53 protein-coding genes, 1 pseudogene and 1 riboswitch (2 of these 55 cut by a window edge) are annotated in these 57,671 nt (G+C 31.9%); of the genes and pseudogenes, 29 read left to right on the top strand and 25 right to left on the bottom strand.

Annotated elements, in window-relative coordinates; genetic code table 11:
• The 8 genes and pseudogenes from odhB to CD29_RS09010 form a co-directional block, all read left to right on the top strand.
• On the top strand, positions 1-292 hold the 3' portion of the coding sequence (gene odhB / locus CD29_RS09040; RefSeq protein WP_036185620.1) for a 2-oxoglutarate dehydrogenase complex dihydrolipoyllysine-residue succinyltransferase. Its footprint begins 959 nt before the window's first position; only the last 292 of its 1,251 coding nucleotides appear in the window; its start codon lies off the left edge, out of view; its stop codon occupies positions 290-292.
• A 205-nt stretch (positions 293-497) separates the two neighbouring features.
• Positions 498-683, top strand: a riboswitch (Lysine riboswitch).
• A gap of 104 nt (positions 684-787) precedes the next feature.
• Positions 788-1,621, top strand: coding sequence for a transporter substrate-binding domain-containing protein (locus tag CD29_RS09035; protein ID WP_036185618.1), 834 nt, complete (start codon positions 788-790; stop codon positions 1,619-1,621).
• An 85-nt stretch (positions 1,622-1,706) separates the two neighbouring features.
• A complete protein-coding gene (locus CD29_RS09030) occupies positions 1,707-2,432 on the top strand; it encodes an amino acid ABC transporter permease (RefSeq protein ID WP_036185615.1) in 726 nt (241 codons plus the stop codon).
• Between the two features lie 13 nt (positions 2,433-2,445).
• Positions 2,446-3,180 (top strand): amino acid ABC transporter ATP-binding protein, encoded by a 735-nt coding sequence (locus CD29_RS09025; protein ID WP_036185608.1) that lies wholly within the window; start codon positions 2,446-2,448, stop codon positions 3,178-3,180.
• Between the two features lie 108 nt (positions 3,181-3,288).
• Positions 3,289-3,429 (top strand): RNA polymerase sigma factor, encoded by a 141-nt coding sequence (locus CD29_RS19980; RefSeq protein ID WP_169716171.1) that lies wholly within the window; start codon positions 3,289-3,291, stop codon positions 3,427-3,429.
• Between the two features lie 24 nt (positions 3,430-3,453).
• Positions 3,454-3,780, top strand: a pseudogene (locus tag CD29_RS19670) (RNA polymerase sigma factor); the annotation flags it as partial.
• Positions 3,773-4,702, top strand: coding sequence for a hypothetical protein (locus tag CD29_RS09015; protein ID WP_036185604.1), 930 nt, complete (start codon positions 3,773-3,775; stop codon positions 4,700-4,702). The pseudogene CD29_RS19670 and the gene CD29_RS09015, both read left to right, overlap by 8 nt.
• Positions 4,703-4,983: 281 nt before the next feature.
• Positions 4,984-5,190 carry a DUF6501 family protein gene (locus tag CD29_RS09010; RefSeq protein WP_036185602.1) on the top strand — a complete coding sequence of 69 codons (207 nt, stop codon included), beginning with the start codon at positions 4,984-4,986 and terminating at the stop codon, positions 5,188-5,190.
• Positions 5,191-5,245: 55 nt separating this feature from the next.
• On the opposite strand, the gene CD29_RS09005 is transcribed toward CD29_RS09010, so the two are convergent.
• Both CD29_RS09005 and CD29_RS09000 read right to left on the bottom strand, forming a co-directional pair.
• Positions 5,246-6,361, bottom strand: a complete 1,116-nt coding sequence (locus tag CD29_RS09005; protein WP_052124086.1) for a toxic anion resistance protein — start codon at positions 6,359-6,361, stop codon at positions 5,246-5,248.
• Positions 6,358-7,008, bottom strand: a complete 651-nt coding sequence (locus CD29_RS09000) for a 5-bromo-4-chloroindolyl phosphate hydrolysis family protein (RefSeq protein WP_036185599.1) — start codon at positions 7,006-7,008, stop codon at positions 6,358-6,360. Before CD29_RS09000 ends, CD29_RS09005 begins: the two co-directional genes overlap by 4 nt.
• A 371-nt stretch (positions 7,009-7,379) precedes the next feature.
• On the opposite strand from CD29_RS09000, the gene CD29_RS08995 reads away from it, so the two are divergent.
• Both CD29_RS08995 and CD29_RS08990 read left to right on the top strand, forming a co-directional pair.
• A complete protein-coding gene (locus tag CD29_RS08995; protein ID WP_052124085.1) occupies positions 7,380-7,655 on the top strand; it encodes a DUF1033 family protein in 276 nt (91 codons plus the stop codon).
• 248 nt (positions 7,656-7,903) lie between these two features.
• The gene (locus CD29_RS08990; protein WP_036179813.1) at positions 7,904-8,104 is read left to right on the top strand and encodes a cold-shock protein; all 201 of its coding nucleotides are present in this window, start codon (positions 7,904-7,906) and stop codon (positions 8,102-8,104) included.
• An 87-nt stretch (positions 8,105-8,191) separates the two neighbouring features.
• Here CD29_RS08990 and CD29_RS08985 read toward each other — a convergent pair whose 3' ends face one another.
• From CD29_RS08985 to msrA, 3 genes are all read right to left on the bottom strand, one after another.
• The gene (locus CD29_RS08985; RefSeq protein ID WP_036185595.1) at positions 8,192-8,908 is read right to left on the bottom strand and encodes a hypothetical protein; all 717 of its coding nucleotides are present in this window, start codon (positions 8,906-8,908) and stop codon (positions 8,192-8,194) included.
• Positions 8,909-9,074: 166 nt separating this feature from the next.
• Positions 9,075-10,679, bottom strand: coding sequence for an ABC-F family ATP-binding cassette domain-containing protein (locus tag CD29_RS08980; protein WP_036185593.1), 1,605 nt, complete (start codon positions 10,677-10,679; stop codon positions 9,075-9,077).
• Between the two features lie 170 nt (positions 10,680-10,849).
• Positions 10,850-11,365 (bottom strand): peptide-methionine (S)-S-oxide reductase MsrA, encoded by a 516-nt coding sequence (gene msrA, locus CD29_RS08975; RefSeq protein WP_036185590.1) that lies wholly within the window; start codon positions 11,363-11,365, stop codon positions 10,850-10,852.
• A gap of 148 nt (positions 11,366-11,513) precedes the next feature.
• On the opposite strand from msrA, the gene CD29_RS08970 reads away from it, so the two are divergent.
• Together CD29_RS08970 and CD29_RS08965 are read left to right on the top strand one after the other, a co-directional pair.
• A complete protein-coding gene (locus tag CD29_RS08970; RefSeq protein WP_036185587.1) occupies positions 11,514-12,470 on the top strand; it encodes an LCP family protein in 957 nt (318 codons plus the stop codon).
• A 68-nt stretch (positions 12,471-12,538) separates the two neighbouring features.
• Complete coding sequence (locus CD29_RS08965; RefSeq protein WP_036185585.1) at positions 12,539-13,774, top strand: AI-2E family transporter; 1,236 nt, start codon at positions 12,539-12,541, stop codon at positions 13,772-13,774.
• 55 nt (positions 13,775-13,829) lie between these two features.
• On the opposite strand, the gene CD29_RS08960 is transcribed toward CD29_RS08965, so the two are convergent.
• Complete coding sequence (locus CD29_RS08960) at positions 13,830-14,996, bottom strand: aminotransferase class I/II-fold pyridoxal phosphate-dependent enzyme (RefSeq protein WP_036185583.1); 1,167 nt, start codon at positions 14,994-14,996, stop codon at positions 13,830-13,832.
• 360 nt (positions 14,997-15,356) lie between these two features.
• Between CD29_RS08960 and CD29_RS08955 the strand changes: the two genes are divergently transcribed.
• The 4 genes from CD29_RS08955 to CD29_RS08940 all read left to right on the top strand — a co-directional run bounded on the left by CD29_RS08955 (position 15,357) and on the right by CD29_RS08940 (position 19,004).
• A complete protein-coding gene (locus CD29_RS08955; protein WP_036185581.1) occupies positions 15,357-16,217 on the top strand; it encodes a patatin-like phospholipase family protein in 861 nt (286 codons plus the stop codon).
• A 133-nt stretch (positions 16,218-16,350) separates the two neighbouring features.
• Entirely contained in the window at positions 16,351-16,776 is a 426-nt protein-coding gene (locus CD29_RS08950; RefSeq protein WP_036185579.1) for a GatB/YqeY domain-containing protein, read from the top strand.
• Between the two features lie 148 nt (positions 16,777-16,924).
• Complete coding sequence (locus CD29_RS08945; protein ID WP_036185577.1) at positions 16,925-17,065, top strand: hypothetical protein; 141 nt, start codon at positions 16,925-16,927, stop codon at positions 17,063-17,065.
• A 235-nt stretch (positions 17,066-17,300) separates the two neighbouring features.
• Entirely contained in the window at positions 17,301-19,004 is a 1,704-nt protein-coding gene (locus CD29_RS08940) for a sensor domain-containing protein (protein ID WP_036185574.1), read from the top strand.
• A 52-nt stretch (positions 19,005-19,056) separates the two neighbouring features.
• Here the strand turns inward: CD29_RS08940 and CD29_RS08935 are convergent, their stop codons facing one another.
• The 4 genes from CD29_RS08935 to CD29_RS08920 all read right to left on the bottom strand — a co-directional run bounded on the left by CD29_RS08935 (position 19,057) and on the right by CD29_RS08920 (position 23,254).
• Positions 19,057-20,448, bottom strand: a complete 1,392-nt coding sequence (locus tag CD29_RS08935) for a hypothetical protein (protein WP_036185571.1) — start codon at positions 20,446-20,448, stop codon at positions 19,057-19,059.
• 245 nt (positions 20,449-20,693) lie between these two features.
• On the bottom strand, positions 20,694-21,596 hold the full coding sequence (locus tag CD29_RS19665) for an anti-sigma factor domain-containing protein (protein WP_052124084.1): 903 nt from the start codon (positions 21,594-21,596) through the stop codon (positions 20,694-20,696).
• Positions 21,596-22,339 carry an RNA polymerase sigma-I factor gene (gene sigI / locus CD29_RS08925; protein WP_036185568.1) on the bottom strand — a complete coding sequence of 248 codons (744 nt, stop codon included), beginning with the start codon at positions 22,337-22,339 and terminating at the stop codon, positions 21,596-21,598. The genes CD29_RS19665 and sigI overlap by 1 nt, the downstream gene beginning before the upstream one ends.
• Positions 22,340-22,507: 168 nt before the next feature.
• Entirely contained in the window at positions 22,508-23,254 is a 747-nt protein-coding gene (locus CD29_RS08920) for a hypothetical protein (protein ID WP_036185566.1), read from the bottom strand.
• Positions 23,255-23,761: 507 nt separating this feature from the next.
• Here CD29_RS08920 and CD29_RS08915 point away from each other — a divergent pair.
• The 4 genes from CD29_RS08915 to CD29_RS20235 all read left to right on the top strand — a co-directional run bounded on the left by CD29_RS08915 (position 23,762) and on the right by CD29_RS20235 (position 27,282).
• Positions 23,762-24,880, top strand: coding sequence for an ABC transporter permease (locus tag CD29_RS08915; protein WP_036185563.1), 1,119 nt, complete (start codon positions 23,762-23,764; stop codon positions 24,878-24,880).
• A 12-nt stretch (positions 24,881-24,892) separates the two neighbouring features.
• Positions 24,893-26,104: a hypothetical protein gene (locus tag CD29_RS08910; RefSeq protein WP_036185561.1), complete on the top strand. Its 1,212-nt coding sequence runs from the start codon at positions 24,893-24,895 to the stop codon at positions 26,102-26,104.
• Positions 26,105-26,118: 14 nt separating this feature from the next.
• Positions 26,119-27,030: an ABC transporter ATP-binding protein gene (locus CD29_RS08905; protein ID WP_036185559.1), complete on the top strand. Its 912-nt coding sequence runs from the start codon at positions 26,119-26,121 to the stop codon at positions 27,028-27,030.
• 87 nt (positions 27,031-27,117) lie between these two features.
• Positions 27,118-27,282: a hypothetical protein gene (locus tag CD29_RS20235; RefSeq protein ID WP_156111884.1), complete on the top strand. Its 165-nt coding sequence runs from the start codon at positions 27,118-27,120 to the stop codon at positions 27,280-27,282.
• Positions 27,283-27,375: 93 nt separating this feature from the next.
• Here CD29_RS20235 and CD29_RS08900 read toward each other — a convergent pair whose 3' ends face one another.
• Complete coding sequence (locus CD29_RS08900) at positions 27,376-27,999, bottom strand: LysE/ArgO family amino acid transporter (protein ID WP_036185557.1); 624 nt, start codon at positions 27,997-27,999, stop codon at positions 27,376-27,378.
• A 96-nt stretch (positions 28,000-28,095) separates the two neighbouring features.
• Here CD29_RS08900 and CD29_RS08895 point away from each other — a divergent pair, with 96 nt between their 5' ends.
• The gene (locus CD29_RS08895) at positions 28,096-28,878 is read left to right on the top strand and encodes a class I SAM-dependent methyltransferase (RefSeq protein WP_036185555.1); all 783 of its coding nucleotides are present in this window, start codon (positions 28,096-28,098) and stop codon (positions 28,876-28,878) included.
• Between the two features lie 38 nt (positions 28,879-28,916).
• Here CD29_RS08895 and CD29_RS08890 read toward each other — a convergent pair whose 3' ends face one another.
• The gene (locus CD29_RS08890; protein WP_036185553.1) at positions 28,917-29,882 is read right to left on the bottom strand and encodes a hypothetical protein; all 966 of its coding nucleotides are present in this window, start codon (positions 29,880-29,882) and stop codon (positions 28,917-28,919) included.
• A gap of 159 nt (positions 29,883-30,041) precedes the next feature.
• Between CD29_RS08890 and CD29_RS08885 the strand changes: the two genes are divergently transcribed.
• From CD29_RS08885 to CD29_RS08865, 5 genes are all read left to right on the top strand, one after another.
• Positions 30,042-30,761 carry a nucleotidyltransferase domain-containing protein gene (locus CD29_RS08885; protein WP_235801808.1) on the top strand — a complete coding sequence of 240 codons (720 nt, stop codon included), beginning with the start codon at positions 30,042-30,044 and terminating at the stop codon, positions 30,759-30,761.
• Between the two features lie 46 nt (positions 30,762-30,807).
• On the top strand, positions 30,808-31,236 hold the full coding sequence (locus CD29_RS08880) for a DUF4181 domain-containing protein (protein ID WP_052124095.1): 429 nt from the start codon (positions 30,808-30,810) through the stop codon (positions 31,234-31,236).
• Positions 31,237-31,573: 337 nt separating this feature from the next.
• On the top strand, positions 31,574-32,740 hold the full coding sequence (locus CD29_RS08875) for an LAGLIDADG family homing endonuclease (protein WP_036185551.1): 1,167 nt from the start codon (positions 31,574-31,576) through the stop codon (positions 32,738-32,740).
• 616 nt (positions 32,741-33,356) lie between these two features.
• Positions 33,357-33,680: a DUF485 domain-containing protein gene (locus tag CD29_RS08870; protein WP_036185548.1), complete on the top strand. Its 324-nt coding sequence runs from the start codon at positions 33,357-33,359 to the stop codon at positions 33,678-33,680.
• Positions 33,677-35,221: a solute symporter family protein gene (locus CD29_RS08865; protein WP_036185545.1), complete on the top strand. Its 1,545-nt coding sequence runs from the start codon at positions 33,677-33,679 to the stop codon at positions 35,219-35,221. The genes CD29_RS08870 and CD29_RS08865 overlap by 4 nt, the downstream gene beginning before the upstream one ends.
• Positions 35,222-35,282: 61 nt before the next feature.
• Here CD29_RS08865 and CD29_RS08860 read toward each other — a convergent pair whose 3' ends face one another.
• The 3 genes from CD29_RS08860 to parE all read right to left on the bottom strand — a co-directional run bounded on the left by CD29_RS08860 (position 35,283) and on the right by parE (position 40,797).
• Positions 35,283-36,197: a DMT family transporter gene (locus CD29_RS08860; protein ID WP_036185541.1), complete on the bottom strand. Its 915-nt coding sequence runs from the start codon at positions 36,195-36,197 to the stop codon at positions 35,283-35,285.
• Positions 36,198-36,388: 191 nt separating this feature from the next.
• Positions 36,389-38,824, bottom strand: coding sequence for a DNA topoisomerase IV subunit A (gene parC / locus CD29_RS08855; RefSeq protein WP_036185533.1), 2,436 nt, complete (start codon positions 38,822-38,824; stop codon positions 36,389-36,391).
• A complete protein-coding gene (gene parE, locus CD29_RS08850) occupies positions 38,821-40,797 on the bottom strand; it encodes a DNA topoisomerase IV subunit B (protein ID WP_036185530.1) in 1,977 nt (658 codons plus the stop codon). The genes parC and parE overlap by 4 nt, the downstream gene beginning before the upstream one ends.
• A gap of 509 nt (positions 40,798-41,306) precedes the next feature.
• Between parE and plsY the strand changes: the two genes are divergently transcribed.
• Entirely contained in the window at positions 41,307-41,909 is a 603-nt protein-coding gene (plsY, locus tag CD29_RS08845; protein ID WP_036185528.1) for a glycerol-3-phosphate 1-O-acyltransferase PlsY, read from the top strand.
• Between the two features lie 43 nt (positions 41,910-41,952).
• Positions 41,953-42,249, top strand: coding sequence for a HesB/YadR/YfhF family protein (locus CD29_RS08840; RefSeq protein WP_036185525.1), 297 nt, complete (start codon positions 41,953-41,955; stop codon positions 42,247-42,249).
• Between the two features lie 79 nt (positions 42,250-42,328).
• Here the strand turns inward: CD29_RS08840 and CD29_RS08835 are convergent, their stop codons facing one another.
• Positions 42,329-42,709 carry a hypothetical protein gene (locus CD29_RS08835; protein WP_036185524.1) on the bottom strand — a complete coding sequence of 127 codons (381 nt, stop codon included), beginning with the start codon at positions 42,707-42,709 and terminating at the stop codon, positions 42,329-42,331.
• Positions 42,710-42,941: 232 nt separating this feature from the next.
• Here CD29_RS08835 and CD29_RS08830 point away from each other — a divergent pair, with 232 nt between their 5' ends.
• On the top strand, positions 42,942-43,844 hold the full coding sequence (locus tag CD29_RS08830) for an SDR family NAD(P)-dependent oxidoreductase (protein WP_052124083.1): 903 nt from the start codon (positions 42,942-42,944) through the stop codon (positions 43,842-43,844).
• Between the two features lie 58 nt (positions 43,845-43,902).
• Here the strand turns inward: CD29_RS08830 and CD29_RS08825 are convergent, their stop codons facing one another.
• From CD29_RS08825 to CD29_RS08785, 9 genes are all read right to left on the bottom strand, one after another.
• A complete protein-coding gene (locus CD29_RS08825; protein ID WP_036185522.1) occupies positions 43,903-45,483 on the bottom strand; it encodes an amidohydrolase in 1,581 nt (526 codons plus the stop codon).
• Positions 45,484-45,636: 153 nt separating this feature from the next.
• A complete protein-coding gene (locus tag CD29_RS08820) occupies positions 45,637-47,643 on the bottom strand; it encodes a methyl-accepting chemotaxis protein (RefSeq protein WP_036185520.1) in 2,007 nt (668 codons plus the stop codon).
• 145 nt (positions 47,644-47,788) lie between these two features.
• Positions 47,789-48,505: an SIR2 family NAD-dependent protein deacylase gene (locus CD29_RS08815; protein WP_235801807.1), complete on the bottom strand. Its 717-nt coding sequence runs from the start codon at positions 48,503-48,505 to the stop codon at positions 47,789-47,791.
• 114 nt (positions 48,506-48,619) lie between these two features.
• A complete protein-coding gene (locus tag CD29_RS08810; protein ID WP_169716170.1) occupies positions 48,620-49,498 on the bottom strand; it encodes a VanW family protein in 879 nt (292 codons plus the stop codon).
• A 228-nt stretch (positions 49,499-49,726) separates the two neighbouring features.
• Positions 49,727-50,848, bottom strand: coding sequence for a Ger(x)C family spore germination protein (locus CD29_RS08805; RefSeq protein ID WP_036185517.1), 1,122 nt, complete (start codon positions 50,846-50,848; stop codon positions 49,727-49,729).
• The gene (locus tag CD29_RS08800) at positions 50,845-51,960 is read right to left on the bottom strand and encodes a GerAB/ArcD/ProY family transporter (RefSeq protein ID WP_036185515.1); all 1,116 of its coding nucleotides are present in this window, start codon (positions 51,958-51,960) and stop codon (positions 50,845-50,847) included. Before CD29_RS08800 ends, CD29_RS08805 begins: the two co-directional genes overlap by 4 nt.
• The gene (locus CD29_RS08795) at positions 51,957-53,510 is read right to left on the bottom strand and encodes a spore germination protein (protein WP_036185514.1); all 1,554 of its coding nucleotides are present in this window, start codon (positions 53,508-53,510) and stop codon (positions 51,957-51,959) included. Before CD29_RS08795 ends, CD29_RS08800 begins: the two co-directional genes overlap by 4 nt.
• A gap of 127 nt (positions 53,511-53,637) precedes the next feature.
• Positions 53,638-54,495, bottom strand: a complete 858-nt coding sequence (locus tag CD29_RS08790) for a CheR family methyltransferase (RefSeq protein ID WP_036185511.1) — start codon at positions 54,493-54,495, stop codon at positions 53,638-53,640.
• A gap of 21 nt (positions 54,496-54,516) precedes the next feature.
• Positions 54,517-57,671: the 3' portion of a response regulator gene (locus CD29_RS08785; RefSeq protein ID WP_052124082.1), read on the bottom strand. Its footprint extends 70 nt past the window's final position; the window shows 3,155 of its 3,225 coding nt (coding positions 71-3,225); its start codon lies beyond the right edge, outside the window; its stop codon occupies positions 54,517-54,519.

Below are 57,671 nucleotides of genomic sequence, written 5' to 3'. Positions count from 1 at the left end.
AAAATTAGGACTTAACGATATGGCAGGTGGATCATTCACTATTACAAATGGTGGTGTATTTGGTTCATTAATGTCTACACCAATTATGAACGGTACACAAGCTGGTATTCTAGGAATGCACTCAATTGTAAACCGTCCAGTTGCTGTTAACGGTGAAGTACAAATCCGCCCAATGATGTATGTTGCATTATCATATGACCACAGAATCATTGATGGTAAAGATTCAGTTGGCTTCTTAAAAACAGTAAAAGAATTAATTGAAAATCCAGAAGATCTTTTATTAAATTCATAATAAATTCCGAGCTCTAGCGAACATATTCGCTAGAGCTTTTATCGTAATTTCAAATACAATGAATACGTATAATTTAACTAGTGGGAATATTCTAACAATATACTATTCTGACATTTAAGATAGTTTTTTGACAAATTATATTGACATTATGTTTACACTAGCGTAATATTAGGGTATCAATTTAATAGTAACCTCACTTATTTACATGTGAGGTAGAGGCGCGATATTTATTAGTTTTTCATAGAGTTCGAGCAAACGATGAAATGAAAAAGAAGGAGATATCGCCGAAGTGTAAAGTAAGCTCAATGCTTTATGCTGGGTCTGCAGTGAATAACTGCAGGACTGTCTCAAGTATAGTTTCCCAACGTACTTGAGTTGTGCTATCTCTAAACGGGAATAACTGAGGATTAGGGTATATTACATACACGCGACCTAGAATCTTCTAGGTCGTTTTTTCATATATACCTATAAATATATAAAAAGGAGAGAAAAAGTATGAAAAAAAATCTACTGTTTATGTTTACTACACTTTTTGCAATTCTAGTTTTAGCTGCGTGTGGTTCTGCTGAAGAAGGATCATCGAAAGAAACAAGTGAAGGAAAAGAAGTATTCAAAGTTGGTTTAGAAGCAGGTTACCCTCCATTTAACTGGACACAAAATGATGATTCAAATGGTGCTGTGAAAATTGAAGGTTCTGATGAATATGCTGGTGGATATGACGTTGAGATTGCTAAACGTGTTGCTGAAGCTTTAGGTAAAGAATTAGTTATTGTGAAAACTGATTGGGACGGATTAATTCCAGCATTACAAACAAATGTAATCGATGGAGTTATCGCAGGTATGAGTCCAACTGATGAACGAAAACAAGCTATTGATTTCTCTGATAATTACTATTTAAGCGAATTTGTAATTGTAACAAAAGCAGACAGCCAATATGCAAATGCAAAAACATTAGCTGATTTTGCAGGTGCAAAGGTTACTTCTCAGTTAGGTACAACAAATTATAACGTGATTGACCAAATCCCAAATGTACAAAAAGAAGTAGCTATGAATAACTTTACAGAAATGCGTGTTGCTCTAGACACTGGAGTAATTGATGCTTATGTGGCAGAAAGACCTGAAGCAATTTCTTCTACTTCTGCAAACTCTAAATTTACATTTATTGAATTAGAAGATGGTTTTGAAATTAGCGAAGCAGATGCTGCTGTTGCAATTGGTCTTCGTAAAGGTGATGCAAATTTAGAAAAAATTAATGCTGCGTTAGCTGACATTTCAGAAGAAGAAAGACAACAACTAATGGACACGGCTATTCAAAATCAACCAAAATAAAAACTAAACATTTAACAAGACACTGACTATCAAATGATAGTCAGTGTCCACTTTAATACAACAGTATGTTGTTAGGAGGATATTTATGAGTTTAGAGTCTATACTCTCAATATTAGAACAAAACTGGCCAAATTATTTAAAAGGTGCCTATATTACACTGTTAATAGCAATTTTTAGTACAATTATTGGTGCTCTTATCGGATTATTTATTGGAGTAATGCATACTATCCCATTACGTAAAAAATCCTTTAAATCATTTTTATTAAAAATCGTTAACTTCATATTATCGGTTTATGTAGAAATCTTCCGTGGTACACCAATGATTGTACAAGCGATGGTTGTATTCTATGGTATTGCTGCTTATGGTTTTGTAATGGACCGATTTTTAGCTGCTATTTTAGTAGTTTCATTAAATACAGGTGCATATATGGCTGAATATGTTCGAGGTGGTATTGTATCTATTGAAAAAGGTCAATATGAAGCTGCGGAAGCTATTGGTATGAATCATTTCCAAACAATGGTTCACATTATATTACCTCAAGTAATCCGAAATATACTACCTGCTACTGGAAATCAATTGATAATGAACATAAAAGACTCTGCTGTATTAAGTGTAATTAGTGTTACAGAGTTGTTCTTTGTTACTAAAACGATTGCAAGTATTAACTATAAAACTGCAGATTCATATTTAATTGCCTGTGTGATGTATCTAATTATGACGCTCACTGCTTCACAATTATTACGTTTATTTGAGAAGAAACTTGATGGTCCAAAAGACTATAATTTTCAATCAGATAAAAAGAGCGCGTAAGGAGGAGTAACAAATGGAAAAAGTAATAGATATTAGACATTTAAACAAATCATTTGGAAATCATGAAGTATTACGTGATGTTAACTTCTCAGTTGCCAAAGGTGAAGTAGTTTGTTTAATTGGATCATCGGGTTCGGGAAAATCTACTTTACTACGTTGTATTAATTTACTAGAAACACCAACTGGCGGTGAAATAATTTATAATGGCGAAAACATTTTAGATAAAGATCATGATGTTAGCAAGCACAGAACACATTTAGGTATGGTATTCCAAAGCTTTAACTTATTTAATAACCATAATGTATTAAAAAACTGTGTAGTTGGACAACAAAAGGTGTTAAAACGTTCGAAACAAGAAGCTGAAAAGAATGCATTAAAATTTTTAGAAATTGTAGGTATGGATAAATATATTAATGCAAAACCGAGTCAGTTATCTGGTGGTCAAAAGCAACGTGTAGCGATAGCACGTGCACTATCGATGGATCCAGATGTTATGTTATTTGACGAACCAACTTCAGCATTAGACCCTGAAATGGTTGGGGAAGTTTTAAAAGTCATGCGTAGACTTGCAGATGAAGGGAATACGATGTTAATCGTAACTCATGAAATGGAGTTCGCAAAAGAAGTGGCGGACCGTATCGTTTTCATGGATAAAGGGGTAATTGTTGAGGAAGGACCACCAAGTCAAGTACTCGTAAATCCAGTTCATGATCGAACAAAGGAATTTTTAAAACGTACATTAAAATAATACAAGTTTGAAGACAAGTTCCAATTTATTAGGGATTTGTCTTTTTTTATTTTTATTTACACTTTTTTGGAAGTTGTTCGTCTATAGTATTAGGAAAGGGGGATTTCTGTGCAGAAGTTATATTTAGAACATAATCGAACCATTTATAAATATATATTTTATCTTGTGCAAGATGAACAACTAGCAGAAGATTTAATGCAAGATACATTTTTAAAAGCATACAAAAATCTTCATGATTTCCGAAGATAATCAAGTGACTTAACATGGCTACGAAAAATTGCAAGAAACATTGTTTACGATTATTTTAGACGTAAAAAAGTGATAAGCTTTCTACCATTTCTAAAAAAATATGATTTAAGTGAGCCAGATACAGCTATGAACTATATTTTACATAATGAGGAAAGAAAAGAGCTATTTGATGCCCTATCAAAATTAAAACTGCCACATAGAGAAGTACTGATCCTAAGGAAAATTGAAGAACTTTCTATAGAGCAAACTGCAACAATTTTAGGCTGGAGTGTAGATAAAGTAAAAAATACACAAAGAGCGGCGATAAGGAATTTAAAAGAACTATGGAAGGGGGTTGTTGAAGATGAATAACGAGAGATCCATTTGGAACGAACTAAACGAACTTCCACGAAGTGAAATTAAGGAAAAAAATACTTGGGAAACTATCGACAAGAAAATGAGGAAAACAAATAGAGAGAAATCTCTTGTGATGGGTCTAGTTACTGCAGCAGTTTTATGGTTGCTCTTTATACTTATTGGGATTGGTCAAAATGAAACGTTACCTATACAAACTGCTCATGAACAGGCGACATTACAAGCAATCTATTTTGTTAGAGATACAGATTTTGAAGAAACGAAAGTGAAACCATCAAGTTTATATAGTAATGTTATTGCCATTAACGATTTACATGTATTAGAGCACTTTGAAAAGTATATGGATTTATTGGAACCTATGGAGATAGAAGATCCGAGACCTTATATACATGATTCAATTATTATTGAATTATTATTTAAGTATGATAATGGAAAAACCGAGCACTTTAAGATGTTTGATGAGCATACTTTTTATAATATTGATACAAAACAATGGTATTCCATTGATAGTAAGCTAGCTGATAACGAGACGAGATTTGCATTTTATGGGTCATTTACTTACTCACCATCGTCATGGAGTTTATTCATTTTTTTAGCATTAGCTATTGGTCGAGCAATTTCAGATTCAATTATCAAGAGAATGTATCTCATAAGGAAATTAAATTATTTTGAAAAAAATAGTGCGGTAAAATATATCTATTATGGTTTACTAACTTCTTTGATTATTTTTACAGTATTAATTGGCCTTTACAAATTGGTGATTCATTATTTTTGGATTTTGTTAGTATTCCTGATGATCGGGTTATTTATTATTTATCTTGAAAAAAAATACGGTGATCGTAAAGCAAATTTCTACAGTTTGATTATTTCAACAATTTTTTTCATATGTATATTATGCAATATTATAATCAATCTATAATAAGGATATTTTATGTAGAAACGTCCTTAACTTCTAGAGTTCCATTCTGAAACAATGATAAATCCAATTGCAAATATAAATGCAACAATATAAAACCATGTTGGTATGGTACTAAAAGACCCGCCAAAAGACATACGTAAACACCTCTTTTTGTTAATGGTAACATGAAAAAAATACCGTTTCAAATAGAATCGACTAGATATAATTTCACAAATTAGTGGAAATCGGATAAAATATGAAATAGAATTATATTTGTGAAAAGTTAAAGTGAGGTAAATTTTATGTTAAATTTAAAATGGAAAGATGCACCAACAATTAGAAAAGTAAAATGTGTTAATACGAACGCTGAAAAGTATCTAGTATCAAACGTTTTAACAGTTGGTAAAGAATATGAAGTGAAAAATGAAACAGAAGAATTTATCTTCGTAGTAGACAATACTGGAAAAGTTGGCGGATATTATAAAGATTATTTTGATTCTGCTGAGTAAATTAAAAAAACACGACTAATTGCCAAAAGGCTCAGTCGTGTTTTTTGTTTTTGTTCTACTTATGTGTAAGTAGCTCCATTTTCGCTTCAATTTCTGCATGTTGAACATTACTTTCAGCTTGAACTCTTAATGTTTCTTCAATCGATTCAATTAGTTGTAATTGTGTTTGTTTAAATGCATCGATATCAGTATGAGTAATTGACTTATGTCTTCTGGACTCTTTTGCAGTCGCTTCAAGCATTCTTGCATTTTTACGAATCATATCATCAGAAACGTCCATCAATTTCTGTCCAGTCATATTAATACGTCGTTGGTTATTAATATTTACAAGGATTGAAATTTGAGTTTGCCATAAAGGAATAGTTGTTAAAACAGATGTTTGAATTTTTTCGACTAATAATCGATTAGTTTGTTGAATAAGCCGAATTTGTGGGGCAGATTGTATGGCAATTTCACGGGATAATTGCAGATCATAGATCCGTTTATCTAACCACTCAATAGCTTGCATAAAATCGTTTAGCCTCTGTTTACTAATTAGATCATTCTTTTCGATAGCTTCATTTTGTAACTTTGGAAGCTGGTTTGTCATCATATCTTGCTTTTTTAGCTGACCTGCAGCAATAAAAATATTGATATTATGATAATATTCCTCGTTTAATCTATACAATTCCTCTAGCATATTTATATCCGATAATAATCCTTTTTGAGAATGTAACAATTGAATACTTAATCGATCTATTTGAACGCTTAACCTTTTATAATGTGATATTTGTTCTTGAATTGTAGTTTTCGACCGATTAAATAATTTTGAAAAGAAGCCTTTATTATTTTCTAATAATGTATCAGGATCTATCTTTTCAAGTTGTTCCATTAATTTAAAAAGTACTTCGCGTATTGGAGAAGTATCGTTTCGTTGAACTTGAACAAGTAAATTATTCGTAAAATGTTTCAATTTATGTTGTGCTTCAACACCGAACTGAAGTACAGAGTTGTATTGTGATACATCAATAGTACTGGCAATATACAATGCGTTTTTTTGATTTTCTTCTGATAGAGAGGTGAAGAGTGTTGGTGTATTTTCCTTCGAAATTACCTCCTCGTTTGAACCATCAAAAAAAGAGCTCGTACTATTCACTCTAGAATTATGATTTGAGCTCTTTTCCAATGTCATTCAATGTCACCTCTAAAATTAATTTGTTTACGGTTTTTGTCATTTGATAATTTTGCATAATCGATTTCCATTTTTAAATGTTCTAAATCTGATTCTAAAGCCATTTTTAAATCACTTTCCATTGTTCCATGCAAATCTTTCAAAGTTTTTCGTGTATCTTCTAAAGCAAGTTGAATTTCCATATCCTTTAATTGTTGCTGGGTAAGTAAAGTATACTTACTCGTCAATTCAACAGCGGATGGTAAATGGGAATAAAAGAAATCCTGTACAGAATAAAACTTAGATGGACTTGTTTGTACTATATTTAAAATTCTTCGAGCCAATTTAGTCATGTCGTTTAAAATTTTAAATGAAGTAATTGATCGAACTTTAATATATTGTTGAGTTAACGAAAAAATATTACCTCTTGCTAATTTTAACTGTTTTTCGATATGGCTTAATTCAGAACGGGTTAATCCAAGCTCTTTGCTTTTCTTGGACTTTTGTATAAATTTAATCGATTTATTACTAACATAATATGTCAAAATAGTAATCATCGGCACGATAAAGATACCCAAATCGAAGTTTAGTACTGTTAATACAAAAACAGTTAAACTAATTAAAAAGTTAAATGCGTGTCTTGTAATAAAATTCATTGCTCCTAACATACTCGTACCTCCTTACTTTATATGCTTATATACGTTTTTTTGAAAGAAAAAGTTTCAATCTGCTTCCATTCTTATCATAATATATGTTACATCATTTGTTTTAGCTTTTATCATAGTATGTCTTGATAGTCCCTAACTAATAAACTCCGGTGTGAATTACTGTAAAGATGGAATGATACTGAAGGCTGATTAACATTAAACAGTCAAAATCTTTGTAATCTCAAATTGTCAGTTCAAAATACGAGCAATTTACAGAAAAATGGTTTAAATTTATTAACAATATTCTATCAAAAATATTGTATAAAAAACAGTTAGTATAATTTTAATTTAATTCAGCACTGTTTATTGAAAAAAGGAAGGATCAAATAAATATGTTTAAAATCATTTACATGAAAGCCGATTATGAGCCTTGGTGGCAATTTGATGGATGGCAAGATTATATTGTTTCTATTGAAGAATTTGAAGCTGAAGAAGTGTTTGAGAATGCTCTAGCAGAAAAACTTGGGCAATTTAGGAAAAAGTTCCCTTATGAAAATATAAAAAATCAAAAGTACTATGCTTTCTGGACACATGAGGAACGCGAATATTGTGAAGCGTGTGAAGATGATGCTCAAATTTATCATGGGATCATAATTGAAAAAGAATGAGTAAAATTTTATTCAATTTACAGAAATAATTGAAAATTTACTACAATTTTGAATAAATCCGTTTGACAAGGTGTAAAATGATGGTATAATGAAATTAACAATAAAATTGCTTGACCGGATATAAATGATTCACATATTACAAAAGAGTGATCGGTGTTATGTCGGTACTCTAAGTAGTGTGTGATTTTTTTTATACTGAAAATGGTGGATTTATTGTTAACTTTAATTTTTTTTGGAGGTTTTTTTAAATGAAACAAGGTACAGTAAAATGGTTTAATTCAGAAAAAGGTTTCGGATTCATCGAAGTTGAAGGAGAAAATGACGTATTCGTACACTTCTCTGCAATCCAAGGTGAAGGTTTCAAAACTCTTGACGAAGGTCAAAAAGTGGAATTCGAAGTTGTAGACGGCAACCGCGGACCACAAGCTGCTAACGTTGTAAAACTTTAATTTTTAATAAATTAAAATTATAATCGTTAATTCTGAGGCATTCATTTATGAATGCCTCTTTTAATTTTCTTAATAGGGAAGTTGATATTACTTTGCAGTTTCAATGTTTTCTAATGTTGAAGTCACAATAAAATCTTCTGCACCTTCGTTATGCATAATTGACTCTCGCTTAATCTCTCCATAACCAAAAGCAAAGTATTTCCGATTAATATAGTTCTCTGATGTTTCCTCAAGTACAAACACATGTTCAAATGTTTGGTATGGTGTATCAAGTGTCATATCAACTTCAGTAATTTTCCATTTTCCAATAGTTGTTCCAACTTCAATTGGGCCATTTAAGTACGTTTCAATTGCAGGTAGACTATTAAGTTCGTCTACTGAAGGATATTGGACATTATTGGGCAGATCTTCAATCATTTCATCGTATATTTTATCGATTTTGTTAAATTCATCCATTACTTTATAAATTCTTAACATAACCGCGCCACCATTGTTTTCAACTAGAGCAACAAATCGATCAGATAACCACTTTGTATGGACATTAAAGGTTGCGTATTCATTACCTTCACCTAAAAAGTAGGATGTTGAATTATCTGGCATAAAGAATTTAGTATAATCAATATCTTCATCAACAGAACCCTGTTGTTCTTCCTTTTTTTCACCTTGACTTTCATCTTTGGATTCTTTTATGTTTTCATTTACCTGTTCTTCTTGTATATTATTTTCTTTATCAGATGGGCTTTGTGCTGTAGCGCATGCTGATAAAAAGAACAGAGAACAAATTATTATTAGTATATATTTCATTGAGAATTCCTCCTTATATATTACTATTTCTAATATTCGACAAAAATATTGATACCATTCAGAAAAATAAAAATTATATATAATATTATTATGTAAACTAATAAGTATTGTTGAATAAAAAAACGGTAGGGTTCTAAGTTGAAACCTACCGTTTAGTATTTAAAATTTATTTAATTCCTTGTGCTTCTTTCCATTCTAAAAATTCATCATATGTTAATTGTTTATCTAGAATTGAACCGTCTTCTTGAATTTCAATCACACGGTTTGCAATTGTTTGGATGAATTGATGGTCATGAGATGTGAAAATCATTGCACCTTTAAAACGAATTAAACCTTCGTTTAATGCTTGAATCGATTCTAAGTCTAAATGGTTTGTTGGTTCATCTAATAATAATACATTTGAGTTTGATAACATCATTTTAGATAGCATACAACGAACTTTTTCTCCTCCTGATAGAACGGAAGGGGATTTCTTAACTTCTTCACCAGAGAACAACATTCTTCCTAAGAACCCACGTAAAAAGCTCTCTGTTTCATCTTCTGGTGAATATTGGCGTAGCCATTCAACTAAAGATTTTTCACTACCAGTAAAGTATTTATCATGATCATTTTCGAAATAGCTTTGTGATGTAGTAACACCCCATTTAAATGTACCGCTATCAGCTTTACGTTGATCCATTAAGATATCCATTAAAGCAGTTTTAGCAATTGGGCTACCAAGTAATACAATTTTATCTTCTTTATTCACCATAAAGCGAACATCTTTAAATAGTACTTCACCTTCTTGAGTAGCTGTTAAACCATCAACAGTTAATACGTCGTTTCCAATTTCGCGACCAATTTGGAAATTAATGAAAGGATATTTACGGCTAGAAGGTTTGATATCTTCTAATTCGATTTTATCTAACATTTTTTTACGAGAAGTTGCTTGACTAGATTTAGATGCATTCGCAGAGAAACGTGCAACGAAAGCTTGTAATTCTTTAATCTTTTCTTCTTTTTTCTTATTTTGGTCTTGAGCCATTTTCAGTGCTAATTGGCTAGACTCATACCAGAAATCATAGTTACCAACATAAATTTGAATTTTAGAAAAGTCTAAATCCGCAATATGAGTACATACTTTGTTTAAGAAGTGACGGTCATGGGATACGACAATTACTGTATTTTCAAAGTTAATTAAAAATTCTTCTAACCATTTGATTGCTTTTAAATCTAAGTGGTTGGTAGGCTCATCTAGTAGTAGAACATCTGGTTTTCCAAAAAGAGCTTGAGCAAGTAGGACTTTGACTTTATCTGATCCTTCTAGTTCAGCCATCTTCATGTAGTGAAGCTCGTCACCAATACCTAAACCGTTAAGTAATGTTGCAGCTTCTGAATCTGCTTCCCAACCGTTTAAGTCCGCAAATTCACCTTCTAATTCTGCAGCACGCATACCATCTTCATCAGAAAAATCTTCTTTCGCATAAATTGCGTCTTTTTCAGCTTTTACTTCCCAAAGGCGTTTGTTACCCATTACAACAGTATCTAGTACATTAAATTCATCGTACTCGAAATGATTTTGTTTAAGAACGGATAAACGTTCATCTTTACCCATTGAAACGTGACCTTCTTGAGGTTCAATTTCTCCAGATAAAATTTTTAAAAAAGTTGATTTACCTGCTCCATTAGCACCAATTAGGCCATAACAGTTACCAGGTGTAAATTTAATATTAACATCTTCAAATAGTTTACGATCACCATATCGAAGACCTACATTACTTACTTGTATCATGTAAGTACCTCCTTAAAATAAATTATATTCATAGCATAAAAATCCCCAAATAATGGGGAATCCTTTATATACACATAATTACTATTATATCATGGAGCGTTAAGAAATAAAACTATATGAATCACTATGAAAAAGCGACCATTGGGATATTTCAATGGTCGCTTATTATTTTACTCCCAGTGATTTTGGATGAATTCATCCCGACCTGAACGTTTACGATCTTCTTGATAATGTTCAGCCTCTTTTTTATAGTAGTCTTGATGATAATCTTCTGCAGGGTAAAATTCACTTGCTTTTAGAATTTCTGTTACAATAGGTTTATTAAATCGATTACTTTCTGCGAGGTTTTTCTTAGATTTTTCTGCAATTAGTTTTTGATCTTCATTATAGTAAAATATAGCTGTTTTGTATTGTTCTCCGCGGTCGTGGAATTGACCCCCATCATCAGTTGGGTCAATTTGCATCCAGAAGATCTCTAATAATTTGTCGTAAGGGAAAACTGAAGGGTCAAATTCAATCTCAACGACTTCTAAATGACCAGATTCACCTGTTTTTACTTGTTCATATGTTGGATTTTTAAGAGTACCGCCCATGTAGCCAGAAGTCACTTTATGTATGCCGTCCCATTCAACAAATGGTTTAACCATACACCAAAAACATCCACCTGCAAACGTTGCTTTTTCCAAAATATTTCCTCCTCTATGATTAAAACAACTAGATTTGTATCATCCTAAATTTGAGAGTTATAAAAGACAAATCTCATAAATAGATAATAGTATAAATCACTTAAAACTAAAAGATATAAGAGTTGTACTTGAATAATGGGGGGTTCCTATGGAAGAAAATCAACTTCATGAAACAAGAAGTTCTAGAAAAAATCAAAAACAGAAGTTAAAAAAGGGTAGAATTATTCTTCTTTCATTATTTATCATTCTTCTTTTATTTGCCGTATATATCATTTTTGAGTTTAGGGCAGGAGTAAATATTGCAGAAGAATCAAAAATACCAGTTCAAGACTTTGTTGCAGATGAACCGACAAATAATATTACAAACTATTTAATCATCGGGGTAGATAGTCGTGGGGAGGAAAAATCAAGATCAGATACAATGATGGTGCTGTCTAGAAATCATTCAAACAACGAAATAAAACTAATCTCCTTCATGAGAGATATTTATGCTGAGATTCCAGGCTACCAATCCTATAAGTTAAATACTGCTTATTTCCTAGGCGGTGTACAGCTTTTAAAAGATACGATGGCCACAATGTTTGACATACCAATTCATCATTATGTTGTCATTGATTTTAAAAGTTTTGAATCTTTAATTGATATTATTGCACCTGATGGAATTGAAATAGACGTAGAAAAAGATATGTCTGCATTCATTGACGTGTCTCTAACACAGGGGGTACATAAACTTAATGGGAAAGAACTATTAGGCTATGCAAGGTTTAGACACGATGAAGCAGGAGACTTTGGCCGAGTTGAACGTCAACAAAAAGTAATAGATGCAATTAAAGATGAAATGTTATCACCCAAAAATATATTGAAGTTACCTAGGTTGGTAGGTGCTTTACAAGGATATATTGCCACTGATTTGACAACATCTGAAGAAATTAATACAGTTCTCTCGGTTGCCATGAAAGGAACTGTAGAAATCGAGAAGATGACAATACCTGTTGAAGGAACATTTAGTTATAGAGATTACAGTCATGCAGGTTCTGTTATAGTAATCGATAAAGAAATAAATAAACAGCATTTACATGAATTTATTAATTTAGATAGTAAGTAAATATTTAATCAAAATGGATTGAAGTGCTAAAATAGAATTATATTTGAATTGTTTTGTGAGGTGGTTTTTTGGAAAGAGAAAGAGAAAGAGAAAAAGAAAAAGAGAGTGGAAATGATCTTTCAAAAGAAAAATCTTTATTTTTTTCTACTAAATTTATTGGTTTTTTAGGCGGGAAGAATCTATTATTTACACTGATTGCCGTATTATTGCTTGGATGCGTAATTTTTGTGTATGATAAAATATCCTTCATCTTTTACCCGTTTCAAGTTTTATTTCAAGTAGTCATTTTACCCGGTGTTCTTGCAGTGATCGCCTATTATTTATTAAGACCTTTTTTACGTATATTAGTAAATTGGAAGGTACCGAGAGTTTGGGCAATTTTTATTCTATATTTAATTGTCATAGGGCTAATTACTTTACTAGTAGTAGCCGTTTATCCATTTTTAAGGGATCAATTTAAAAATTTAATAGAAGAATTTCCTATTTACTTTATGGCAGTTACTCAAAATATCGTTTCATTTTTAAATAATTCAAGTTTCAATGATTTATTTAGAGAGTATAACTTTGATTACGACAAGGTTATTACGGATATTACTCATAATGTAGCTTCAACAGTCCAAGGAACTTTTACAAATGTTGCAAAAAGTGTTGCTTCAGGCATTACTGGATTCCTTTCCACATTAACAGGCATCTTACTATCACTTGTAACAGTGCCGTTTATATTATTTTATTTATTATATGAGGGTGAAGGGCTACCAAAATTTATTTTGAAGATTTTGCCACCCCGCGCAAGAGATGAAGTAAGCCAAGTAATGAGAGAAGTGGACAAGCAAGTTAGTTCATATATTCAAGGTCAAATATTAGTTTCTATTTGTATCGGCGCAATGATGACGATTGGATTCCTCATTATTGGTTTAGATTATGCCTTTGTATTAGGCTTCTTAGCGATGATTACAAGTGTGGTTCCATACTTAGGTCCTGCAATTGCAATAACCCCAGCAATAATCATTGCATTAGTAAATTCTCCATTAATGTTAGTATATTTAGTTATTGTATGGACGATTGTACAACTAGTCGAAGGAAAACTGATAACACCTAATATTATGGGGAAATCCTTATCTATCCACCCAATTACAATAATATTTGTGCTATTAACAGCTGGGTCGCTATTTGGTGTAGCGGGGGTTATTCTTGGGATACCAGGATATGCAATTTTAAAAGTAGTTGTAACACATGTGTACCGATTGCTAAAAAGACGGTATAACCGGTTTGAGAATGATCCGACGAAAAAATTTGAAGTTTAAATTATGAAAAAAACTGGATGTTCACACTCATCGTGACGCATCCAGTTTTTTTGGATTATATGGAAAGTGATTTTAATTTTACTAAAGCCTTTTCGAGTTGTTCAACTGGTTGCACTAATGCTAATCGTACGTAACCTTCACCTTCAGTCCCGAATTCTGTTCCTGGTACCATGACGACACCTACTTGCTCAATGACTTTAAAAGCAAATGAAACACTATCCATGTTATATGGATATTTAGCCCAAACAAACATACCCCCATCTGACGGAACAACATCCCATCCAAGATCCTTTATACCTTCTGTAAGTACATGATGGCGTTCTGCGAAAATAGTACGTAGATTTTTTGTTATTTCTTCTGCGTTGTCTAATGCAAGAGCAGCAGTCGCTTGAATAGGGTCAAAAATACCAAAATCTAGATTTGACTTTAGCTGGCCAATAATATTTATCATTTCTGCATTTCCAACGATGTAAGCAACACGAGCACCTGCTAAACTAAAGCTTTTGGAAAGCGAGTTAATTTCTAAACCGACCTCTTTAGCTCCAGGTGCTGCTAAGAATGAAACAGGACGGTCACCTGTAAAGTAGAACTCTGAATAAGCTGCATCATGTAAGACGATAATATTATATTTTTTTGCGAACTCTACTACTTCAGTAAAGTATTCAATCGATGGTAAAGCAGGAACTGGATTACCAGGCATATTTATTATCAATAGCTTTGCTTTCTCTGCAATAGTTTCGGGGATTGCATTTAAATTTGGAACAAAGCCTCTTTCTTCATCAAGTGGTATGTAATAGCTTGTTGCACCTGCTAGTTTAATTCCTGCATCATAGGCAACGTATGAAGGATTTGTTGTTAGCACAATATCTCCAGGATCACAAAATGCAACTGGTAAATGCACAAGACCTTCTTGAGATCCAATCGTTTGAATTACTTCACTTTGTGGGTCCAAATCAACACCATTTACTCTTTTATAGTATCTAGCTACAGCTTCTTTAAACTGAGTGGATGCAGACAATGTATAGCCATATGATGTAGGTAGCAAGCTTAATTTTGCCATGTGTTCACGTAACATTTCATGTGGAGGAATATCAGGGCTACCTAAGCTCAAATCAACAAGTTCTATTCCATTATCTTGCTGTTGCTTTTTGGCGAATGCCTTAAGTTCTGAAAAAATTGCGGGTTTATACAAGGACATTTTCTTTGATGGGATTATTTTCATAGATTCCACTCCTTAAAACTAACTATTTTATATTTAATTTTAACATAAGATATAACTCTTTAAATGCAAATCTAGTATCATATTGGAATAAGTACATATGTCATTTGTATAATAATAAAGGAATGGAATATCGCAAAAAATTGGGGGAGAAACTTATGGATTATCTTGTAATTATATTATTAGTATTAGGAATTATTATTTTATGGAAGTTAACAAAAAAATTACTTTCATTAGCACTAATTGTTGTTTTGATTTATTTTATATACATTAATTTTGACTCAATCAAAACTTTACTTCCCATAGAATGGTAATAGTATAGTAATATTATAGTTACAATTATGAATGAATGAGGGTATATAAATGCAACTATTAAATGTAAAAGATACGAGTTTAATCTTAGAAGGAGGATCCTTTCGCACTGTTTATACTGCAGGTATATTAGATGCATTTTTAGATCATGAAATTATGATGCCGTATATTCTTGGAGTTTCAGCTGGAGCAATTAGTGCATGTTCTTATATATCAGAACAAAAAGAACGTACCTTCAGGGTAATAGCAGATTATCGTCACGATAAACGTTATATGGGTTTTCGAAATTTCATTAAGGAAAGAAGTTTATTTGGCTTAAATTTCGCATATGACGTAATTCCAAACCAGTTAAATTTATTTGATTGGGAAAAGTTTAAGTCTTATGAGGGATCTGTTCAATTTGGGGTAACAAATGCAAAAACAGGTCAAGTTGAATATAAAAATGCATTGGAAATGGATAGAAGTTGTACACTATTACGTGCAACATGTGCAATCCCGGTAATGTTTCCAGAAATAAAATTAGAAGAAGAAGCTTATTTTGATGGTGGACTAGCAGAACCGATTCCCATTAATAAAGCAGAATCCGATGGCTTTGAGAAACACGTACTTATTCTAACAAGACCTAAAGGATACCGTAAACATACAGACCGTCAAAGTAAATTTACTATGAAATTGTTAAGTACACGATATCCAAAGTTAGTAGAAACAATGAAAAGACGTGTCATACGTTATAATGAAACTATTCGTTATATCGAAAAATTAGAAGAACAAGGAAAAGTTTTCGTATTCAGACCCGAGCAAGCAATACAGAGCCTTGAAAAAGACGTCAATGTCATGCGCAAAAATTATGAATTTGGGTATAAACACGCGATAGAAAAAATGGATGAATTAAAACAATTTTTAAACAATTAAAGTATTGAGCATTAGTGCTAATTAATTGAGTATAAGAATATACCATTAATATTGCATGAATTAAAGTGAAACTTTACAATGATTGTTGGAAAGAATAGATAAAAATAGATTACTTTTATAAGGAGTACACAAAATGTTAAAAACACAAGTTTTTGATCAACTAAAACAAGCAATGAAAGATAAAGATACTCTAGCAAAAGGTGTTTTAACCTTATTAAAAGCAGCACTTGATAATGCTGAAAAGGAAAAAGGCGCGGAATTAACCCAAGAAGAAGAATTTGCAATTGTAAATCGAGAAATAAAGCAAACAAATCAATCACTAGATGGTGCAAAGCAAGCAAACCGCACGGATTTAATTGAAAAAGAAGAAACTAAACTATCGATTTTATCTAACTTTTTACCAAAACAATTATCAGAAGATGAAATTGTTCAGATCCTAACTGAAGCTGGAGTCATTAAAGGTATGAATATGGGTGATGCTATGAAAATTGCAAAACCACTTCTCTCAGGAAAAGCGGATGGTGCTACGATTTCAAAAGTTGTAAAGTCACTAATTTAATCTGATAAGATGCTATCTCAACGTTGTTGGGGTGGCATCTTTTTTTAATTTTTCAGAAAAGTCCTATTGACATCACTTAAACTCTGTACTATATTAAATTTACAAAATTAAAACTGTTATAATACAGAATCGTTAGGGGATGAGTTAAATGACAAATTATAAAGATGGCTATGACTACTACGTATTTAAATGTGAAGAATTTGGTGTTGAACCAATAAATTATTACTATTATATTCTAAATCTCTCTCAACAACAGTTAGACGCATATAATAAGCGAGCTGAAGCTTAAACTTAAAATCCAATAGAAATTTATTAAACCTTACTAATATGTGTTATAGATTAGTAAGGTTTTTTGTTAATTTAGTATAAAATTTACCAAAATTTTATTGTTTTAAATCACAATCTTGTGTCGTATATTGTAAACTAGTGTCTAATAATATAATATGATTACAAATATAACTAACAGACAAACAACTTTCAAACCAACTAAGCTTCTCACAACTCTAGAATGGAGAGGTTCTCAATTGATCAATTTAGAGGATGTTTCAACCAAACAACGACAATTAAAATATGAAGAATTAAAAGATATTAAATCAGCACTAGATAAATCAGCTATATTAGCTGTAACAGATGCAAAAGGAAATATAACAGAAGTAAATGATCTTTTTTGTGAAATTTCAAAATATCCACGGGAAGAACTGCTTGGACAAAATCACCGGATACTAAATTCTGGATACCATCCAAAATCATTTTTTAAAGAGATGTGGAAAACTATCGGTTCAGGGCAGATTTGGCAAGGGGAAATTTGCAACCGTGCAAAGGACGGATCAATATACTGGGTTAAAACATCGATTGTTCCTTTTCTAAATGAAAAAGCGAAGCCATACCAATATATATCTATTAGAACCGATATTACTGCGCAAAAAAATATTACAATCATTAGTCATTACGCAAACCACGATGATTTAACTGGATTACCAAATCGACGAAACTTATCTCAAACATTAAAACGCAAAATAGAGCAAAGTAAAAAAGACGATTCAAAATTTGCTTTATTTTATTTAGACCTGAATCGATTCCGTCATGTAAATGATTCGCTCGGTCATAACGTAGGTGATTTATTTTTAGTGGAAGTTGCAGATAGATTAAAAGCGATTGATGAGCAAGGTAAATCATTCTTTCGATTAAATGGGGATGAGTTCGTCTATATACTAAATGACACTTCCAAAATTGAACAAATGTCTGAAAATATAATTGGTGTTTTTAAGAAGCCTTTTCACTTTTCTAATTATGATTTCTTCTCAAGTGTAAGTATGGGAATTAGTATATTTCCTGATCACGGAAATGAAGTTGAAGAATTGTTAGTAAGTGCCGATATGGCTTTGTATAGTGCTAAGAAGAGTAAAGGAAATCAATACTCTATTTATCAATTAAAAATGAAAGGCTTAAACGATAAAGGTTTAATGTTTGAGTCGAAATTATTTCAAGCGATTAAAGAAGACAGGTTGGAAATATATTATCAGCCAAAAATAGATATACGCACTAATGAAATGGTTGGAATGGAAGCTCTATTAAGATGGAAGGATCCTGAATTAGGATTTATTCCACCAGATCAATTTATTCCTTTCGCTGAAGATTGTGGTTTAATTAGTGAAATTGGAGAATGGGTATTAAAAAATGCCTCCTTACAAATAAATCGTTGGAAACAACTATATAATGTGAATTTAAAAGTTGCCATTAATATTTCACCGATACATTTTCAAGAGGCGAATTTCATCAACCGTTTACAAAGTATCATTACTGAAACAAAAGTCGATCCAACTAATTTAGAAATTGAAATTACTGAAATGAGTATGATGGATTATAATAAACAGCTTATAGAGAAAATGAAAAGTATTAAAGAGCTTGGTATAACTATCGCAGTAGATGATTTTGGAACTGGCTATAGTTCACTTGGTTACTTAAAAGAATTTCCGGTTGATGCATTAAAAATTGACCGTTCTTTCATAGTAAATATGCAAGATGGTAAATCGGGAATTGCTTTAGTTGCAGCAATTATTACACTTGCCCATGCACTCAATCTTGCTGTTGTAGCAGAAGGAGTAGAAAGTGAACTTGAGTTAGAAATTTTAAAAGAACATAACTGTGAATATGTACAAGGATATCTATTTAGTAAACCTTTAACAGCTAGTGATTTTTCAAAAAAATTAGAAGAAATTGCTGGATAATAAAAGGGTTGCCCCTTAAGGTAATGTAATTACACTTAAGGGGCAACCCTTTTTAGTCTTCTAAAAGACTTTGTATTTTTTCGTATTCTTCATCTCCAACAGATTGATAATATTGGTAGAGAAGGTCACTATCTACTTTTAACGTATCCTTATGATTTAAATAAATTTCTTCGGTAAGATGTCTAATAATTAAAGGTACAGGCTTAGTATGATTAAATCGATTCATGTATTTTTCTATGAATTCTTCTGTAACTTCGCACCAAAGATTTTGACCAAGCTCTTCAAATTGTACATAATTCAAATGTGCAGATAGAAAATCATCTGTTAAATATGGATTGTATAAACATGCCGCTTTCCAATCAATAATTTCACGGAATCTATGTAACCAATGGGGCTCCAAAACAGCACTTAATAAGTTTATTTGTTCAAGAGTATAGGATTTCATGAGATGATCCATTTCTTTGTTGGTTGGATTTTTAAACCCTAAGTCATCATACACTTGACTTCTAAAGGAAGGGATCCCTTTGACTAAATGCTCACTACCATACCATTTATATTGTCCTCGATCAAATTCGAAAAATTGAAATTCAATTTCTTCTTCTTCAATATCATCATCTTCATCCATCAAATCAATATAACCATATTCACTGAAGTATGTTTCATCTTCTATAAATGTATCAATCTCGTGTTCAAAGTGTTGATTGATTTTAGCATTTTGACGTTTTAATTCAAGTATCATGTAATTTTTAAATGATGCAGATAACCTTGAAAGAACCGGATAATTATATTGTAAAGTTGAAAAGTCTACTTGATTGATATTGTGGATTAAATACTTCTCTGACAATTGATCACATGCATAGCAAACATAAGAAAAGTCGACGTATTCTAAATAGTCTTCAAAGTCAGTAGGATGTAGTCGAACTAATTGATATCTAAAATAACAATAATCTTCAATGAATTTCTTCGTGTAATCTGGGTTGGTCTTTGTTAATAGATTCATATCTTTTTCATCAATAATAGGCCCAACATATGAAGGTATTGATTTCACATCAAAAGATTCAGGAAAAATTAGTTTCTCTAAAGATTTTTTTGGGTTAAACGAATTTTTACGATTCCTATGGGTTTTTAAACTATATGAACCTATTGAACCTCTTTCATCTAACAAGATAAAAGCTAATTCTTGCTTTTGATCTCTAGTTAATTTTACGTTTTTCGGGAACTTAACCGATGCAAAATACTTACCATTTGCCATATCATAATAAAATTTATAATCGCCTTCAGAAGTGTACTCAGATTGAGTATTATTATTTTTTTTCCAATATAATAGCGCACCATTGATTGGAGGATAATTTGAAAATTGTATATTCGCGATTGAAAATATATTATGTGATAGGGAATCATCATAAACCGCTTTTATAAACTCGATATTTTTAATTTTTAACATTTGATACCTCCATTTATGACTATTATATACTTTTTACTTAAAAACTATAGTGAAAAGCTATTGAATTTATAAGAAAGATAGGGTTAAGTAGTAGCAATTAACTCATATTAGTTGACATAATGTTATTATTATAAAATAAATCGGTTAATTAGTATATGATGTAAATTTGTAAAGGTATTGTTACATATGCCTAAGTGATAAAGAATATTAATAAAAACAGGTGACAATCGCCACCTGTTTCATTATTAATTTTCGTTTTCTTTATTCGACTTTACTTTGCTTTCGCTATTGTTGTTTTTATTACCTTGATTTTGTTTATTGTTATTGTTTTCGTTTTGATTATTGTTATTGTTGTTATTTTTCCCATTTTCAGCATTCTGATTATTATTATTATTATTATTGTTATTTTCCTGTTTGTTGCCGTTTTGTTTTCCGTTATTGTTTTGAAGTTGGTTCGGTTTAGTTTGATCTTTGTTTTCTGATGAATTATTTTTATCCCTGTTAGAATTATTTGGATTGTTCTGATTTTGTTCGTTTATCTTGTTTTGTTTATTAGAATTTGACTCTTGGTTACCTTTAGGATTTTTTTCTATGTTTTGTTGTAATTTTTGTAGATTTTTCTTCTTATTTTGTACTTCATTAACAGCATTAATAATTTTGTCCTTCGTTTTCGATGGAGTTTCATCAATGAATTTAGTTGAAATTAGAATATCTTCTTGATTTGTTACGACTTCATTTATGACTTTAGTTAATGCGAGATCTATAGATACACCCTCTAGTTTTAAATCTTCAGGTACGTAACTTTCATTAGGATTGATCTGTTTTACAGAAATTACAGTACCTTCCTCATCAATTCCAAGCTCAAGGTCAGTCCCAACTTGTACATATGCATATGCACTATTTGTAGTAGGGAAGAAGGTCGTAATAAAGAATATCAAAAATGCAGCTACAGCTAAGGCTGGACCAATTATGAAAGACTTCATTTTCTTTTTAGGAAGGGGAGTGGCAGTTAGTAATTGAAATAGTACTTCATCACCGATTTGTGGGTTTGCTACTTTTGGAATGCCACGTAGAAATTCACCATCTGCCGTTAAAAAAATCATATAGTTTTTATTAATTTCACAAACGATACCTTTATATGTATTCATTATATGATTTCTCCTTTTACATAATCTTTCATAAAGCTTAAGTCACTGTTTAATAACAAAACGACGGCGATGATATATTTCCGTTGGCGTTCTAGTGTTTTTCTAGAAACCTGTACCAAAGATTCAATTTCTTTTAAAGGCAATTTTTTATTTTTTAACAAAAATTCATAGAAACTTTTGTGTTCCGCTACAATTTGTGCAATTTGAAAGGCAGTTTTCCGCGCATCTACATGTTTTGGGGAAGACTTTGTTAAATCTTCAAAGGTTAGATTGAACTGAGCTAACATTTCACTATATAGTAAAATTTCTTCTTTCCTTGAAGCTGTTTGTTGCTTTTCTTTATATGTATTGATTGATTTTTCGTTAAACATAAAATGTTGCTCAGAAGAATCTTCTTCGTTAATATCAAAGGACAATAGCTGCTCTTTTCTAGAAGCTTCTTTGCGAATAAAGTCAACTAATCTTCTTTTAATAATTAGATGGGCAAATGTATGAAATGAAGCACTTTCTTCCGGATCATAAGCCATGACAGCTTCATGAAACCCAAGTATAGTTACACTGAATTCTTCATCGTGCTCATCAATGGGCCTTTTACAAATGAATGATGCTGTTTTTTTCATAAATGGTTTACTAGCAAAAAGGAGGTCATTCATAACCTCCTCATTGCCTGCTTTTGCCTTGATAGCAAGTTCTGTCATATTTAATTTTGACTTAAAAATTCCTTGAATAATTGACAAAAGCATTTTGTAACCTCCGTTCTCAAATTTCCAATGCCTCTGATTGTATATGGAATTGTGGAAAATGAAAAGGGATTTAACCTTCTTGAAATAATTATTTAATGTTAGTTAGTTAATTTTGTAAAATAGATATTTTAGTAAGTTACTTAAAGTTATTATATTGTTTAAATAGTTTTATTCTTTACCTTTATTTTCTTTTGAAGCTTTCTTTTCTTCTTTCTGTTGTTCTTTATGAGCTTTTTTGTCTGCTTTTTGTTGTTCTTTTGTAGATAATTTAGTTTCTGATTTTGCTGTAGTTTCTTTAGTAGATACTGCAGTTTCTTGTTCTTTTACATTTTCATTAATGATTGGTTGGATTATCGTTTCACCAGGTTTTTTAACCCCAATTAGTTCTAAATTCACTTCAACTTCAGCCTTAGTTTCAACCTCTTTTGTTCCATGTTTAGCTTCAAATTTTGCAATTGCTTTATGAGCATTTTTTAAAATTGCGTTTTTTGCATTTTCATTACCAGCATTTTCGTAGGCTTGTTTCAGTGCAACAAGATTACCTGCTGTATAGCCCTCTGGGATTTCAGGGAAATCATTTTCTGAAGACTCATTTTTTTCGTCTTCGTTTGTTGTATTATTAGTCTCTTTAGCTACTTCATTATTTTCATTTTCAGTAGATTCTTCTTTAGAAATATCTTCATTTTTAGTTGTGTCTTCATTTAACTCTGTATTTGAAGTAGTTTCATCAGATTCGTTCTCAGTAGAGTCAATTGTTACTACTGACTCGATTTCAGATGCAGTAGTTACTTCTGCTGAAGCTTCCTTTTGCTCATCTTCAGAATTGAATACTGTTTCGTTTGCCCACGCATAGCTAGATCCTGCAATTGTTAATCCGGCTACTAAAAGAGCAGCAGTTGTTTTCTTTAATTTCATAATAAGTCACCTCAGGTTATATTTTTTTGTCCATTTTTACTTGGACACTTTATTATTCGGAATGGAAGAATTTTTTGTGGGGGTCGTATTGAAATTTTTTTAGTTTTTTTCTTAAGCGTGGGAAATTGGGGAAGGAAGTTATTAACTCTTTCTATTTTCTCATTTCATAGGTTGAGTGAATTGTTATAGAAGAAAAATAAAGTTGTAAACAAAAAACAGAAATTTCAAATTTTTGCGACATTTACCTTTCCATACATCACCGACAATATTATAATTGTTTAAGTTGTTAAATATCATGAGTTTCATAGAAGAAATACTAAAATAGTAATAAATAAATGTCTGAAATTTAAATAATTATGTAACTTTTTCCAATTACATACGACTTATTTATTGCCAAGTTTTGGTTGGGACTTTGTGTTTTTACATAGCAAGGTTGGCATTCGAAGATTCATTTAAATTCAAACTCTATTTTTAGTATTTTTTCAATTTGATAGCAGGAGGCTGACTATGTGGAAGTTGTTAAAAACCAATTTTATTATTGAGAAAACAAGTAAAAAGAATATATTTGCATTTCTATTTGTCGCTCTATTCGTATTTGGATTGGCAATCTATATGGAGAATGAGGATGTAGGAAATTTAGTCATTAAAAAGACGAGTGAATTTCAAAACCTAGAATCTGCCGTTAGTCAATTCCAAGTCATGGACGCAACCAAAGAAGGCGGTAGTAGTGAAATCTATCAAAATATAGTCCAACAAAAAAGGTTAGTTGCCCTACAAAGAGCAGCAACGAACATGAATCGCCCAGATATGTTTGTAGACACTGCCATCGACCTTGCGAAATTAAGAGATGAAGCGTTCAAACTAGATGGTTATGAAGAAGTGGCTGTCTATTTACCTACTCAAACACAAAATGTATTGGAGACATTATTCTATGATCATTTGAAAGAATTAGAGTTTCCTATTTTTACAGATTCATTATCATTCTATCAATTTCTAATTTTCTTATTTGGAATACTTGGATCTGTTTGGTTTGTTTTCTTAGCATTATTTACAAGTGGAATTATGATTGATGATTTCAGACATACTTCATTAATTAAAGGGTATCCTATTCCTTTTGATCAATATGTAACTGCAAAAGGGATATCTACCATGTTAATTATTGTAGTATTTATATTGGAGTTATTTTTATGTAGTTTACCATTAATTTATTTAAGAGGTTTAGGAGATGCATCCTATCCGATTGCTGTATTCGATGGGAATTACGAAATCTATTCAATTGCTCAGTATATAGGTGTCTGTCTTTTGTATATGTTTTGTATAGGCATATTTGTCATTTTATTATCTATCATTTTAAACGTTCTTTTAAAGAATATGTATTTAACATTGTTTGTCCAATTATTCTTATACGCGTTCCCAATATTGTACCCAAGGATAATTAGCCTATTACCGTTTAATCCGTTTAACTATATGAATTTTGCAAACCTTTTAAGTGGGAAAAGTCTTGATCTTCCCCATCCTGTTGAATTAGACATAACTTTTGGGCTTCTATCGATTGTAATTAGTATCGTGCTTATGGGGATAGTCATCAAGTTGTTTTTAACAACAGGGAAACTTAGAAGAGTTTAGGAGGAATCGTGTATGTGGGCATATTTTAAATTTGAACTTACACAATTTATAAGAAATAAAAAGAATATAGCAGTTTATGTCATTTTACTTTTCCTTGCATGTTTCTATGCTTTTGAGATGGCACCATCTTATAAACCCATTGAAAGAGTAGATGCTAGGGAAATCGAATCGAGATACTTAGTAAGGGAAGCCTTTCTGTCAGAGTTCAGGGATAATCCAGATCGTTTTTCAGGTATGGCTGGATTTGGACTAGCTATTTACCCTGAGTGGAACCGACTAGAAAAGGATCGCCTAGATGCATTAAATACAGGTGATTATATTAAGTATTCTGAGGCAACTTCTGGCTGGTATGTTTACTCGAATAATTTTACGTATAATAGTGATTTTTTCTCATATAGCCCTGGCTACTATTCCCATGGCAATTTATATGCTGAAGATGATGGTTATTACGGTTATTTATATTCTGCAAGTCGCTATAAAGGATATGCAGAAGGTAAATCTGAGTTATCGTTAAATGTGTTTGAAGAAAGAACTGCTTTGCAAACAGTGCAAAGATTACTTGAATCGTATTTACCTCTTATTTTAATGATTGGTTGTATCTTTTTAACAGTTGATATTGTACTAAAAGATCGATTGAATCCAACAATTTTAAAAGGTTTTCCTATTTCAGATTGGAAAAAAGTTGTTGTAAAAGGGTTTGTTGCATTAATCGGTAGTATTGGAATGGTTTTACCACTATCAATAGGATTGATTTTCATAGGTATAAATTACGGTTTCGGTGATTTCAACTTACCGGTTCCAATTTACACGTTGGGTGAAGATGTAGCTATCTTCCTAAAAGGGGATTTTGTAAATATTCCAATGGGACATTATTTATTAGAAAATTTTATGTTGATCGCTCTAATTTTTATCTTCTTAATCTCGTTGATTTTGCTTAGTAGTATGGTCATTAAAAATGAGTTTGCCAATTTAGTAGTAGGTGCAGTATTTATAACAAACGAAGTTTTCTATTTCAAAAGAGGAATCGGTTATTGGCACGAGGTTGAGCTGTACCCAACAAATTATGTCCAAGTTGGCCAAATACTTTCTGGTTACCGTAACTATATTTATGGTTCCTCACAATTGATACTAAATAATGGTCTAATAGTGATGGGAATAAGTTCGCTTGTATTAGTAGTGTTCATATTTATTATTAGCAAGATTAAGAGATATAAATTAATTTAGTAGGGGGATTTGACATGCTTGAATTGAAAAATATTAATGTTCAATTTTCTGGTAGAAATATATTAAAAGATATTAATGAGACATTCTATCCTGGTGAAATAATCGGTTTAGTTGCCCCAAACGGAACAGGGAAGTCAACATTAATGAATGTAATTATGAACTATGTTAAACCAAGCAAAGGAACTGTTGTTGTGAATGAAAATTTACAATATACAAGTAAAAAGAACGAAGTAAAAATTCACCAGATTGTATCTATGATGCCAGATCAGAGTGATTTATATAATCATCTTTCAGGTATAGAGCATTTAAGAATTTATTGTTCTATGTGGCATAGTGATCCGAGTTTAATAGAAAGTACAATTAATGCACTAAATATGGAGTCCTATGTAAAGAAGAAAACTGGGACATACTCATTAGGGATGAGACAACGACTTTGTTTTGCTATGCAGATTGTTTCTAATACACCGATCATGTTGATGGACGAAGTGATGAATGGGTTAGATCCTAATAATGTTGATATTATTTCTAAAATTCTACTTAAGAAAAAAGAAGAAGGTAAGATCATCATCGTCGCATCACATTTGCTTGAAAACTTAGAATCGATTTCTGATCGAATTTTCCTGTTTAAACATGGCCAATTAATAAACGTGTCAGATGTGTCTAGTGGCTTTGGAAAAAATGAAATTACAACAGTTCGGGTAAGAGAAATGGCAGATGAAGTGAATAACAAGTTTTTAAATGAATTTCCAGAAACGAATATACAGTCATTAGCTAATGGAATATCATTAATTGATGTAACTGATTTTAATGTAGAGCAATTAGCAGAAATAGTTGTATTCCTTAAAGAAAATAACCAAACCGACTTTAGTTTTGGAAATGTTACCTTAAATGATATGTATTCTATGTATTACCTAGGGGGCAAATAGAAAAGTATATTTGAGAGTACAGTTAAAGACAAACTGTGCTCTTTTTATTTTTTTATAGTAGGATTATATTGAGGAGGGTGACCTACTTTGAAGCAATTTTTACTTTCTTTAAGTTATATAGTTGCAGGAATCGGTTGTTTTTACATATTTTCAGGAAAAATAAATATCTATAGCATATTTATTTTAGCAATCGGTTTTTGTGGAATTGTATTTGATTTATACCGAAAGAGACAGATAACTGAAGGAGCTTAGTAGAACCATGGCAAACTGTGACATTTGCGTTAAAAGAATTAAATGTCACAGTTTTCTACTTTTCTCGATTTTTATGTATCTATTTGATATTAATTATATTAAATCTACAGATAGCATTAACTGATACAACATATAAATCGCCATTAGCCAGATGATCACTGCAGAAATTTGATTCATACGTTTTAATAAGTTTCCATTTCTATCGATTTGACCAACCTTTTTCCCTGCAATAGCAAGTGAAAAGAACCAAATCCAAGAAACTCCAACACATGCGATTGTGAAAATCCATTTTTCATAATCTGTGTAGACTAAAGAGCTCGTTCCAATTACTCCGATTGTGTCTAAGATGGCATGTGGATTTAATAGGGAAACAGACGCTGCAAATAAAATTTGTTTTTTTGTGGTAAACGGGGTAGAATTTTGATCTTTAACTTCAGGTGTTTCTTTCCACATAAGCCACCCCATATATAGTAAAAAGAGAAATCCTAACAAATACATAAACGTATGAAGCCATCCAAAACTTAATATTATTAATGAAACTCCTGCTACGGCCAACGTAATTAGAATTGTATCGCAGATTCCGGCTGTTATTACTGCCGGTAGAGCGTTAGAAAATTTTTTGTGAGTTGCTCCTTGGTTGAAAATAAAAACATTTTGTACTCCTAAAGGTAGAATTAACCCAAAAGCAAGTACAATTCCATGAAATAAAGGTTCCACTAATTATTCCTCCTATTCTTTAATAGAATAAAGTATGATTGCCAATTTGTCTCCAAATAATTTGATAGAATATAAGAAAAGGGGGGACTATACTTAATGGTATTAGATAATTCAGAAGAATATAACGATCCTATATTGTACGATAAAGAAAATGAATCATATCTGGCAGAGTTACCATTTCTTTTAGAATGGGCATCCAAAATGGGAGGACCAATAATCGATGTGGCCTGTGGTACGGGTAGAATAACAATTCCTTTGGCCAAAGAAGGTTACAAGCTAATTGGCGTAGACATTCATAAAGGGATGTTAGAGGAAGCAAAAAGTAAATCATCTAATAACCTTTTGCAAGTTGAGTGGATTGAACAAGATTGTACAAATATGAACATAAATACAATAAGTAAACTCATTTACTCAGTAGGTAATTCATTTCAACATTTCTTAACGAATGAAGCACAAGATAGATTCATTTCCTCTGTATATAAACATCTAGATGATGAAGGGGTATTTATATTTGGAACAAGGTTTCCAAGCGCGGAGGAACTACTACAGCCACCTACAGAAGAATATTGGCGATCTTACATTGATAATGATACTCAAATTACAGTCGATGTTTTTACATTAAGTAATTATGATTCATTAAACCAAATCCAACATTATACTACCATTAGGAAATACAGAAATTTAAATGGTGATCTTATTAAAGAGACGAAAACGAACATACGTTTGAGATATGTATTTCCGAAAGAAATGGAGAGAATTTTGTTCAATAATGGTTTTAAAATCCTACATCTATATAGTGATTGGAACAAAACTCCATTAACGAATGATAGCTATGAAATGATTTATGTATGTAAGAAAACTAAATCTAAAACACGCTAGGAAACAATACTAGCGTGTTTTATTAAATCATCTACTATTTAATACATTTGTCTATAAACATTAATTCGATCTTTTCCCCAAATTTCTAGTAAATTGTCCAATGTGATAATTTGCCATGGATTAATAAAACTCTGACCATGTTTATTGAAAAAATAGCCATCTCCTAAGTAGTAAGTGGCATGTAGTACTTTATCATTGCCATCTCTCCAGACAAGAACATCTTTAGGAGATAGTTCAATGAGCGTTTCGGATTTTAAAGTATAACCATTAGATTTTAAATTATATAAGAAACTATACTGGCTTACCCATTTTGTAATTAGCCACTTTGTATCTGAATTACTTCCACTTGAAGCTGCAAGTGTTGCAGCTAAGCAGTTTGCACCGTTATTGTCGGAGAATGTATTAAAGAATGGCGCAATATGCGGATATTCTTTTATGAAACTTAATTTTCGATCACTGTTTAAGTCAACTTCATGCACAAAATTAGTTGCAATGTAGCTTAAAAAGGCGTATTTCAATTCAAGATTTAACTTGATCCATAATGAATTTTGTAGGATAAGATATTGATTAGTCTCAAAATCGAATCTATATAATGAGAGTAACTGGTTAATAGACTCCTTCTGTAAAGGGGATTGTATATCTTCAATATGATTAGAAACAATATTCCAATTGTAAACTAGTCCACTATTAACCTCTTTTTGAATACGAAATACTCTGTTGCGAACATTTGTTTCTAATCTGCTGATACTTTCTGGGTGTGCGATGCATACGTAAGTTACTTCTTTACTTATTTGCCAGGATTGATAGCTATTAAATGTATCAAAATCATTAAAGTAATCATCTTGATAAAAATCCTTCGCGGTCATTACTAGTATATTCGAGTCAAAATGATCAATTAACGACTTGTTCTCATCTGTAAAGAAAAACAGGTCATACATTGGAGTAACTTTTTGAATCCAATGATCTAAAATTTCCTTTGTTATTTTCACACCTTTTATATCCATAAGAACCCCCTAAATATAATAAAATTGAATATTTTAGCTGCACATTTTCTATATGTATTATAGCTTACTATTGTTAAATTAAATAATATATTACAATTATTGGATGAATCAGTTCAAAAGGAATATATTTAATTCATAAATATAGGGGAGTGACTGAAGTTGAATAACTTTAGATTGTCAGCAATCGATGCGGCACATCGATTTACTAAGGAGCATTATCCAAATTGTCAAGGTGCATTATTAGCTGGAAGTGTTGTGCGCGGTGAAGCAACAAACACGTCTGATTTAGATATTGTCATTTTTGATAACAATCTAAAAGGATCCTATCGAGAATCACTTCTATGCTATGGGTGGGCTATAGAGGCCTTTGTACATAACTTAACTAGTTATAAGCAATATTTTGAAATGGATGCAAAAAGAGCACGGCCATCATTGCCAAGGATGATTTCAGAAGGAATTGTTCTTAAAGATGAGGGATTTGTTCAAATCATTAAAAATGAGGCAAGTGATTTGTTAAAGCGCGGTCCAGAAGAATGGTCAGAGGAAACTATCCAGTTAAAACGTTATTTTATTACGGATGTATTGAATGATTTTATAGGGTGTTCCATTCGAGCGGAGGAACTATTTATTGCAAATACTCTTGCTGAAATACTTAGTGAGTTTGTATTAAGAACGAATCGTAAGTGGATTGGTGCTTCTAAATGGGTATATCGAACTTTAAGGGATTATAATGAAGAGTTTGCAAATGATTTTGTTGAAGCGTTTGATACTTTCTACAAAATAGGTGACAAGAATCCAATTACTCAATTAGCTGATGAAGTATTAAAACCTTATGGTGGTCGGTTATTTGATGGTTTTTCAATTGGGAAGGAAGAGTAGTGTCTATTTTTCAATCTTTAAAAGAGGTGAGAATAGAATGTATGGGATGGGTAATAATTTTTTGTTGGTACTGATTATTTCGATAGCTAGTTTTTTAATTTTGATCATCATTATTAACGAAGTCGTGAGTAGGTGGTTAGGTGTTAAAAAGAAAAGCCTCTTTTCATATCAGCATGTAAATGATCGACATAAGAAAATTGAATGGGCAATTCGAATAACATTTATTATCTTTATTGTAATAGGTACATTTGTGAATATCCATAGAGAGCCTAGTGAGACATTATGGTTTTTAGAAACGTGGAATATATTGATTGTCTTTATTGTAATAGTTGATTTATTACAAGCATTTATGGAGTGGAAATACGTAGAAAATAAAAAAGTTTATATTTCTACATTGATTCAATTAGGATTTTTTGTAGTGTTGTTGTTATTATTATTTGTACTAATTATGAATAACTTTTTTGGACTAATTTAATTTTTTATAGAATTGCGCGGGCGTTAATCTATTAGGGTTAATGCTTTTTATTTTTAAATAAATATACAAAATAACTTGAAATACCAAAAATAAATATATCTCCAAATGTTATTAAAACAATACATGATATTAGAATTTATGTAAACCGTGTTGACGAAAATGTAATATTATTGTAGATATTTGTATAAATATGCGTTAATTTAATTTTAAAAATCGATATATCATGTAAAAAATAAAACATAATATTTGATAAAAGGAACAGGTGTTCTTATAATGGGATTAACATATATTTTCCATTTCTCTATTAAATAATTATTTAATTAAGGAGCAGTTGTATATGGCTAGAAAAAAAGATATAACTGATGAAATGATCATAGAAATGTACTTAAGTGGTATGGCAGTGAAAGATATTGCCGAAAAGGTAGGAATTACACCTGCTGGAGTAAGCTATATAAGAAATAAACACGGTATAAAGGCAATTCGAGAGCAATCTTCAGGTCAACCTAGAAAACATAAGGTAAACGAAGATTTCTTTAAAGTTTGGTCTCACGATATGGCTTGGGTTTTAGGATTATTTGTAACAGATGGAACTGTAAATAAATCTGTTCACTCAATTACATTTTCTCAAAAAGATAAAAGAATATTAAAAGTAATTGCTAAACTAATGGATGCAGATTTTGTCTTAGCAGTATCCGCTAAAACTAGAACTACGCCAACATTATTAATCAATTCTCGAGAGATTAAGAAAGATTTAGAGGCTTTAGGGATAACAAATAATAAATCATTGTCATTACCATTTCCATGTGTTCCAGATGAATTTTTGCCCTCGTTTATAAGAGGGGTGATTGATGGGGATGGAAACGTTGATAAACATGGATATTACGTTATCATAACAACCGCAAGTTATGGTTTTGCTCAAGGATTATTAAAAGTTTTTAGTAATTGGAATTTAAATCCGAAAATTAGAAGCTTTATAAGTGAGCATGAAACAAAAATTTATAGAGTTGTCATTGCTGGTAAAAATAAGGTAATCTATCTTTCAAATATTATTTATAAGAATGTAAGTATATATGACAATTTTATTATCTACAAAAGATTATATTTATCTCAACATTCTGAGGATCCATTTATCGCTGATGATAAACGGAAAGTCAAAGCATGGATAATAGAAAATAATGAAATCATTCATGTTAATAACAATAGAAAATCAATTAAAACGTATGTTAGTAATACACTTATAAACGAATTAAGAGATGTAGCAAATGCAAATAATACGAAAATTAATTATTTAATAGAACCAATTATTAATCAATTAATCAATACAAGTATCAAAATTAAAAGTGAACAAATGAAACCAAAAGATCGAGTAGAATTTCGAACTACATTTGACAAAGAATTAGTAGAAAGAATGAAACTTTACAAAAACGCAAATAACATGAAGTTAAATGAAATAATCGAATATGGCATGAACCAATATTTAAAAGGGAATGAAAATCATAACTAATTTCATTCCCTTTAACTTTAAATTTTTCTAGTTGACATAATATAAATTATCAAAAGTTAAATCTCATGCAATAAGAATACTCTTAATATTGAGACGGAACCGATTATTTAGTCCAATAATCTAGTTTTTATTAATTTATTATTGGATCAATGATAAATTTAAAATTATAACAAATTCCGATAAGTTTTGAACTTTTATGTTAATTACAACTTGTCACTGTAACTTTTATTATTTCCAATTTCAATGAATTTTTTCCTTTTGTTCTATATCAAAATATAATACTTATTCCCTTAATTACATTTTCACAAAAATAAAATTTTAGGATTTTCTTTAACTTGTGAGCTATTTTCTTCTAAGTCAATACTTAATTATGCTTCATTTTTCTACCTCGTACATAGCGTAAATACTGACTTTCCCTTGTTTGAATGACTAAATATTATCGTTTATATCCTATAATTCTCTTAAAAACTCATTTTTAAATATATTTTTTAAATTTATTTTCTTAAAAACTATTGCAATTTTGTGAACAAGTAAATAAAATGGAAATTGTAAAGTCTATTAACTAGAATTTTACAAACATAAAGCAGCAAATTTATTCAAAATTGGGGGTATGTTCATGGCGAAAGAACAAAAAGTGATCGATTATGACAAAATTGCCGAATTGGAATCGTTTAAGAAGCTAACAAAAAAGAAAAATAAATTTCTTTGGACAGTAGCGGTAATCTTCTTTACAGTTTATATGCTATTACCTGTTTTAACTTCCTACACAAACTTACTACACCAAAAAGCAATTGGTGAAATTACATGGGTTTGGCTATACTCTGCTGGATTATTCATAATGGTATGGGGTCTTGCCCACTTCTACGTATCTAAAGCTACCGGCTTTGATAAGGATGCGGCAGATGTAATTAGTGAATATGAAGGAGGTGCTCGTAAATGAGTCCAATAGCGATTACAATGTTCTTAGGAATTGTGGGTATTACTTTATACATTACTTGGTGGGCATCAAAAAGAACGAGCACTGCAACGGATTTTTATACAGCAGGTGGAGGTCTAAAAGGCTGGCAAAACGGACTAGCTATTGGTGGAGACTATTTATCTGCAGCGTCATTCTTAGGGATCGCGGGTGCGGTTGCATTAACTGGATTTGATGGTTTCTACTTCTCTCTAGGTTATTTAACAGCATATTTAGTTGTATTATACATTGTTGCTGAACCATTACGTAACCTTGGTAAATTTACTTTAGCTGATATGATTACAGCTCGATTTAATGTATCGAAAGTTCGCGGAGCTGCTGCTCTAAGTTCAATAGTTATCGTATTATTTTACATGATTGCACAACTTGTTGGTGCAGGCGCACTTATTCAATTATTATTCGGTCTTGAATACTGGGTTTCTGTTTTAATCGTAGGGGTTATGATGACAATCTACGTATTATTCGGTGGTATGACAGCTACATCATGGGTACAAATTATTAAAGCCGTTCTTTTAATGTTCGGTACAATTATTATTTCAATCCTTGTATTAGCGAAATTTAACTTTAATATCTTATTTATGTTTGAAACAATGACTACTGTGACTGAGCATGGACAAGCATATTTAAACCCAGGTTTAAAATATTCTAACGGAATTGATACAATTTCCATGTTACTTGCTTTAGTACTAGGAACAGCTGGTCTTCCACACATTTTAATGCGTTTCTTCACTGTAAAAGACGCAAAAACAGCTCGTTCTTCAGTTATTTGGGCAACTTGGATCGTAGGTTTATTCTACGTATTAACAATTTTCTTAGGATTCGGAGCTGCTGCGTTTGTAGGTTCAGCTGAAATTGTTGCTGCAAACCCTGCAGGTAATATGGCTGCCCCACTTCTAGCTGAAGCACTTGGTGGAGACTTATTATTCTCATTCGTATCTGCGGTTGCATTCGCAACAATCTTAGCGGTTGTAGCAGGTTTAGTACTTTCAGGTGCATCTGCATTATCACATGATATTTATGGCCAAATTATTAAAAAAGGCAAAATTTCTGAAAAAGAGCAAGTGGTTGCTGCTCGTGTAGGATCATTAATTATTTCTGTAGTTTCGATTCTATTAGCTTTAGGAGCTCAAACATTAAACGTTGCATTCTTAGTATCATTAGCGTTCTGTATTGCTGCTTCTGCAAACTTACCTGTTATTATTTATACAATCTATTGGAAGCGTTTCAATGCAAATGGTGCAGTTACTGCTACTTTAACAGGTTTAATCTCAGCGTTAGTCCTAGTAGCACTTTCTCCAAACGTTTGGAATCCAGTTGCTGGTAAAGCAATCTTTGTTGGTGATCCATTAGTGTTCTTAACTAACCCAGCAATTATTTCTGTACCACTTGGATTCTTAGGTGGAGTTATTGGAACATTACTTTCTAAAGAAGTGGATGAAGCTAAATACCGTGAAGTTGAAGTAAAAGCTCAAACTGGTATTTCAGTACAAGATGTTTCACACTAATAGTAAAACCTCGAGTTAATAACTCGAGGTTTTTTGCTTGTTGTTCCCTACTGTTTTTTGACTAATTTTCAGTAACATTTTTCTGTTTTTTCTTATTTGATAATATAAAGATGGTAGCTAATATACATAATGTGCCGATCCAATCTATCCAACCAAACGTTACTCCTAAAAAGATTACTGTTGTTATTACCGCTGAAAGAGGTTCTGCACAAGCTAGTAAACTTGTTTCAGATGCAGTTAAGTATTTTAAACTTTGTAAATAACAATAAAATGCTATTACGGTTCCACAAATAACAACAAATAAAAAAGCGAAGTTCGTTGAAAAATACCATTCGCCTTGAAACATCCATGGTGGATGAACAAAGCTAAATACAAATCCACCAATAATCATTCCCCAACCTACTACGATTAGGGAACCCCATCTTTGTAATAGTTTAATAGGTTGTATGGTATAAAAAGCAAGGCCAAAAGCAGAAAGAATTCCCCATACAAAACCTTCAACAGAGATAGCTAAACTTTCAATATTGCCATGTGTAACAAGTAAAAATGTCCCCAGCATAGCAAAGAAAACTGCAGCTATTTCCTTCATAGATGGTTTTCTTTTAGCTATTAGAATGTAATAACTTGTTACTAATACAGGACCTAGGTATTGAAGAATTGTAGCAGTTGCGGCATTAGAATGCGTAATAGCGGCTAAATATGTATATTGAACACCTATCATTCCAATGACTCCAAAAATAATAATAGCTAGTATATCAGCCTTTTGACGCCAAATATCAAAGATTCTATTTCCTTCTTTTTTATAAGCAATCAGTATTAACAGTAATCCAGCTGATAATAATCGGACAGTTGTTAACCATTCCGTACTTATTTGTAAAGTTTGAAATAAGTATTGGGATACAGTTCCAGAAACTCCCCAAAACATAGCTGCGGTCAAAACTAAGAATATCCCCTTGCTGCGGTCATTCAACACCATTTTTCATAATCCTCCATTAACCGTCGAATGATTCTATGTTAGTATGATTCTCACTATTTATCAACAACTATTAATATAAAAAGAAAAAGAATGAACTACCTTAAAGTCAGTATTTTAAGGAGTCCATTCTTTTCATAATATAATCATGGGAACATATATTTGGGATTTAGAAAATATATAAATATTTCCTTTTATTCATTACTCTCTTTTGTTATAACTTTGAAGTACAGAGGTTCGCCATCATTTGAAACATCTAACTTCAGTGAACCATTTGAGTATCGATCAGATTTTGCAAAACTAGAAACAATAAAGCTTTCTTCTACATTATTTTCGGTTATTATTTTGATAGTATCATCGGGTTTAACTGTGATGACTGCAAATATTCTATGAGGATTTGATTTCAACTCTTTTAGTATAACTACTCCTCTTTTTGCTCTAGAACTTGTTTCTATTTCTGAACTACTCATACGTTTGATTGCACCACGATGTGTAATTACGATTAAATCGTGTTCAGTATCCTTTTCTATAGAATTAATTGATACTAAGTAGTCATTATCTTTTAAGTTCATGCCTTTAACGCCACCGGTTTTTACACCAGTTACAGGCAATTCTTCTAAGTCAAATCGGATTGTATAACTTTGATAACTAGTTAATAACAAATCTTTGCCTGGTGTAATTAGTGAAACGTGGACCATCTCATCATCATTTTTTATATTCATTGTTCTAATCGTTTTTGAGTATCTTGAGACTGCATATTCAGTTAACAATGATCGTTTTATTTGGCCAAGCTTAGTTGCTGTTAAAATGAATATATTCTCTTGTTTGAAATCTTCAATACCTATTACTTCAATAATTTCTTCTGAATCTTCTAAAGGAACGATGCTTGATATATGTTGACCTAGATCTTTCCAGCGAATATCTGGAAGTTCATGAACAGGTTGATAGATGTAGTTTCCTTTATTTGTAAACAGAAGTAGATGATGTTGTGTATTCATCATTGACTCAAATAATAAGTAATCGGATTCTTTCATGGCGAAATCCTGCCCATTCGAAGCAGCATGGGAACGAGTACTTGTCCGTTTTATATAGCCGTCTTTTGTAACTGTTACAACTACTTCTTCACTCGGAACAAGTACATCAAGTGTAATTTTAATTTCCTCAATCTCAGCTTCGATGTCTGATCTTCGAGGCTCTGCAAATTTCTTTTTTATTTCTAGAAGCTCTGCTTTTATCACTTTATTTAACTTACTCTCATGATTTAATATTTCCGTTAACTCATCGATTGTTTTACGCAATTCTTCTTCTTCAGCACGAAGCTCAGTTATATCTGTATTTGTTAGTCTATATAATTGTAAGCTAACAATGGCTTCTGCTTGAATTTCTGTGAAAGCGAATTGAGAAATTAAGTTATCTTTTGCATCTCGTTTATCTTTAGAAGCACGGATTGTTTTAATGACTTCATCTAGAATCGATAATGCCTTCATTAATCCATCGACAATATGTAAACGATCTTTTGCTTTTTGTAAATCAAATTCAGAACGTTTTGTAATCACTTCTTTTTGGTGAGCTATATACGCATCTAACATTAATGGTAAAGTCATCATTGTTGGTCGACGATTATGGATAGCAATCATATTAAAATTATAATTGATTTGTAGTTCGGTATTTTTATATAAGTAATTTAAAATACCGTTACCGTCCACGTCTTTTTTTAGTTCGACAACAATTCTTAAACCAGTACGGTCAGACTCATCTCGAATATCAGCAATACCTTCTAATTTTTTATCTACACGCATTTCGTCGATTTTTTTAACTAAGTGCGCTTTATTTACATCATAAGGGAGTTCTGTAATTACGATTTGTTCCTTACCGCCTTTTATAGGCTCAATCGTTGCTTTAGAACGTACAATTATTTTCCCTCTGCCCGTTTCATAAGCTTTTTTAATCCCATCAATTCCTTGTATTATTCCACCTGTAGGGAAATCAGGACCTTTAATTACTGTCATTAATTCATCGATTGTGCAGTTAACATTTTGTAGTCGCATTAATGCTGCATCGATTGTTTCAGCTAAATTATGAGGTGGTATATCCGTAGCGTACCCTGCGGATATACCAGTTGAACCATTTACTAATAAATTTGGAAATCTGGAAGGTAGTACAGTTGGTTCCATGTCTTGATCATCGAAATTTGGTACAAATTCAACTGTTCTTTTTGTAATATCACGTAGCATTTCTGCAGCAATTGCGGAAAGTCTCGCTTCTGTATAACGCATCGCAGCTGGTGGATCACCATCGACTGAACCATTATTTCCGTGCATTTCTATTAACATATGGCGAGATTTCCAATCTTGACTTAAACGAACCATAGCGTCATAAACTGATGAATCACCATGTGGATGGAAATTACCAATTACATGTCCGACTGTTTTAGCAGATTTTCTAAATGGTTTATCATTCGTATTTCCTGATTCGAACATGGCGTATAATATACGACGTTGTACAGGTTTAAGACCGTCTCTTGCATCTGGAATTGCTCTGTCCTGGATAATGTATTTACTGTAACGACCGAATCGATCGCCCATTACTTCTTCTAATGGTAATTCTTGAAATCGTTCGGCATTGGTCATACTTCTGTCTCCTCCTCATGATGGATGAAGTCAGCAACTAATGTATTTGAATCTTCTTCCATACCAAAATCAACATTTGCCTCAATCCATTTTCGACGAGGCTCTACTTTATCTCCCATCAGTGTAGTCACTCGACGTTCAGCACGGGCACCGTCTTCAATCGTAACACGTATCAAAGTGCGTGTTTCTGGATTCATCGTTGTATCCCATAATTGGTCAGCGTTCATCTCACCTAAACCTTTGTAACGCTGAATAATATAGCCTTTTCCAACTTTTTTAATAGCAGATTGTAATTCTTTTTCAGTCCAAGCGTACTCGATAATTTCTTTTTTACCATTGCCTTTAGAAATTTTGTAAAGTGGTGGCATTGCAATATATACTTTTCCAGCATCAATGAGTGGTCTCATATATTTATAGAAGAATGTTAGTAATAATACTTGGATATGTGCGCCATCTGTATCCGCATCCGTCATAATGATGACTTTATCGTAAGCTGCATCTTCAACCGCAAACTCAGGACCTGCACCAGCACCAATTGTATGAATAATAGTAGCAATTTCTTCATTTTTCATAATATCTGAAAGCTTTGCTTTTTCTGTATTAATAACTTTCCCGCGCAAAGGTAGAATTGCTTGGAACGTACGATCACGCCCTTGTTTGGCAGAACCTCCTGCAGAATCTCCTTCAACTAGGTACAATTCATTTTTTGCTGCATTACGTGATTGTGCAGGTGTCAATTTACCAGATAGAAGCGTACTCGCTCTCTTTTTCTTTCCATTTCGTGCATCTTCACGGGCTTTTCTAGCCGCTTCACGAGCTTGTTGGGCACGGATTGCTTTACGGACAAGTGAAGAAGAAAGCTCTGCATTTTCTTCTAAAACATAAAGGATTTGTTCTAATACAACAGATTCAACAGCAGAACGTGCTTCCGTAGTACCTAATTTACTTTTCGTTTGTCCTTCAAATTGAAGTAAATTTTCAGGAATACGAACAGAAATAACAGCAGATAAACCTTCTCGAATGTCTGAGCCTTCAAGATTTTTGTCTTTTTCTTTTAATAGACCTGTTTTACGAGCGTATTCATTGAAAACTCTTGTTAATGCGGATTTTACACCTGTTTCGTGTGTACCCCCATCACGAGTTCGTACATTGTTAACAAATGAAAGGATTGTTTCTGTATATCCATCATTAAATTGGAATGCAAATTCAACTTCGATTTCATCTTTTGCACCTTCTACATACTTTACTGGGTGCATAACATCTTTTTCTTCATTTAAATATTGAACAAAGGCTTCGATTCCGTTTTCATAATGAAATACATCATGTTGACCTTCTCCACGCTCGTCAATGATTTCAATCTTAAGCCCTTTTAATAAAAATGCTGATTCACGTAAACGCTCTGCTAAAATCTCATAGTTGTATTTTGTAGCTGAAAAGATTGTGTGATCGGGATGGAAGTGAACGAGTGTTCCAGTTTCCTTTGTCTTACCAATAACTTCAAGCGTTGTTACTGGTTTTCCTCCATTTTCAAAACGTTGACGGTAAATTTCACCATCACGATAGATAGTTACTTCTAAGAATTTCGATAAAGCGTTTACAACTGATGAACCAACTCCGTGCAATCCACCACTTGTCTTGTAACCGCCTTGTCCAAATTTTCCGCCTGCATGTAAGATTGTAAAGATAATTTCAGGCGTTGGTTTTCCTAACTTATGCATTCCTGTAGGCATACCGCGACCATAATCTCTAACGCTAATTGAATTATCTTCATGTATTTTTACAATAATATGTGATCCAAAACCTGCGAGTGCTTCATCAACTGCATTATCAACTATTTCATACACTAAGTGATGAAGGCCACGAGAATCTGTAGATCCAATATACATCCCCGGTCTTTTTCTAACCGCATCTAAACCTTCTAGTACTTGTATGGCATCGTCATCATATGCGATGCCTGGCTGATTAATTGCCAATTCAAATCCCCTCCAAAAAACAAACGTCCGTTCTCTTTTTCTATTTAATCGTACTGACATTTATATTTACTGTCAATAATTAGCATGTCAAAGTAATTCAATTGTATCAAATATAAATTAAATTCGACAAACAGAACTTTATCCCGAGTTATAAATACCTCTCACTGAATGAAGTATCACTTTATTCTAAACTATAATTGTACCTAATAATCGAAAATAGTAAATATTATATTTAGATATAGAAATATTCACGATAATTTTTACTATTCCTTCATTTTCATACATCAATTTTTGAAAAAAGTATGTTAAATATGTAATTGCTCTATGTTATAAATGTAATGCATTATAAAACTATTAAAAAGACACTTCCTTACCTATTAAAAAAAGTGTAAAATGGTTATTGCTACATACTAGTACCAACTAATAAGTATTAGTGGAAGTTATCTCGTTTAGCTTCCGAACTTTCAATGTATATCTAAACAAATAATAAATCATGAAAGGAACACACTATGGTAAATGCAATAGTAATAATTTGTGCTTATTTACTTGGCTCCATTCCGTCCGGTTTATGGATTGGAAAAATCTTTTATAAAACCGATATCCGCGAACATGGTAGCGGAAATTTAGGTGGTACGAATTCATTTCGTGTTTTAGGGAAAAAAGCAGGAATTATTGTCACATCAATTGATATTTTAAAAGGAACAGCAGCGGTATTATTACCTTTGATTCCGTATTTTTCTGAGTCAACAATTCATCCACTAATACTTGGAGGAATTGCAGTAATTGGTCACATGTTTCCTATTTTTGCAGGGTTCCGAGGTGGAAAAGCCGTTGCTACTTCAGGTGGTGTGTTATTAGGTTATACATGGCCATTTTTTATAGTGTTAATTGTAGGATTTTTTATTGCTTTAAAAATTACAAAAATGGTTAGTTTTTCGTCAATGGCTGTCGCTGTTGTTGGTCTAGTATACAGTACTATTTACTGGATTGTTACTGGCGATTATGCATTGTTTATTGTTGTAGCTATATTGGCTGCATTTATTTTCTATCGTCACCGCGCAAATATTAAACGAATAAAAGAAGGTACTGAGCCAAAAGTTAAATGGATTTAGTGTCGTTCTTTTGAAATTGTTCTCTTTGAAAGGAATGGTCACGTTGAAGATTGTTATAACTGACGAAGCACTTGATTGGTTTAAAAAAGAAATGGATATTGAGCCTGGAGATTATATCCGTTTTTATGCAAGGTATGGTGGATCATCACCCTTTCACGAGGCATTTTCCCTTGGAATGAACCGTGAAACACCACTTGATGTAGGGGTTGTAACAACTGTTCAAGGCGTTCATTTCTATATTGAAAGAGATGATATATGGTTTTTTAATGACCATGACTTACATGTAATTGTAAATTCTAAACTAGACGAACTAGCGTATGAATATAAAAAGTCAAACTAAAATACAAATGCAAGGTTTAGACATTAAAAGTGCGGAATTGTCTTGAATGTACTACATTCAAAACAGTTCCTTTTTAAATTTAAAAATTCTTCACATTTACGACTTCTTTATCAAATCCTAGTGAGATAACCATTTCATTATAGGAATTTAATACTTGTTCATAAATTGTTTGAACACGATCTACATTGACTTCCCCATCGAAATCAAAACGTGCCACATCAAATTCCTTTGAAAATAGTATTATATTTTCTTTAAAGAGTTGCACTTCGGTATATTGCTTCACATCTTCATTTGCATATGTATATACGTTAAACGAATGAGAATTTGCAGTGAAACGCTCAATTAATGCACCACGATTGCTTCCTTTTTTACCAGCAACCCATTTTAAGTCCTTCATCGTATTAAGAATTGTACGTGCTTGTTTTACTAGCATATCAACAAAGCTGTTTGTAACACTCATATTAAACACCCTTTCTAATACTTTCGAAAGTAATCTATGTTTTATTTTATCACTAATCTGAACGAATTACATAAACAGCGTTTTTTCTACATTAATTCATGAAAGTAATTTAATTGAATTTTAAAATTCTATAATTCTTTATAATTCGACGCATATAGTTTTAGTAAGCTACTTTTTAACAACTATGTTTGTCTTGTTAAAAGGCGTATTTAACTAAAAAGGAGTGCAGCTATTGTCTTGGACTAAAGAAGACATGACTCAACAATCTGGGAAAACAGTCGTTATTACAGGGGCACATAAAGGAATTGGTTATGAAACTTCACTAGCATTTGCAGAAAATGGTGCAACAGTTATTCTTGCGGTTTCTGATTTTCATAAAGGAAAATCAATACAAGAAAAAATTCTTTCAGTTTTTCCAGATGCAAAAGTAGATGTTATGTACCTAGATTTAAATGAATTAGAATCTATCCATGAATTTGCGAAGGAATATAAGACCAATTATCGAACGTTATCCATTTTGATACTTAATGAAAGTATTCATTCAGTGCAACAAAGAAAGACAAAGGAAGGATTTGAGTCTCATTTTGGAGTGAATTTTTTAGGTCACTTTGCTTTAACAGGGTTATTACTTGATTTACTTAAGATTACACCAAATTCACGAGTGATAACTATAGGAGACAAACTCTCAGGTAAAACAAAATTGTCTTTTGGTCATTTTAAAGGTTCCAAAAATTATCAACCAGATAAATTTTACACTCAAAGTAAACTTGCTAATTTGCTATTTGCAAAACATTTAGATGAAAAATTTAAAGAATATAACATCCAAACTATTAGTGTATGTTGCCAAACCCCAACAGATAGTAAAAAAGTTGATTCTGCACGTAGCAAAGTAAAATCTTCAAAGTCAACATCTAATGATGAAGTAAAAGATAAAGAGAAACATAAATTCCCCCTTACAGTCTTGTATGCCGCGACTAGTAGTTCTTTATTAGGTGGCGAATTTATTGGTCCATCAAAAAATAAAAGTAACACACCATCCGAATTGAGTACGTTAAAAAAAATGTATGATAAAAATGTTGCCCATAATTTATGGCAAGTATCGGAGAACTTATGTGGTGTTAACTACAAGTTTTAAATAATAACCCGTAGAATAAACCCCGAGAAGATAAGAACTTCTCGGGGTTTTTTTATATTTAATCTATACTGTATACAATTTCACCTGCAACAACGGTTTTAAGCGTTGTTGCCTTTAACATATCCTCTGAAGAACCATCAAGTAAATCGCGGTCAAAGATAGAAAAATCAGCATCATAACCTGGTTTTATTAAACCTCTCTCGTGCTCTTTGCAAATTGCTTTAGCACTACCTAAAGTGTAAAGCTGTATTGCCTCGAAACGAGATAGTTTTTCTTCTGGTAAGTACCCATTATGCGTATCACTAACTTTTTTACGTTCAACTGCAGCATAAATTGTTTTTAGTGGATCTACATCTTCTATAGGCGTGTCTGTTCCAAATGCGCAAATTAAGCCGCTATCAATCAATTTTCTCCATGCATATGCCCATTCCAATCGGTCATTACCTAGACGTTCCATTACCCAAGGGAAATCAGAAGATACAAACGCTGGTTGTATATCTAAAATAATTGGGAGTTTTTTTAGACGTTCAACTAAATCTTCTCTCAGTACACATGCATGAATAAGTCGGTCTCGTTGTCCATATGGAACTGGATACTTTTCAATTGCTCGTATCATCTGTTCTGCTGCAGCATCCCCAATTGTATGAATAGCTACAGCTGAATGATATTTCCGCGCAAGTCGTACATAATCTTCTAGTTGTTCATCTGTTTGAATGAACATCCCAGTATTATTTGGGTTATCTGTATACGGTGTAGAAAGTGCTGCGGTCGAACCACCTAAAGCACCATCCGCAAATATTTTCATTGCACCTGCTTCTAAAAATGCATCATCGTACACAACATTGTCTTTAATCAGTTGTTCAAATACTTTTACATGACGTAGTAAATGTACACGGAAGTGACGTTTCTTTCCGATTACACGTTGATACGCAGTGAGTGGGTTTAAATAGTGACCGAAGTAACTCAAATCTTCGGAATGAGCACCTGTTAAACCTTTTGAATGCATATCTTGAATTGCCAGCTCCATGGCATTTTCTAAATAATCAATATATGCTTCACCTTCTTTTGGAATTGAAGAATCTAACAGTTCCTTTGCTTTTTCAAAAAGTCTCCCATTAAGTTTGCCGTTTTGATCTCTACCAATTTCTCCGCCAAAAGGATTTTCTGTTTGTTCTGTAATTCCAGCAGCTTCAAGCGCACTTGTGTTCACTAATGCTTGATGAAGACAAACTCTATTTAAAACAATAGGTTGTTTTCGAATAGCATCTAGTTCTTGAATAGTTGGAATTCGGCGATCAGGAAAGTTGTTTTCGTTCCAACCTTCGCCAAAAAGCCACTGGTCACTGGATGACTGTTTAGATGCTTCAGTAACCATTTCTAGCAACTCCTCACATGATGTTGCTTTTGATAAGTCTAAACGTAATAGTTTTTCACCATGCCAAAGAATGTGAAGGTGGCTATCTACAAAACCAGGATACATAGTAGCACCGTTCAAATTGATTTTTTGATCTGCTTGTTTTTCTAGATCAATTTTTCTACCTACATCTATTATCTTCCCATCCTGTACTAAAACGGATTCTACTGTTTCATTTTCTCTTTCCATTGTGTAAATTTTACCACCATACCAAAGTTCGCTCATACAATTGTCCCCTTAAAATAATTTAACAACTCTATTATAAAGGAAAACATTTCAATCTCTAAATAAATTTGATAGATAAATGTATGGAATGTTTAAACAAAAAGGACACTCTAGAAACGTTACTTCTAAAGTGTCCTTGTAAGTACTTTTTAGTTATAGTTTAAATGTTTGTGCAGCTTGTTTAAGTTCATCTGCCATTAAAGCAAGAGTATTTGCAGATGCAGCGATTTCTTCCATTGTTCCATTTTGATCAGCAGATGCATAAGCGATTTCTTGGGTATTACGTTTTGCTTGAGCTGTAATATCCGTTAAATTAACCATATCCTCTACCATCTTACTAGAATAGACATCAATTTTTGTACTTTCTTCTAAGATATTATGCATTTGAATAGAGACATTGCTAATTGATTTTGCTATTTTTTCAAATTCGACTCCTGCTTGTTCTACTAAAGCTTTCCCATCATTCACTGCAAAACTACCTTCATTGATCGCGTTGATGGATGCAGTAATTTCTAATTGTATTTGTTTAATTAATTCACTAATTTGACCAGATGCTTGACTGGATTGTTCAGCAAGCTTTCTAACTTCTTCAGCAACTACCGCAAATCCCTTGCCATATTCTCCGGCACGGGCTGCTTCAATAGCTGCATTTAATGCAAGTAAGTTTGTTTGATTTGCAATATTTGTGATGACGGAAATAATATCTCCAATTTCAGTAGATTTTTTCCCTAGTGCATGTATAGTTACAGATGCAATATTTGTCTTTTCATCTACTAATCTCATTTGACTGATCGAATTATCAATAACTTTAGTACCCGTTTTTGCAGCTAGTACTGCGTTTTCGGTAATTGTATTAGTTTCCTCAATATTTGTAGATATTCTTGAAATCCCCTGAGAAATATCCGTAACAACATGTTTTGTATCTTCAGTAATAGCAGCTTGTGACTCTGAATTTGATGCAATGGTTTGAATAGAAGCTGCAATTTGTTCAGCAGATTGAGCTGTTTCTTCTGAGCTTGCTGTTAACTCCTCTGATGAGCTTGCGACGTGTTCAGAAGCTGTTCTTATTTCTGAGACGAGGTGCTTAATATTTTGAACCATAACATTAAAGTTGGTTGATAACTCACCTAGTTCATCTTTCATTTTCACTGCTAAAGGCTTGATGGATAAATCTCCGCTAGCAATCATATTCATACGATAAGCTACTGACAGTATTGGTCGAGTAATACTACGGACAATAACAAGCGATATAATAACGATTAGTATCGCAGTTATTCCAATAAGGATATATGTAGTAATCTGTATTGAACTCGTAGCAGAAAGAATGATACTTTCTGGAACTTGAACACTTAATCCGAAACCTACTGATAATATAGGTGTGGAAGCAATTAAGAAATTCTCATCATTATGTTTAACATTAAAGATACCGCTTTGATTTTTACTATTATGTAAGACCGATGCAAATTGCTCATTTATGTTCGATTCATCTACTGATACTCCGACCAGTTTTTCATTGGGTGAAACTTGAATAATGCCTTGACCATCTACTAATGTTAACTGAATAGAGTTATTGTTATTATCGGTTAGTAAGGAATCTACTAAAACTTCAAAGTTTGCAGAACCTGCAAGGATACCAACGATATTTCCATTTTCATCTTCGATTGGAGTTGCTGCGACTACAATACGATTACCTGTAGCTTTTGATACTAATACGTCAGAGTAGTTCGAATTTCCATCTAGTGCAATTGGAACATAACTTCGATCGCTATAGTCTGATCCTATACTTTCAGGTTTTGAATGTGCGACAACTATACCATTTGTGTCTATAGCAAACATTGTCTCAAAAACATCTGAACGTTCTTCTAGCATTTGTAAATATGGAATGATTCGTTCAATGTCCATCGATTTCATAATGTCACTTTTAGATGCAATTTCCATCTCGGAAAGTTGTGCATTAAACCACTGGTCTACTGATTTCGCTTTTGTATCAACAATACTTAACATTGATTGTTGTTCTTTATCGACAATTATATTGCTATTAATCCGTTGAATGATAAAAGATACGAGTAGAAGTGGTATTAAAGAAACAATGATAAACCATGCCATAAATCGAGTTCGAATACTGTGTGTGCGGTGAGAATCGCGAGACTTTTTACTCATTCTCATAACCTCTTTCTTTACTAGTGCGAATTTACAATAAGTAGTATAAATGTGGAAAATTATTATAACAAAATATATTTTAATGGAAAGATGGATTAAAAGAAATCAAAATTTAAAAAAATCAGCAATTTGAATCAATTGCTGATTATAAAATATTATTGACCAATTTTAATATTTCTTTTGCTTTTCCTTTGATCATTAAATCAAATCTAGCATGATCGTGTATATCTAAATTAACATAAACTTTTTTACCTTCTGTCATAACAGGTAATTGGCTAACTGGGTATATTTCAAGACTTGTACCTATAACAATTACTAAGTCGGCTCGTCGTATACGGTTTAATGAGTCCATCCAGCTATGTTCAGGTAAGGTTTCACCAAATAAAACGACATTTGGTCTTAGTTTTCCACTACAATGTTTACATACTTCCTTATTTAGAAATTCCGATAAGGTTGCAGGTTGGTTACATGAATGACATCTGATGGTCTTAATTGTCCCGTGTAATTCATTTACCTTTCGATTTCCGGCAAGTTGGTGAAAACCATCAACATTTTGTGTTGCAACACAGTCTAGGACCCCCTTATTTTCCCATTGCCCAAGTATGTAATGACCTTCATGAGGAGTGTATTTTTCTAATGACTGAATTCTATAACTATAAAAATCATGAAATAGTGCATAGTGATTCTCTAAAGCTTCAACTGTTGCAACTGTGCGCGGGTCTATTTTGTTCCACCATCCTGACTGGGAACGAAAATCAGGAATCCCACTTTCTGTGGACATTCCAGCTCCTGTTAAAACAATGGTACTTGTAGAACTTTTTAACCAATTAACTAACTGTAAAATCTGGTCTTGTTGATTCACAACTAAACCTCCTCATAGTAGTTATTAACCTTATTTTACCATAATTTAAGCGTATTATAGTGAATTTAAGTTACAAAAAAATAAGGACTACCCAATAAAAATTTTAGGCAATCCTTAATCTTCTAAGTTTCTTAAAATAAATTCATTTTCTTTTGAAGTTTTTATTTGTATTGTAATGGATCCTCTACCATAATACGTTTTTATTAATACAGGTATACCTAATGTGTTTTGAAAGATAAAATCCAATCCTCCGAATGAAACAGTGGCATCCCTTCCCTTAGGTACATATCCTATATCTCGCGTATGCCGATGTCTCTCTATAATATCTACTCCTAATTTATCAATTGCATTAAATAGCGTTGAAGAAGTTTGACAAATTCCACCACCAATACCAATAACAATTTTCCCTTGTAAAAATTCGGGTGCTTCTTGATAACCAGATGCAACATCTCTAGGACCAACAGTATCATTAAAGGAAAAAATGTCTCCACTACCTACTATTACGTTATTAATTGATGCTGCTGAAAGTTCAATATTTTTACTTCTTCCTTGTCGTGTGGGATTAAAGTATGTTGTATATGAAGATAACATTACCTCATTTAAAGTTTTAGCTTCTTCTACGGTATAACCACTTTCCGTAATTTTAATGGGGACATTTACCTTCCCACCAGTAAAGGAATGTTCGAGTATTTTCTCTATTAGATCTTCTTCGCTTAATGTAATTTTTGGTCTTCCTTTTATTATTTTCCCCGTTCTGGGATCGATTCTATCTAAGATCATTGTCTGATTAAAGCCACTTTTTGTCGCTGACCCGTTTGCTATTCTTTTTACAATGAATTGAACTTGTTTTCTAAAATCCAAAAATTCAAGTTCAATATGGTATGGTTGTGGAATGATAGTTGTAATTACTTCATTTGTTCTCGGATCAATAATATGTGTAGCATTCCCTTTTTTTTCAATTGTTCCTGCATACACAACCCAATTTATGTTCATTACAATGCCACTAAGACAAATTAGGAATGTTAAGCTAAGTTTAAAGACAATATTTTTCATTACATTACCTCAATTTTATAAAAAGCTAATATATCATTATTCTTCTTTATTTCAGGAAAATTATGAGTGGATATTTATGTTCAAAAAAAGAATGATTTCACTTAAAGTGAATCATTCTAGAATTGGACAATTGAATATATATTTTGGAATGTTAACGAAGTGTTTCTATTAGTCAAATACGCCATTTCTTAACAATTCAACAGTGATATTTGCATTTACTTTGATTTTAGGGTATAGTTCTTTCCACTTCTTTTTATCAACATTCTTTGTACCAACATTTGCTTTATAAACTTCTCCAAAGCCTAATATATCGGAATTCAACTCTTGAGTTTTCTTAATAATCTTATCAATTTCCTTTTTAAATTCTTTTTCCACTTCTTTTTCCAAAATCTCCATTACATTAAAATCCTCTGTAGTAATACTCGAATGAATTTCAAGTACTCGGCCTTCAACTTTTATATCTAATTCAAATTCAGGAGTATCTTTATTTACTAATTTTACTTTTCTATTTGAAAAAATTGAATCAATTGCAATTGCTAATTGATCAGGTATATCATTAGATAGTTTTTTTAATGGGGCACCCGGTATTATTACTTGGATGGAGCCTGCATTATATTTTTCCTTTACTAATACGACATAAAAAGGCTCATTTCCAACTAGTTTTCCAACCATTTTATCTCCATTAAAAATTGCAAGACCACTAATATGAACATCATCCTCATCTTGAACGATTAATGGTAATGCTAAATCAATAAACGGTGAATAACTATCGCGGACAGTTTCATGTAAAGTGGACGATACAGTGTATTGTTCTTCGATATTATGTTCCAACAAATAAAATATATGTTGACCAATATCAGAGATGTTCTCATATTTTCGTTCTATTAGTGGTCCAGCCTCTCCATCTACAATAGCAAAATAAAGTCCACTGCTCATTTCTGAATTCATTTTTGTTGTATGAAGAGCTTGAGTTATTCCTGCTTCAGCAAGTTTACTACCTAACAATATTACACGGGCCTGTCCAGCAACAATTTTTTTAGTGCTATCAAGACTTGCTTTAATTCTTGTTCCTTTACTCGTTTCATCTGTTTGGGATGCTATACTCACAATACTTTGTAATTCCTGATTGACGGATCTTAGCGCTACCGTGGCAGTAACTTTATCAGCACTTTCTACATCATAACCAATTAATACAGCTAAACTGATTCTTTCAAGAATTTTAGGATCAGCACAACCAAATAGTAATAGGAAAATGCATAAGTAATATAAAAGGACTCGTCGTTTTATCATGAAGTGTCACCCGTCCCTTTTTTACGTCTTTTTTTTATAGAAGCAAAAATAAATAATATAAATGGATAGATAAATACGACTATAAATGCTATTTTTCCAAAGTAATTATTCATAGTATTGATTTGAGTTCTTGTTTTTATAAAAAAGGTGATAATAAATATGATACTAATAAAAATCCAAGTAAACCGTTTAATCTCTAAGTTATATACAGAAGATACACCACGATATGCAGCCCACAAATATAAACAGAGATTCGGTAAAATAATAAGCAACCATGCGCAAATGGTAATAATTTCGATTCTCTCAACAAAGGGAAATTCAATTAAATTAAATATCGTTAATGTGGCCCATATAACTCTTTCTAATTGAGGTCCACTAAAATACATTAAAGTAATTAACATAATAATAATGTAAATAAAAAAGGTAAATAACAATCCGAAATGAGCGTACTTTTCCGCAGATTTCTTTTCTTTGTCTTTTATATAGGGGTATACGATATTCAAAATTTCAAATCCAACGATAGTAAAACTCATTGAATATGCCCCTTTTAAAATTCCTATTATGTCCTCCATTATCGGCAATAGATAATTAATGTTTGTGAAATATAATGGGTAAATTAATAAAGGTGGAATCCATAACAAAAAAAAGAAACTAAAAAAACTGATTCCTATAACTACTCTAAATCCAGCTGTGACAGCGTATACTATTAAAAGCAAAATAGCAATTGCTATAAATTGAGGATTTACATATGGAAATACCCATGTATTTACTACTTCAATATAATTTTTTAAAACAGCAAAAAATGCAAAAGTACAATAAATCACATAAACGAAATTAAGAAAACTTCCCAAAATTTTACCGAAAACTTCCCTTTGAATTCCATATATATCAAGATTGTCGAACTTTTCTAATGTTTTAAACATTACAAAAACAACGATATGTGCAAGAATGAAGCTTAATACAACCGACAACCAAGCATCTTGTTTTGCGTCTTTATATATTACTCGTTGAAACCCATGTATTCCTACTCCAATTTGACATCCACAAATGATAAAAAAAACTAGAAACGCGTTGATCTTCTCATATTGTTTCGATTGTATAGCTTGACTCATTCACTCACCTTCTCATTGTTCTCTTGATTCGTAGATTCATCATCGCCTTTTCTTGTGTTTACAGCTTGTCTACTTATATTAGATAATGGGAGTCTGATTAAGCTGTTTGGTAAATCCTTTAATCTTAGTGGATATAATGGCGAAAGATAAGGGGCACCTAAACTCGATAATCTTAATAGGTGAATAAGTAAAAAACAAACTGCAATCATTATGCCTAAAAAGCCCCAAATTCCTGCTAAAATTATAATTGGAAATCTTAAAAAACGAATGATATTTGCCATCACATAATTAGGAGTTGTAAATGAGGCAAGAGCACTTAAAGCAACAAAAATAATTAAAATATTACTTGTGATACCTGCATCAACCGCAGCAGTACCAATTACTATCCCCCCTACAATCCCGACGGTTTGCCCAACTTTTGTAGGTAAACGTGAACCAGCTTCTCTCAGTAGTTCTATGATAAGTTCTAAAAACAGAGCCTCTAAAATTGGTGGGAAAGGTACAATTGCTCTACTTTCACTTAAAGGAACAATTAATGTATGAGAAATTATTTCGTAGTGATATGTTAACGCGGCTACATAGATTGGTGTTAAAAATACTGATGCAATAATAGCAGAGAATCTTAGTAACCTTAACATCGTTCCAATTTGCCATCGTAAATTTTGATCTTCTTTACTATGGAAAAACTCTATAAATGCGATTGGTGTCACTATTCCCATTGAACTACCATTCATCATAATTCCAATTTTTCCAGATAATAATCCATCACAAAATCTATCGGGTCTCTCAGTTAGCAACATTTGCGGAAAAACAGTTTTCGTACTATCATCTATCAATTCAGCTAATATAGCACTATCAATAAGTCCAGAAACGTCTAAACTCTCGATTCTTTGTCTAATTGTATTCACCTGTTCTTCAGAAGCAGTACCTTTTAAATATAGAAGTGAAATTGATGTAACTGTGTCCTCTCCTACTTCAAAATTCTCATTACATAAATTAGGGCTCTTAATAAAGCGTCTAATAAGTGAAATATTGGTAGTTAGATTTTCGTTAAATCCTACTTGCGTACCTATAACTTGTGATTCATTTTCAGGTGCAGATAATGATCTTGATTGATAGCTTGAGATTTTCGCTACAACGATGTCTGCATTTTCCTTCGTATGGATTAACGCAGCACCACCGATTAATTCATAGATGATTACATCTAATTTATTCGAAATGTCTACTTGAGCAAGAGATAATTTCTCTTTAATTAATTGTGGTGTCGGTTCTGAAATACTTTGTAACGTTGAAATAATATTATCATTTAACGATTGAACTTCTATCAAATTTTCTATATAAATAATTGTAATTTCATCGTTTATATTTTTAACTATAAAATCAGCTGGACTACTAACTTTATCTTTAATTAGATTGACAAATTCTTCTTTTGTTCTCGTATCTAGAGTCTGTTTTAACTCGGATTTAGTATAATGCTTAGTTGGTTCTTGTAATTCTTGCTGGTTATTTGTCGATTGTTCGTTCTTTTTATCTTTTTTGTTGTTAAACATACCTTCTCCCCATTTCTGTTAACTATATAATTGACATTTGAAATGTTATCTATTCAAGTAAACATGAGGTAAATACGACAATAAGAACATAAGAAAAACCACCTAAATTTGGTGGTTTTATATGTTCTTATTTAATTTTTTGGTAGAGCTTTTGTTTAAAACTAATCGAATCAAATTGGTTTTCAAACTCAGTAAAACTAATTGTTTCTTTATCACCTAGTCCAAGATAACCGAACATACTTAAACTATCATAAAATAAACCATGAACTTTTTGCTGTAATGGTTTGTTAAAGTAAATCATTACATTGCGACAAAAAATGACATGGAATTCATTGAATGAACTGTCTGTCACAAGATTATGTTGAGCATAAATAACATTTTTCATAAGGGAAGTATCAAATTTTACACCTGAATTAGTTACTTTATAATAACGAGAAAACTCAAATTCTCCACCAGATTGTAAGTAATTTTGTGTGTACCTTTTCATTTTTTCAAGTGGATAGTAGCCGCTTTTGGCTGTTTTTAATATTTCTGGATTAAAGTCTGTAGCGTAAATTCTTGTTTTATCATAAAGTCCTACTTCCTTTAAAAGAATAGCCATTGAATAGACCTCTTCTCCTGATGCGCATCCTGCATGCCATATTCGTATGGATGGAAAAGTGCGTAAAAAAGGTACAATTTTTTCGCGAAATTCTTTCCAAAATAGTGGATCGCGAAACATTTCGGTTACATTAATCGATAGATCATCTATTAATCGGTTTAAACATTCAGTATCATGCAGTATTTCGTTCAACAATTCTGTAATTGTTGCTAGTTTCTCAGCTTGTACACGATGTAATATACGTCTTCTTAGGGATGGGTACGCATAATCTCGGAAATCATAACCACACCAATCGAATAGACCGTTAACTAACAAATTAATTTCAAATTTTTCTAGTTCTTCATTTGTTTCAAGTTCTGATGTTAATGATTCATTATATTTCATCTTTATTTCATCCTTATAAAACTAGTATACCCACACTTTGATAAGTGAAATGAGTTGATCTGGTTCTACTGGTTTTGCAATATAATCTGATGCTCCGATTGTTAAACACTTTTCACGATCTTCTTTCATTGCTTTTGCGGTCAATGCAATTATTGGTAAATTCTTAAATTTTGAGTTTTCTCTTATATGTCCGATTGCTTCATAGCCATCCATTTCTGGCATCATAATATCCATTAAGACAAGGTCAATATCATCGTTTTCATCTAATATTTTTAAGCTTTCTAGTCCATTCTCTGCAAATAATACTTCACAACCAGTCATTTCTAAAACACTTGTTAATGAAAAAACATTACGAACATCATCATCTACTAACAAGATTTTTTTACCAGAGAGATTTGAATCATAACTAACAGGTAAATCTGTCTTTAAACTGGATTTACTATTACTTTCTAATAAAAATAATTCAAGTTCGCTTTTCAACCGTTCTGGTGAATACTCATTTTTAATGATGATTGTATGTGTAAATTTACTTAAGTAAAGTTCTTCTTTATTAGTTAAGTCTCGACCTGTGTAAATAATCACTTTTATTTTACTGTGAACATCGATTTCTTTAATTTTATTTAATAGTTCAAATCCACTTGTATCTTCAAGTCCTAAATCTAATATAATACAATCAAATTTATCTACTTTTAATAACTCGATTGCTTGATGGCCATATTGAACTGCTTTTATAACGAAGTCCATATCGCCTATTAATTCCATTAAACTATTTCTTTGATTTAAATCATCATCAATGACTAATAATCTCTTAATTTGATTATTCATTGATGTTTTACTATTTAGATTTATTTTATCCACAACTGTTTTTGGATTTTGTTTTTGTAATACTTTCTTCGTACTTATAACTTCATGTGAAGTTGCTGCAGCTTCATAGAGTTGTTCATGGTTGTGCTCAGCATTTACATAATGACTTACATAAAGTGTAAATCGACTTCCCTTGCCATTTGTGCTTTCCAAAGTAATTTCTCCACCTAAAAGCGCGGCTAATTCTTTACAAATGGATAAGCCAAGACCAGTACCACCATATTTTCGGCTTGTAGTCCCATCTGCTTGTTGGAATGCTTCAAAAATTAATTGTTGTTTCTCAATGGGAATGCCAATTCCAGTATCAAGTACTGTAAATGCGAAAGTAGGTGTATTTAGAGAAAGCAAATAGGAAATTTCTAGTTTTACTCCACCTTGGTCTGTAAACTTAAATGCATTTGACAATAGATTATTTAGTATTTGCTGAATTCGATCACCGTCAGAGTATATAGTTAATGGAGTACCTTCTTTCACTTCAATTTCAAAGGCTAAGTTTTTACTCTCTGCTAATGGAGTGAAACTGTTTTCTACTGATTCAATAATATTTGGAAGATAAACTTCTGTTGGTATTATTTCAGTTTTACCTGCTTCAATTTTTGCTAAGTCTAAGATATTGTTAATTAGTTTTAATAAATCATTGCTAGAAGAATGGATGGTATTTGCAAACTCAATTTGCTTTGAAGTCAAGTTTTGTTTAGCGTTATCCGCTAATAATTTAGATAGAATGATTAAACTATTTAAAGGTGTACGTAATTCATGAGACATATTTGCTAAGAACTCAGATTTATATTTTGAACTTAATGCTAATTGTTCTGCTTTTACCTCAAGTTCTGCCTTTGCCTTTTCTACTAATCTATTCGTTTCTTCAAATTTAATATTTTGTTCTTCTAAACGTTTTGCCTTTTCTTCTAGTTCTGTATTTGTTTCTTCTAATACTTCTTGTTGTCGTTGTAGTTTTTCTTCAGATTGTCTTAAGTTATATGTTTGGGATTCTAACTCCTCGTTTGTAGCTTTTAATTCTTCCTGTTGGTTTTGGAGCTCCTCGGATTGGGCTTGAATTTCTTCCATAAGTGTTTGAGACTCTTCTAATAATTTAGCTAACTGAATTCTGCTTAGGACACTTTCAATTACAATACCTATATTTTGTATTAGTTCTTCTAAAAATGTTTTTTCCTTTTCAGTAAACGGTTTGAGAGATGCGAGTTCAATTACAGCTTTTACATCATTTTCAAAGATGATTGGTAATACATAAATAGTTGTAGGTGTAGATTCACCTAAACCAGAAGAAATTTTAATATAATCATTTGGAACTTCAGTAAGAATAATTGGTTTTTTTTCATAGATTACTTGACCAATTAGTCCTTCCCCTGGTTGAACTTTACTTAATAAGTGTTTTCTTTCTTTATGTGCATATGTAGATACTAACTTATAAGATTGCTCATTGCTTTTTTCCTGTACATATAAAACAGCGTGACTAGAATTAACTAAAGGTACCACTTTTGATAGTAATGTACTACCTAGAGTTTCTAAATCATAAGAACCGCTAATACTCGTTGTTATATCAGATATATTCGTTTTTGACCAAGTGAGTTCTTGTTCTTTTTCAATTTGATTTTGAAGTGATTCCGTCAATTTATTAAATGAGATGGCTACTGTATCAATTTCGTCTTGTTTAATAACTGGAACATTTGTATTTAATGCTTGATCGCCATTCGCTATACTTGTCATTAAATTCGAAATTCTATCTAGTCTTCCTGAAGCTTTAACCATTGTGCTACCTAAACCAATAATGATGAGTACGATTCCTAATCCAAGGATAGAAAACGAAATAATATTTCCTTTTTCAAAGTTATCAATCGATGAAATCATTGAAGTAGTTAAATGTTCATCATATTCATGTGTAATTTCACCTATTGTATCAGTGAAAAGAGTTCTCGTTTTACCAGCATTTTCTTCAATTGTATGAATAGCTAAATTTCTATTACCGTCCAGAATTAAACCAATCACCGTATTTGCGTATTCATTAAATTCGGTATTGATTAAATTCAAACTTTCTATTAAATCGGATTCTTCTTTACTTGATGCTGAAGATTCTAAATCTAATATTCCTTGTGAGATATTTGCTAACTCTATTTTTACATTTTCAATTTCATCTTTTATGTTTCCTTCATCCTCAAAAACAACTGAATTACGAAGAGATATACCTGCATCTTTTACGTCAGCTCTAATTTGATTTGCTGTTACAGTTAAATCAATATTATGATTAACCCTCTGACTAATTTGATTTAGGTCATTATGTTGCATGAATGCAA

Origin of the sequence: Ureibacillus manganicus DSM 26584 (genome assembly GCF_000772945.1) — a bacterium.
Classification (GTDB): Bacteria; Bacillota; Bacilli; order Bacillales_A; family Planococcaceae; genus Ureibacillus; species Ureibacillus manganicus.
This window is presented reverse-complemented; position numbering and strand designations above follow the sequence as displayed.

Excerpts from the sequence above, each read along its gene's own strand:
- CD29_RS09035 (WP_036185618.1), top strand. The coding sequence starts at position 788 with ATGAAAAAAAATCTACTGTTTATGTTTACTACACTTTTTGCAATTCTA.
- CD29_RS19665 (WP_052124084.1), bottom strand. The coding sequence starts at position 21,596 with ATGAATACATATAAAGGTATCGTTTGTGAAATTAATAAAAACTATATG.
- CD29_RS08800 (WP_036185515.1), bottom strand. The coding sequence starts at position 51,960 with ATGAGTCAAGCTATACAATCGAAACAATATGAGAAGATCAACGCGTTT.
- CD29_RS08995 (WP_052124085.1), top strand. The coding sequence starts at position 7,380 with ATGTTTAAAATCATTTACATGAAAGCCGATTATGAGCCTTGGTGGCAA.
- CD29_RS09030 (WP_036185615.1), top strand. The coding sequence starts at position 1,707 with ATGAGTTTAGAGTCTATACTCTCAATATTAGAACAAAACTGGCCAAAT.
- CD29_RS09005 (WP_052124086.1), bottom strand. The coding sequence starts at position 6,361 with ATGACATTGGAAAAGAGCTCAAATCATAATTCTAGAGTGAATAGTACG.
- CD29_RS09000 (WP_036185599.1), bottom strand. The coding sequence starts at position 7,008 with ATGTTAGGAGCAATGAATTTTATTACAAGACACGCATTTAACTTTTTA.
- CD29_RS08915 (WP_036185563.1), top strand. The coding sequence starts at position 23,762 with ATGTGGAAGTTGTTAAAAACCAATTTTATTATTGAGAAAACAAGTAAA.
- CD29_RS08835 (WP_036185524.1), bottom strand. The coding sequence starts at position 42,709 with ATGAGTGTTACAAACAGCTTTGTTGATATGCTAGTAAAACAAGCACGT.
- CD29_RS08985 (WP_036185595.1), bottom strand. The coding sequence starts at position 8,908 with ATGAAATATATACTAATAATAATTTGTTCTCTGTTCTTTTTATCAGCA.
- plsY (WP_036185528.1), top strand. The coding sequence starts at position 41,307 with ATGGTAAATGCAATAGTAATAATTTGTGCTTATTTACTTGGCTCCATT.
- CD29_RS08970 (WP_036185587.1), top strand. The coding sequence starts at position 11,514 with ATGGAAGAAAATCAACTTCATGAAACAAGAAGTTCTAGAAAAAATCAA.
- CD29_RS08875 (WP_036185551.1), top strand. The coding sequence starts at position 31,574 with ATGGCTAGAAAAAAAGATATAACTGATGAAATGATCATAGAAATGTAC.
- CD29_RS08865 (WP_036185545.1), top strand. The coding sequence starts at position 33,677 with ATGAGTCCAATAGCGATTACAATGTTCTTAGGAATTGTGGGTATTACT.
- CD29_RS08910 (WP_036185561.1), top strand. The coding sequence starts at position 24,893 with ATGTGGGCATATTTTAAATTTGAACTTACACAATTTATAAGAAATAAA.
- CD29_RS08905 (WP_036185559.1), top strand. The coding sequence starts at position 26,119 with ATGCTTGAATTGAAAAATATTAATGTTCAATTTTCTGGTAGAAATATA.
- CD29_RS08895 (WP_036185555.1), top strand. The coding sequence starts at position 28,096 with ATGGTATTAGATAATTCAGAAGAATATAACGATCCTATATTGTACGAT.
- CD29_RS08960 (WP_036185583.1), bottom strand. The coding sequence starts at position 14,996 with ATGAAAATAATCCCATCAAAGAAAATGTCCTTGTATAAACCCGCAATT.
- CD29_RS08860 (WP_036185541.1), bottom strand. The coding sequence starts at position 36,197 with ATGGTGTTGAATGACCGCAGCAAGGGGATATTCTTAGTTTTGACCGCA.
- CD29_RS09010 (WP_036185602.1), top strand. The coding sequence starts at position 4,984 with ATGTTAAATTTAAAATGGAAAGATGCACCAACAATTAGAAAAGTAAAA.
- CD29_RS08935 (WP_036185571.1), bottom strand. The coding sequence starts at position 20,448 with ATGTTAAAAATTAAAAATATCGAGTTTATAAAAGCGGTTTATGATGAT.
- CD29_RS08795 (WP_036185514.1), bottom strand. The coding sequence starts at position 53,510 with ATGTTTAACAACAAAAAAGATAAAAAGAACGAACAATCGACAAATAAC.
- CD29_RS08810 (WP_169716170.1), bottom strand. The coding sequence starts at position 49,498 with ATGAACATAAATTGGGTTGTGTATGCAGGAACAATTGAAAAAAAAGGG.
- CD29_RS08950 (WP_036185579.1), top strand. The coding sequence starts at position 16,351 with ATGTTAAAAACACAAGTTTTTGATCAACTAAAACAAGCAATGAAAGAT.
- CD29_RS08980 (WP_036185593.1), bottom strand. The coding sequence starts at position 10,679 with ATGATACAAGTAAGTAATGTAGGTCTTCGATATGGTGATCGTAAACTA.
- CD29_RS08920 (WP_036185566.1), bottom strand. The coding sequence starts at position 23,254 with ATGAAATTAAAGAAAACAACTGCTGCTCTTTTAGTAGCCGGATTAACA.
- CD29_RS08870 (WP_036185548.1), top strand. The coding sequence starts at position 33,357 with ATGGCGAAAGAACAAAAAGTGATCGATTATGACAAAATTGCCGAATTG.
- CD29_RS08790 (WP_036185511.1), bottom strand. The coding sequence starts at position 54,495 with ATGAAATATAATGAATCATTAACATCAGAACTTGAAACAAATGAAGAA.
- parC (WP_036185533.1), bottom strand. The coding sequence starts at position 38,824 with ATGACCAATGCCGAACGATTTCAAGAATTACCATTAGAAGAAGTAATG.
- CD29_RS08990 (WP_036179813.1), top strand. The coding sequence starts at position 7,904 with ATGAAACAAGGTACAGTAAAATGGTTTAATTCAGAAAAAGGTTTCGGA.
- CD29_RS08880 (WP_052124095.1), top strand. The coding sequence starts at position 30,808 with ATGGGTAATAATTTTTTGTTGGTACTGATTATTTCGATAGCTAGTTTT.
- CD29_RS09025 (WP_036185608.1), top strand. The coding sequence starts at position 2,446 with ATGGAAAAAGTAATAGATATTAGACATTTAAACAAATCATTTGGAAAT.
- CD29_RS08805 (WP_036185517.1), bottom strand. The coding sequence starts at position 50,848 with ATGATAAAACGACGAGTCCTTTTATATTACTTATGCATTTTCCTATTA.
- CD29_RS08890 (WP_036185553.1), bottom strand. The coding sequence starts at position 29,882 with ATGGATATAAAAGGTGTGAAAATAACAAAGGAAATTTTAGATCATTGG.
- CD29_RS08825 (WP_036185522.1), bottom strand. The coding sequence starts at position 45,483 with ATGAGCGAACTTTGGTATGGTGGTAAAATTTACACAATGGAAAGAGAA.
- CD29_RS08955 (WP_036185581.1), top strand. The coding sequence starts at position 15,357 with ATGCAACTATTAAATGTAAAAGATACGAGTTTAATCTTAGAAGGAGGA.
- CD29_RS08945 (WP_036185577.1), top strand. The coding sequence starts at position 16,925 with ATGACAAATTATAAAGATGGCTATGACTACTACGTATTTAAATGTGAA.
- CD29_RS08820 (WP_036185520.1), bottom strand. The coding sequence starts at position 47,643 with ATGAGTAAAAAGTCTCGCGATTCTCACCGCACACACAGTATTCGAACT.
- sigI (WP_036185568.1), bottom strand. The coding sequence starts at position 22,339 with ATGCTTTTGTCAATTATTCAAGGAATTTTTAAGTCAAAATTAAATATG.
- CD29_RS09015 (WP_036185604.1), top strand. The coding sequence starts at position 3,773 with ATGAATAACGAGAGATCCATTTGGAACGAACTAAACGAACTTCCACGA.